Consider the following 57,671-nt stretch of genomic DNA (forward strand, 5'->3'; position numbering starts at 1 on the left):
CTTCAGTGCAAGCACCAAAGCTCAGCGTTCTACTTGCATGTATTAGGCACGCCGCCAGCGTTCGTCCTGAGCCAGGATCAAACTCTCATTAATATAAGTGTTTGTCCGGCTAAGCACTCTGGCTTATCCGTTTTTCTTTATTCTTGACAGGTTATTTGCATAACCCGCACTTGGTTCGTCTTGTTCAGTTTTCAATGGTCTTCTCCTAAGAGACAACTCCTATATTCTAGCAAACGGATGGGTACTTGTCAATAGTTTTTTCAAAAAAATAGAATTTTGACAAATTGGAACTGGACATTATTGAATTAGAGTCCTCTTGTAAAGACACATTGACAATTCCAGTATCCATCAATAATCAAACATCAGCTATTTTCACTTTGATGGCAACAAAATAAAATAACCAGTACCTGTTATTTCAAAGTACTGGTGGTCAGATAGAACTGAAACTTCTTTGTTTACTGTAAAATTTTACAGATTACTCGGAAGTCTGAAAAATTTTTTGTTAACACAAAAGATTTTAAGCTTCGTTTGAATGTTTGTGTCCGTAGATGAAATAAATCAACAATCCTATTAGTGTTGAAATACCAAACGCATACCAAGTAATTGTCTGATATTGACTCATCAGGGCAATACAGATAACAATTGATAAAATTGGTAAAATCGGCACCAAAGGAGTTTTAAATTCAGATGACTTTGGAGCACCTTTATCTCGACGCAATTTGATAAGTGCAATAGCCATTATAATGAGATAAGCTAAAGTACAGATACTCAAAAATTCTGCAATCGTTGTTAAGGGAAAAATACCCGCACTAATAATAGACATTAGACCGATGACTAAGGTAGCGTTTTTAGGAACCTTGTGTTTTGATGTGACTTTACTTAATGATTTCGGTAAAAGGCCATCACGACTGATACTATATACTGTTCTTGCTAGTGCGTAGGTCATCGAAATACATACTGTTATTAGAGTCAATATGGCTACTACGGAAACGTAATTTCCTGCCCAATTGAGGCCAATACTGCGAAGGGCAAATGCTACTGCATCATCAACATTTAACTGTGTATAGTGAACCATCCCTGTTAGAATGAGCGTTACAGTAATATAGAGAACTGTAACAATACTCAATGAAAGGATGATTCCCCTTGGAATATTTTTTTGAGGATTTTTGACTTCATCTACCGCCATTGAAATCGATTCAAATCCTAAAAAAGCGTAAAACATCAATGATGCTCCAGCCATGATACCTGTTTGTCCCCCATAGACTTGCCCAAAACCGTAAGGTGCAAAATCTACCCAATTTCCCGTATTGATGAAGAAAATTCCAATGCCAATAAAAATGGCTAAGGCAGAAAATTTTAAAACAACAAGTGCTGTATTAAATCTTAGAGCAAATTTAGAATTCATAAGAACTAATCCTGTTACTGCTAATAGCACTAGAATTGGCAGTAAATCTATATACTGACCTTTGTCAGGATTAAAAGTTCCATTGATAGCATTGGGAATCTGGATACCTCTTTGAGCAAGTAACCCTTTAAAATAACCGGCCCAACCGACTGCAACACTAGCAACAGCTGTCATAAATTCCATAATGATATACCAACCAACTAACCAGGCTGGAAATTCTCCTAAAGTGCTGTAAACATAGTTGTAGGCTCCACCATTTCCCGGAATTCGTGAAGCAAATTCAGCATAAAAGAGAGCAAAAATACCGACTGCTATAGCTGAAATAATAATCGAAACAACTAAAGCAGGTCCCGCGTAATTAGCTGCGCCCTTTCCTGTGATAGTAAATATGCCTGTACCGACCATTGAACCTAGGCCCAGAAAGATTAAATCAAGGACACCAAGATGACGTTTCATTGGGTTTTTTATATCAGTAACTGATTTTTTTCTAAATAATTGCATAATCCCTCTTTTCTTTAACTTTGTTAGTTTACCACAGCCCACTATTTTATGACAAGAAAAATGAGCCCTGTGGACTCATTTTATTTCTATTCAGACATCTTTTCTTTAATTTCTTCGTAAGAAAGAGCGTGCGCTTCTTCCTCCTCTGTTGTTTCAGGCATCTTTCCTGTTTCATAGAGGGATTTGATTTGCGCAGCATCAAGTGTCTCATATTTAAGAAGGGCTTGTGCAATTAAAGCGTGGGTCTCTCGGTTTTGATTAATAATATCAGCTGCTTTATTACGAGCATTATTGAGAAGTTCACGAACTTCGTTATCAATCATCCGAGCCGTTTCTTCTGAATAAGTTTTCTCTGGAGAAATTTGTCCTGCTAGCATAGCATGGCTACCTGCATACTGGACAGGACCAAGTTTTTCACTCATTCCATACTCTGTAACCATGGCACGTGCCATAGCACTTGCTTGCTCAAAGTCATTTGAAGCGCCTGTTGTTTGAACATTAAAGATAATTTCTTCCGCTACACGACCACCCATGAGACCAGCTAATTGCTCCTGCATATTTTCTTTAGAAAGCAACATTTGATCTTCCTTAGGAAGGGAAATCATATAGCCACCTGCGCGACCGCGAGGAACAATAGTAACCTTATGAACATCACGCGCATCAGATAAGACGAGACCAACAATAGTATGACCAGCTTCATGGTAAGCTACAATTTCACGGTCACGTTGTGAAACTTGACGGTCTTTTTTAGCTGGTCCAGCAATGACGCGATCTTCTGCTTCATCAATGTCAGAAGCATCGATTTTTTTCTTGTCACGACGAGCAGCAACAAGAGCAGCTTCATTAAGTACATTTTCCAAATCCGCACCAACGAAACCTGGTGTTTGCTGAGCAACGACTTTGAGATCAACATCATCAGCAAGAGGTTTATTCTTGGCATGAACACGAAGGATTGCTTCTCGACCTTTAACATCAGGCTGACCAACTAAAACCTTACGGTCAAAGCGACCTGGACGAAGAAGGGCTGGGTCTAGAACATCACTACGGTTTGTTGCTGCAATAACGATAATATTTTCATTGCCTTCAAAACCGTCCATTTCAATCAAAAGTTGGTTAAGCGTTTGCTCACGCTCGTCATTTCCGCCACCCATACCAGCACCACGACGACGCCCAACTGCATCAATTTCATCGATAAAGATGATTGCGCGCTCTGCTTTTTTAGCGTCCTCAAAAAGAGAACGGACACGACTAGCACCAACACCGACAAACATCTCAACAAAGTCAGAACCTGAGATTGAGAAAAACGGTACTCCAGCCTCACCAGCTACAGCTTTTGCAAGAAGGGTCTTACCTGTCCCTGGAGGGCCTTCAAGAAGAACACCCTTAGGAATGCGGGCTCCCAAAGCTTTATATTTTTTAGGGTTTTTAAGAAAATCAACAACCTCGACAAGTTCTTGTTTCTCTTCTTCAGCACCTGCAACATCTGTGAAACGAACTTTAATCGTATCTTTACTTGACGTTTTGGCACGGCTTCGACCAAAACTCATTGGACCATTTCCGCGTCCTCCTTGGCCAGCCCCCATCATGTTAAACATGAAGAAAATTAGAATTCCCATTGGAATCCATATAGACAGGGTGCTGATCCAAGAACCCACTGAGCTCTCTGGTTTAACCGTAATTTCTGTATTACCTTTATCAGCAGCATTTTCTAGTTTTTCTAGAGAAACATTGCTAGCAAGAAGGGTACTTGAAAAATTTGAAACGGTCGTTTTGGTATTTCCTAGAAAAAGAAAACTGCTATCACTCTCAACTTCTTGAGGCTCTTTATAGCTTCCTGACACTGTGACAATGGCGCCGTCAGGTTGGTAGGTAATGTCTTTGATTTTACCTGATTCAAGTTGTTCTACTAGGGTTGAGTAAGTTACTTTATGGCTTTCTGAACCTGCGCCACTGAACAAAAACTGGAAACTAAAGAAAGCTGTTACCAGTAATAAAATGGTCACAAAGGAATTGCGCATAAGTCCATTAGGTTTTCTATTATTCATCTATTCTCTCTTACTTATTATAAACTTCCTCTTTCAGGACACCAACATAGGGTAGATTACGATAGTTTTCATTGTAGTCAAGACCAAAACCGACAATAAATTCATTCGGCACATTATAACAAACATAGTCTGCATCAATATCAACGACACGGCCTTCTGGTTTGTCAAAAAGTGTTGCAATCTTAACAGAGTTGGCTTTACGGTATTTAAACATGTCACGAAGGTAAAGAAGGGTACGGCCTGTATCAATGATATCTTCAATGAAAATCACATCTCGACCTTCAATATTGGTATCCACATCCTTCAAAATCTTAACTTCACCACTTGAACTGGTTCCACCATGATAACTTGATACCACCATAAAGTCCATTTCCACATGAGTATCAATATGCTTGATTAATTCTGCCATAAAAGGGACTGCGCCTTTAAGAACACCAACCAAGAGAGGGTTTTTACCGGCATAATCCTTAGTTAATTGGGCTCCCAATTCCCTACATTTGATAAGAATATCTTCTTCAGAGAAAAGGACTTTTTTAATATCTTGTTCTAGCATCTCATCACCTATCTTCTAGTTTTTGTATACTTAATGTAGCTTTCATTGTAACATTTTCAGGAGATTTTCTCAAATAAAGTTTGTGCTTCGTTTGAACAAAAAGAATTTTTCCATTTTGTTCACCAACAATGGCTTTTTCTCTTTCGCTCTGAGGAACTTTCTCGTCAATAAATAGTCTGCGCAATGTTTTGCTAAATGTGCCAAAATCAATCCTATCTTCTGCTTGGCGATTTCTAAGAATAATTGGTTCTTGACTATCTAAAGGATAACCTTCACCACTTTCTGAAAAATGGAATGAAAACTCTTGGCATCTACAAGTTTCTGTTATTTTTAGCACTTTGACCTGTAGAGTGCTATCGGTCTTGGGACTGATTTTATAAATGCTAAAATTTTCTTGAGTTTTTTGACATTCGTAACCATTTTTTAAAGGGATTTGATAGGTTTTATCATTAGATAAAAGGGCCAAAAGATGTTTAAACTGGGCACGACTGAGTTGCAGTTCTGGAAAATGCTCCAAGTAATTTTCTAATAATAACTCTTGTAAAACTGGACTCTGTCGCTTGAAAACAGCTAAATCTCTTATATCAATAGAGGCTAGTAAATCTGCTAGAGCTTCCTGAAGAAGTTGAATTTCTCTAGCTAATTCGGTTAGATAAGTTGAAAATTGAGGATTTTCTTTTTGAAACAATGGTAAATAATCATTTCGGACACGGTTTCGTAAATAATGCCTACTGTAGTTAGAATCATCTTCAAAGTGGAAAGTATCAGGTAAGTCTGATTTTTTGATAGCTAGTAGCGGCCTAATCAACTGACCTGGACCGAAATCTTGAACAGCTTTAATTCCTGTCAAATGTCGTAGACGACTGCCACGAAGCATTTTCATCAATATGGTTTCAGCCTGATCATCAGCATGGTGAGCTGTGACAAGAGCTGTGTATTTGTCATCATTCATCACTTGCTTAAAAAAAGAATAACGAAAATCACGCGCAGCTTTTTCTGAAAAAACTCCCGAAAAATAAGAACAATAAAAAGGTAAGCCTTGTTCTTTCGCCCATTGTCTCAAGTACAATTCTTCTTGATCAGACTCTGGGCGCTGTTTGTGATTCACATGTGCAATCCCAAGGGTGATTCCCAACTTTTCTTGGTATAAAGACAAAAAGTGCAGTAGATTCATCGAATCTACTCCACCCGATACTGCTATAAGAACCTTGGAATGGTGATCAAAAAAGTGATGTTTAGTGACATGCTCAAATAATGTTTGATAGATCATTTTAAAATGGTATAAATTTCTTTAGCAATCCCTGAAATGTCGTCGTAGCTAGTATTTTCTGTGAAAATTGATAGTACAAAAGGCTCCTCTGAATAAACAATCGCAACATCGTGACGAAAATCGTAGGCATCTCCTGTTTTATGAGCAACCTGGACATCAATATCTTTTGAAATCCTTTGATCATCAAAACGCGTATGTGACAGGTAATCAATAATCTGCCCATTTTGCTCATAGATAGCTACCATAAGATTAGCGGCCGTCTCTGCAGACAGGTTACGATGATCCATATCCCAACCGGGGTAAGCAGCCATAAATTCTTGATAATCTTTACCGTACTGATCCGCGATATAATAAGCCAGAATATTTGTTGCTACATTATCAGATTCTTGCGAGATAGCCTTTAGCAACTGCTCAACACTATAGTCTTTTTCGTCAGCAACCTTGCTGATAGAACCTGCTCCAGATGGGTCAAAAGCACCTTTGAAACTGTTGACTTCAGCAACATATTTTAGCTTATCTTCAGGAGAAATTTTTCCTTCGTCGAGCAAGTGTTGAACATAATATAAAAGGGGCAGCTTACTGATACTTGCTGAGTACATCATTTGTTCCTGATTTACCCCAGCTGACAATTTTGTCGAAAGTTGTTTAACAGAAACCGAAATTTTTGAATATTGGTATTGGCTATCTAGTAACTGCTGAACTTTCTCCATGCGATTATCTGTGTTTGAGAGAAACTCTGCTGAGACCCAACCATAGTCACTGATTTTATAATAAACACCACTAAAAGTCTTGGCCTTTTTAATCACATGAACTTTTGTGTAGGGTTCAAGCAGTGTTGTCACTGCTGATGTTCCCATCAGATAAGGTTGTTGATAAACAGAAAAACCAGGTTTTAACCAGAAATCTGCTTGATAAGCATCCTCTGACAAAACCAAATCAGAGAAAATCTCTTGTTGACTGGCAAGAATAAAGCTACCATCTGCCAATTCGAAAACAGGTTTTAAGTTATTATTGATTGTCATATGTAAAATATCAAGAGTCGTTTTGGGCGGAATGGTTCCTATCATTTCCGTTAAGTTTTGATCTTGATAAACAATAACCTCTGCCATAGTTATAGGATTTTTAGGAATACTTGTGTAATCCAAAATCTGATTTGTCAAGGTTTTAGTGAGTTGATACTTAACTTGCGAGCTAGCATCCTTGACATTTTTTTCACTACTATCGATTTGAAGAGGCGCAAAAAAAACAGGCACTAAAAATAGGGCTAAAAGTTTTCTCATGCTACTTCCTCTCTCCAATCTATAAATTGATATCTTTATCGGTAAAATCCTTTTCAGGTCGTTCTTTCAACCTATGATTTTTTTCAGCGAGTTCTTCTAACTTTTCTTCCGAATAAGCCAAAAAAGTTTCTACTGTCTTGATTAACTGTTCCATATTATTTTGGTAGTAAGTCCGGTGTCGAGTAGACGACTTCGCCTTCTCGAGAATAATAGTATTTAGCGCGTGCGTATTTTAGGATAAATTCTTCATCTTTTAGTTGCTCTGCTAAGGTTTGCTTTGCCTTCGTGTCCTCAGCTAGTTGCTCTAGCTGTTGCTTTAAGGTAATCACTTCTTCTTTTTTGTCTTGTAACTTGACATAGCTTGAGACTAAATTAAAGGTTGGTAGGATAAAAAGTAACATGATAATAACCATCACATAGGCAATAAAGCGATGGCGTTTTCTATCTTCTTCCTCCTTATAGCGACGACGTTGCGCTTCATTTTGAATAAATTCATTATTAAGTTGGACAACACTAGACTTCTTGTTCATCTTTCTCTATCCTTGTCTCACTGATAATGTCATACATTTTATCAGCATCTTCTTTTTTTGTGGAATCTTTCATTTCAAGCACACGCACTGTCAGCAATTTATTGCCAAAGCGTACCTCAACCTCATCACCTGATTTGAGGTCAGTTGATGATTTGGCTAAGATACCATTTACTTTGATGCGTCCTTTATCTGCCACTTCTTTAGCCACTGTACGGCGTTTAATGATGCGTGACACCTTCAAATACTTATCTAATCTCATGATTTGCCTCTATTTTTAGTCTATCGTTATTATTCTATCACTTTTTTTGAAAAATAGCAGAGCATTTAGCCTTTGTCACGGAAATGTTAAAAAGAGAGAATATCACATTCTCCCTACTTGAAAATAACAATGCAAACACTACTAAATTTGATTAATCAAAACTATCTTTAAAATGCCATCAACCCTTATATTATACCATAAAAACGATTACAAAAATAGACTTGAATTTTTTTTAATTGGGTGTATAGTGTAGAGGTGAAAAACGTATAATGACTTGTTAGAAAGGAGTTTATGAGGGGAAAATCAAGTTGTTTTATCAAATAACAATATTATAAAATTGGAACATTCCATGCTTTATTTTCTGCAAATGGATATGGAAATGTAGTTCATAATTACTGGTATCGTTTATGAAAAAACTGGTCTATATTTTATTAGCATTACTCATTTTAGGATTTATGTTATTCGCTTTAGCTATTTGGATGTTTTACCAGTTACCATCAGGTCCTCCACCAGATTGGTAATAAGAGGTATTAGGTTGAACTATGATAAAAAAGCTGGTGCAAATGCATCAGCTTTTTGTTGCATAATAAGTTAAAACAGACTAGCAATTGCTACGCCAACTTCACGCCCGACATAGAACATGCCTCGCACAAGTCCTGGTAGAAAAATGAGTACTGCAATACATTCAAAAATACTCTTTATATCCATTTTTTCCTCGAAAAATTTTTTCATATCAACCCTTATCTAAACCAACTGCGAATGGCTCTTCCTGTTTGTCGTCCGATATCAAATACAGCTCTTACCAATCCTTCTCCAGGCCACTCACCGCCAGTTACATCAATTAGTTCAACTTCTGATAAAGTTGTAAATGTTTTATCCATCATTTCAAATGTATGATTCATATTCTCAATTACTCCCTCTATATTAACGACCTGATAAACCTACAATTAATCCACTACCATAAGCGACACCCAAAACAATTAGTCCGGCTGCAATAATACCAATACCACCATCAGTTTCCATCAATTCTTGTTCTGAAAGTGCCACAAAGTTAGTGTTCATCTTATCACTTGTTTTAAAGCTTGTCATATGATTTTTCTCCTTTTAATTCTTTGATAAATGTAATCCCCATCAGACACATCATAGACAAATACATAGGTTCTATGGGACATTTAACCGCTACTAATTTTAAGTCATTTAGCACATATATAGTTGCTCCGATTACTGATATAGAAGCAATGGCTATTTCTAACAACTCTAATTTATTTTTCATATAATCACCTACTAAGGACAATTAGCATAATAGGTTAATCTTACACCCACACCAAATGTTACCAAAAACCTAATCCATACTAAAATCTAATGAATTGGGTCGTTACTTATTAAAAATGTTGTTTCAAATACCTACCAATCTGCCAACCAGTCGCTAAAAAGCTAATCCCCTTAGCAATTAGTGCAGCTGTAATAATAAGTTCTCCTCCAGTAATTTCTTCTAATTCTTCACTAGTGAGGCAGTTAGCATTTAATTTCTCATTAAAACTGGTAACATTATCCATCATTAAGATACTCCTATTTCTATATGATTTACAAAATTAATTACTCTTATCTATTTTGATTTCTAGCAATTTTATCTTACGTTCAACTTTACTCAAAAATACACCTACACTAAAAAAACAATACGGGACTAGCATTTCTAGTTCAAAAGTATTTGATAAAAATGTGTATGTTAAAAATAGTGAATAAGACAGGACCACTGTAAATAAAACATGCCTCTCAGTAATAACAACCCCTTTTTTCATTTACATCTCCTTATGGCATGAAATATCCTGCAATGGCTCCTGCTGCAATCAAACTGCTCGCTGCCAACGCTTTCCCAGTTATTGAAAACAACACAACCCCACCTGCTGTAAATGTAATAATTAACCCACCCTAAATGTCCGTCAATTCTTGATCTGAAATTTCTACAAAGTTAATGTCCATCTTATCCATTGTTTCAAAATTTGTCATAGTCTTTTTTCCTTTCGATTTTTATGATTGTTATGACGTTTGTATTTTCAATCAAAGCATAATAATAATGTATCTAAGATATTTTAACCAGTTCATTTTCTCAGCTCCTTTCATTTTATTATTCGTTTTTTTTTGAAAAATAGCGGAGCATTTAAAGTTTATCTTGAAAATATTAAAAAGAGAGAATATGATATTCTCTCTACTTGAAAAATAACAATGCAGACACCACGGTACCAGCAAAGAAAATAATAAAAATAGCCATTATCAAACCAGCAGCAAACCAAAGCTCACTTGAAAGGCTTGTTGTCACCTTTTTCGCCGGATTTAAAAAATTGAGAATGTCGGCATAAGTTTTCAACTCTCGATTTTTCAGGATGTAGAACACCTGAAAGGCTGAATAAAACACTGGTAGTAAGAGTAAAAATAATATTCCTGACACCCATTTAACAGAAAATAAATAGCGAGTTGGAAAGACAATTGAAAAAAGAAACCAAGAAGTCCCTCCTATAATAAGCCACTTCTTCAATTGCGATTGGTCAACGTGATGTTTCATCATATCCAGATCTCCTTTGATTAGATTATCCAAGGAGACATCGAAACATGTTGCTATTAACAAGAGTGAGTTGATATCTGGATAGGTTTTACCACGTTCCCAGTTAGAAATCGTCTGACGCGACACATAAAGTTTCTCTGCTAACTTCTCTTGTGAGAAATCTCGACTTTTTCGTAAATCAACTAAACGCTTGTGTAACTCCATTTTTGATCTCCTTGATCATTTCAGTCTAATCTTTTTTATCAAGTTTACCATAAAACGGCTTTGTCAGACTACGTTTTTATGTGACAAAAGTCTTTGACAGCTTGATATGATGCCTTTTTCATGACCTTGACTGTCTTGTCAATCTGTCTGTTTGCGTTCTTTGATTTGGACAAAGGCCTCACCAAAGGTGACGAGTTCTTCTAGTATCTCATAATCTTTTTTGTTTCGGATATCAAAGATGACTTCGATTTTTCCTTGATGCTCACTGATACGAGCTTTAAGATTTGTCTTAGATAGAGCCTCAAAGAAATCTTGCGTTAAAAACATGGCTTGCGCAGCTTTTTCAAAACGAACCGTGAGGTTGTTATCTTTTTTCTCAACCAACTCGGCAAAAACAGCATCCATATAAGCTTTAACAAGGCCGATTTCAAGGAGATAGGCCACTTGGTCTGGGTACTCGCCAAAGCGATCTATGAGCTCATCTTGAAGATTCTGATAATCTTCCCTGGTCTCCAATTCACGAATGCGTTTGTAAATTTCGATTTTTTGGCGCTCATCTGTCATATAATCACTCGGCAAATAGGCATCAATTTGCAGGCTAATTTCAGCGTTGCCCTTACGGCGAGCTTGTGATTTGCCTTGTTTTTTAGCGATAGCTTCTTCAAGTAATTGGGAATAGAGCTCAAACCCAACGGAATCAATGAAACCACTCTGCGATGCACCTAAGATATTGCCAGCTCCGCGAATGGATAAATCTCGCATGGCAATTTTAAATCCAGAGCCCAGTTCTGTAAAGCCTTTGATAGCGTCTAGCCTTTTTTCCGAAACTTCCGTCAAAATCTTGTCAGGACGGTACATGAGATAAGCATAAGCGATACGATTACTACGACCCACGCGCCCACGTAATTGATAAAGGGTAGACAGTCCCATGTGATCGGCATTCTCAATGAAAAGGGTATTGACATTTGAAATATCGACACCTGTCTCAATAATCGTCGTTGCCACCAGCACATCGTAAGCACCATCAATAAAGTCAAGCAGGGTATTTTCCAGTAAAACTTCACTCATCTGCCCATGGACAAAGCCAATAGAAGCCTCAGGTACTAACTCTTGCAATTCGGAAACCTTCTGATCGATGGTATCCACCTTATTGTAAACGTAAAATACCTGACCACCGCGATCCATTTCCCGCAAGATTGCTTCACGAATCAGTCCCGGATTAGTTTCCATGACATAAGTCTGAACTGGATAGCGATTGGTCGGTGGGGTTTCAATAACCGACAAATCACGAATGCCAAGCATGGACATGTGTAAGGTTCTAGGAATCGGCGTTGCTGTCAAGGTCAGCACATCAACCTTTGTCTTAAGCTCTTTGAGTTTTTCCTTGTGCTTGACACCAAAACGCTGTTCTTCGTCAATGACAATCAAACCCAAATCTGAAAACGTAACATCTTTTGACAGGAGACGATGCGTACCGATGATGATGTCAATCTGACCTTTTGATAATTTTTCAAGGGTTTCTGATTGCTCTTTTTTACTTTGAAAACGGCTGAGAACACCGACATTGACCGCGTAATTTTCAAAACGCTCTTTGAAGTTGGTATAGTGCTGCTGAGCAAGGACTGTGGTTGGTACCAAGACAGCCACTTGTTTGTTGTCATTGACAGCTTTAAAGGCTGCTCGCATGGCGACTTCTGTCTTACCAAACCCAACATCTCCCACCAAGAGACGATCCATGGGGCTATCTGACTCCATATCTTTTTTGATTTCCTTGACAGAGCGCAGCTGGTCTTCTGTCTCTGCGTAAGGAAAATCATCATCAAATTCCCTTTGACTTTCATCATCAGGAGAAAAAGCAAAGCCTTTCAGTTGGCTACGTTCCGCGTAGAGTTTTAGCAGGTCATCTGCGATGTCTTCGACTTGCTTTGTAACCTTAGATTTGGTCTTTTGAAAACGCCCATCATTAAGCTTGTTAATTTTGGGTTCTTTGCCATCTGCCGAAACATACTTGGACAGAGTCTCAATCTGCTCAACTGGTAAAGAAATTGTCGAAGCGTCTTGGTACTGAATGGTGACATAATCACGGTGAATCCCTTTAATTTCAATGGTTTCAATACCTAGATACTTACCGATACCATGAACCTGATGAACAACATAATCCCCTTTTTCCAGCTCATTGTAATCCTTGAGACGCTCGGCATTGCTAACATGCTGACGACGAATGCGACGTTTGACTTTTTTATGGAAAATTTCTTTTTCCGTTATCAAGACCAACTTTTGATCTGCAAAGTAAAAACCATTTGAGAGATGACCTTGTATGAGCTGTACTTGACCAATCTGAACGTCATCTGCCTCAACAATCGGTAAGTCTAGGCCATATTCAGACAAGGTTGCCTGTAATTTTTCAAGACCTGCAAAACTATCTGACTGAAGTAACACCGTCGCACGATTTTTCTGATAGCGATGCACCTCATCTACCAACATGGGAAATTGATTGAAAAACTCCTGCATAGGGTACTGGGTGAAATTGTGAATCACGTTAAACTTAATGTTGCCCAGACCTTTGTGGAAATTTGAAAAGACTGTCGCAGGTTGATAAGCTCTTAGTGACGGATAGGATTCTGCAAAGTAAGTTTGGTCAGATATCGCCTTTCCTTGCTGTAAACCATCTGTCAAGTACGTTGCCACTTCGAGATCAAAACGAGCGTTACGGTCTATCAATTTTTGAAAATCATCAAAAAAGATTGGTGTTCCTATTGGGAGATAATCTAAGAGAGTATAGGTCTTTTCGTAGAAATAAGATAAAAACTTCCGTAAATCTTTATGTTTGTAGCCATCTTTTGAGACCTCTAGGACTTCACTTAGATAGGCATATTGCGGACTAGCCTTGTCTGATTTTTGCAAAGCCTTTTCCAGTCGGCTAATGCCTCGCTCGAAATCATCACGGGTCAACACCATATCATCAGCTGGGCTAAGTAAAATCTCTTCCAAAGTCTCTAGAGATTTCTGGCTTTCCGTGTCAAAACGCCTAATCCCATCAATCTCATCGCCAAAAAACTCCAGACGATAAGTCTGATCACTTTTACTGTCATAGATATCTAAAATATCCCCGCGACGGCTAAACTCCCCTGGGCTCATGACCTGATTAACCTTGATATATCCCATGGTAATCAGCTGATGCGTTAAAAACTCCAGGTCGACTTCACTACCTACTCTTAGGGTCAAAAGCTGAGCTACATAGTCCCTAGGGTTTGGCAAGAGCACACGCGTCCCTACCAAACTAACCAAAAGAATGCCTGTTGCAGAATCATCTAAGAGAAAATTCAACGCATTGACACGCGCAACAGCCTTATCTTTTGAAGCTAGGATAAACTCCGCAGCCGCCATATCATCTGCAAAAAATTGGTAAATGTGGTTTTCTCCCACCAAACTTGCTAAATCACTAGCAAGATGATCAGCCTCATTTTGAGTGGCAGTCACAATCACCAATTTTCCAGCATTTTGCTTAAAGTAAGAAGCAATAGCCAGAGTTTTCGTGGCACCAGAAAACCCCATAACTAACTGACGCGCTAGCAAACTCCCTTTATCTTGCCACTCCTGCAGGCTTTTATGTTGGCCAAATACACCTAAAATATCAGCCATTATAATGCCTCATGGTTGCTTCAAAGTCATTGGTTTTTAGATAATAGCGGAGCGACTCAACTACCTTATCTAAGGTTTGTTGAATAGTAATGTAATCGTCATCTTCAAATTTTCCTAAAACATGGTTAGGCACAGACTTGCCAGATTTTGGTCGACCAATACCGACTTTGATACGGTCAAACACTTGAGTCCCTGTTTCTGCAATGATAGACTTAATGCCATTGTGTCCGCCTGCAGAACCTTTTTGACGAAAACGAATCTTTCCTAAATCCATATCCAAATCATCATAAATAACAATAAAATCCTCAATGGGGATATTATAATAAGCCAATAAAGCACGAACAGCTAAGCCTGATAGATTCATAAAGGTCGTCGGCTTAACGAGATAAACCTTCTCCCCTTCTAAAAATGCAGAGCCAACCTCTGCTTTAAAGGTTTTATTTTCTGAAAAGTTGACAGATAATTCTTTTGCTAATAAATCTATGGCCATGAAGCCGATATTGTGCTTGGTTTCATGGTACTTAGAGCCTGGATTTCCCAGACCAACAATCAATTTAACCACTTTTGTTCTCTTTCTATATTTTTCTTTTTTACCAAAGACCAAAAAGGCTGGAAACTCTTTTCCAACCACTTTGTTAGTCTAATTCTGCCCTACTAAAGAGGTCTGTAATTAAATCTGTGTTATCACATGCTTGTTTGAATGCTAGGGCAAAGTCTTTCAAAACAGCTGAATTCGTTGAGTAAGCACAGAACATACTTCCCTCGGAATCAAAGTCAATCTCCTCAGATAAATCTGGTCTTTTTTCTTCTAAAAAAACACGCGCTAGACCTTCCCAATCATAGCCATTTCCTTCAAAACCCTCATCAGCTCTGCTATCAAACAAATCCTGTAAATAACTACCAACCTCCAGACAAAGCGAAGTAGAGTCGCCGTGTTCCGTCAAGAAAAATGGTGTAAATTCAGACATCATATATCTCCTTTAAACGTTAAAGCGGAATTCCATGATATCCCCATCTTGAACCACATACTCTTTTCCTTCTTCACGAAGGCGTCCAGCTTCCTTAACAGCTTTCTCAGAGCCGTACTGAATCAAATCATCATAGGACATGGTGACGGCACGGATAAAGCCTTTTTCAAAGTCTGAGTGGATAATACCAGCACATTGAGGGGCTTTCATACCACGCTTAAAGGTCCAAGCACGCACCTCTTTTTCCCCTGCTGTAAAGTAGGTGCCAAGTCCAAGCAAGTGGTAGGCTGCACGGGTCAATTTATCCACGCCAGATTCTGTTAAACCAAGTGCTTCCAAAAACTCACCCTTGTCTTCATCGTCTAGTTCTGAAATTTCTTCTTCTGCACGGGCTGAAATGACCACCACTTCTGCATTTTCTGTTGCCGCAAAGTCACGGATTTGCTGCACATAGCTGATAGAGTCAGGATCTGCTACCTTGTCTTCATCGACGTTGGCAACATAGAGGACTGGTTTAGTGGTCAAGAGGAAGAGTTGCTTAACGATTTTTTGTTCTTCATCTGTGAAGTCAACTGTACGGGCAGATCTTCCGTCTTCTAGGACAGGTTTGATTTTTTCAAGGACTGCAAATTCTGCGACAGAATCCTTGTCTTTTTGTGTACGGGCCATTTTTTCTACACGCGCATAACGCTTGTTGATACTCTCTAGGTCCGCCAAAATCAATTCTAGGTTAATAGTGTCAATATCTGCGATTGGGTCAACAAAGGCGTCTTCACGGCCTTGTTCACGCATGACATTTTCATCATCAAAGGCACGCACCACGTGGACAATGGCATCAACCTCACGGATATTGGCCAAGAATTTGTTTCCAAGTCCTTCACCTTTAGAGGCACCTTTTACGATGCCGGCAATATCGGTAAATTCAAAAGTCGTTGGCACTGTCTTTTTAGGGGTGATGAGCTCTGTCAACTTCTGCAAACGCTCATCAGGCACTTCTACCATGCCGACGTTTGGATCAATGGTCGCGAAAGGATAGTTTGCTGCCTCTGCTCCTGCCTTGGTAATTGCGTTAAATAGGGTTGATTTACCAACGTTTGGCAAACCGACGATTCCTGCTGTTAAAGCCATGTTTTTTTACTCTCCAATTAAAAATTCAATCATGACTATTATAGCAGAAAAGATGAGAAAAATCCTGCCAAATGATAGGATTGTAAGATTTATCAAAATTTCTGCAAAATTCTCATCGCTGCAGCAAATAAGCCAAAGGCTATTATCATGATTGGGATAAGAACCCACCAATAATTAGCAAGAAACTCCCAAACATTCATTTTTCCTAGTTGTTCCACCACAATTTCCTTCTCAGGCTCTTTTCCTAAAACCAGATAATCCAGACTAACACCAAAGATTTCTGCTAGCTGGACCAGTTTGTCAATATCTGGCGTGGCTTCGCCATTTTCCCACTTGGAAACAGCCTGACGGGAAATATAGAGTTTCTCTGCCAATTCATCTTGTGATAGGTTCTTGGCTGTGCGTAAAACTCGAATTTGCTGTGCTAACTGCTTCATGATTATTTCCTCCTCTTTTTTCTAAGTCTATTATAGTTTAGAACGGAATGGTTGATTAGCACTTTTTATGAAAAATTCGCAACCAGCAGTTGCAAACTGTCAACTAGGCTTCACTTGGTAGAACTTGTTTCATTTTTCGTTCAAAATCATGTCGGCTCATCATGACCACATGGTCACAGTTGCTGCAACGGATTTTAATATCCGCTCCCAGACGAACAACCTCCCACTTATTTGCCTTCTTGCCGGTCGATTTAATGACACAGGCATGAGGCTTTTTCATTTCGACAAAGGTTCCTAATTGGTACATAAATGCTCCTTTAGATTTCTTTTTTGTCATTATATCAAAAACTTATCTGCTCTGCTATCATCAAAAAAACTCCGCCATTAGGCAGAGTCATTATCAGTTTGTACGAACTGGCGTAATGAGTTGAATGAAATTCTCACTGTTGTCACCAGGCGTTAGCGTAAATGGACGGACTGGAGAAATAAAACGAACAGTTACAGTGTCACTCTTAATAACTTTTAAGGCATCAATCAAATAGGTTGGGTTAAAACTGATGGTTAAATCGTTACCACTGAGGGTTTCAATATCAATTTCTTCATTAACCTTACCAACTTCAGGGGAGTTGACATGGGCACTGACTTTACCAGAAACAATCTCTAATTTTACAGTTCCACTTTGGCTAGCATTTGAAATGAGTTGCGCACGCTCCATTGAATGACGAAGAGAAGTCGTGTTAAAAGTCACTTCTGTTTCAAAAGTATTTGTCAAAAGACGGTCAGTATCTGGATAATTTCCCTCTAAAAGACGTGTATAGAATGACGTATGCTCGCTTCTAAACAAAACTTGACTTGGAGATAAAAATACTTCTACCTGTTCAATATCATCACCAAAAACAGCTGAAAATTCACGAAGTGAGCGGCTTGGAATAACGACGTCAAAATCATCAAAGACTTTCTCTAAATCAATTTGTCTTTGACTCATGCGATGAGAGTCTGTTGCCACTGCTTTAAAACGATTAGTTTTCAAAGTCATGTGGACACCTGTTAAAATAGGACGACTTTCCTGTGTACTTGCTGCAAATGCCGTTTGAGCAATAATGGATTTCAACATTTTTGTTTCCAACAAAAGTGGATGAGTGGTTGTCATTTCTTGGAGACGAGGGTATTGGTCAATATCCTTTCCTTTAAGCGTGATTTCAGATTTACCACTTCTAATCACCACCTGGTGATGCTCAATTTCTTCAAAATCAAGGCTAACATCTGGTAAGCTTGAGACAATATTGATAAAGAAGTTAGCTTCTAATAAGATGCTACCTGGCTCTGTAATTAAAAGCCCTGCGTTCTCATCCTCACTAGAAATGGTATTTTCAATTGAAATTTGCCCATTTGACCCTGTCAAAGTGATGGTTGATTTTGTAATGTCTAATTTAAGACTAGATAAAATAGGGATTGCATTTTTTGAGGAGATGGCACGTTTAGTTGCATTTAAAGCCTGAAGAAAATAAGCTTTATTGATAGAAAATTGAATCATAGATTCTCCTTTAGTTATTAAGTATTAGATTAGTAGTAGTAGTAGGTCTTGTGGATAAAGTGGAAAAATAGGCTTGATTCATACTGACTCTGGCCTTATACTTGTGCACAACTTGTGGAAAACTTTGCAATAATCGTTTCTTTTTCCACACTTATCTAAATTTTTGTCTAAGGGTATCGATTTCGATGCGTAGGCTATCGTCAATTTGCAAACTATTTTTGATTTTATTATAAGCGTGCAAGATAGTTGAGTGATCTCTTCCACCGAATTCTTTTCCGATTTTTGGAAGGCTATTATCAGTTAATTCACGCGCTAGGAAAATAGCGACTTGACGCGCTAAAACGATATTTTGATTGCGCTTTGTTGACTTAATTTCCTTGACAGAAACACCATAGAATTTGCCAACTTGATTTTGAATTTCTTCGATTGGGATGACAGAAGTGGTTATTGTTTCTTGTTTTTTGGCTCGAATAGCTTCTGCTGTAATGTCAACTGTAATAGTGTCAACCTTTTTGAACGAGGCCACTAAATTAATATTTTTAAGAGCGCCTTCCAATTCTCTGACATTTGAATCAAACTGTCCAGCTAGGTATTCAATAGCTTCAGGTAGAAAATGATAAGGATAGTCTTGAATTTTATCTTGTAAGATAGCAATCCTTGTTTCATAATCAGGCGGTGTAATGTCCTGTGTTAATCCCCAACTGAAGCGTGACACAAGACGTTCCTCCAAATTATCCAGATGATCTGGTGAACGGTCACTTGTTAAAACAATCTGTTTATTATTAGCATGAAGCGCATTAAAGGTATTGAAAAATTCCTCCTGCGTACCAGCCATTGTTTTCTTTGCCATATACTGGATATCATCAATCAAAAGAACATCGAGATGACGAAATTGTTCTTTTAATTCCTCCATGGTACCAAGTCTAATGGCTGTCGTGAATTCATTGATAAAATTCTCAGTTGTAATGTATTTGACACGAGCACGAGGATTGTCCTCCAGGACACTATTGCCGATAGCATTTAATAAATGGGTTTTACCTAGGCCAGGTCCACCCCAAATAAAGAGAGGATTGTACTGTGTACCAGGACTTCCTGATACAGCGAGAGCTGCTGCAAGCGCCCATTGGCTACCTTTACCTGATATAAAATTGTCAAATCGGTATTTAGAATTGAGATCAGAAGAAATAACTGGTAAGTTTGTTGCTTCTTTTGACAGCAAGGATTGAGCGGGTCCATGCAGTACTTCTGCTACATCATGTTCAGAAAGGTCTTCATAGCTGTAGTCAATCCAAATTTCTTGATTAAAGACTTCAAATCCAGCTGTCAAAACAATGTCAGTCAAATTACTCTTCCAATAAAGTTCTTTTTTTTCTTCTAGAAAAATTGTTGCGACTTGATTAGAGACACCGAGTAATTTTGCATCTGCAATGAAAAAATCAAAGACAGGTTGTGAGAATTTTTCTTTTGCTAATTCTAAAATCCGATTCCAAAAGAGCTGTTCATTTTCAGTCATTTTAGTCCTCTTTTTGAAATTATTGCTTTTATTTTATCATATTTTTATAAAGTTTTCCACAGTCAATTAATAGAATCTCCACAATGTGAATCGGAAGTTTTCCACAGGTGTGTAAAACAATCAGATTGACCAATATTATTGGGATTTTAGCCACTTTAAAGTGTTGATAATGATGTCGATAATAAAAAAGAAATCAACAACCTATTTTAGATTGTTGATAATTCTGTGGAAATCTTCTAAATTGGAAAAAGAGATGGTGACTTTTCCTTGATGAGATTTGTTAGATGAGATTTTTACAGGCAAGCCTAATATTTGACTGAGCTCTTTTTCTTTGTCTGCGATAAATGGATCAATCATTATTTTTTTAGAAGTGACTTTTTTGGAAATTAATTTTTCTACTTCTCTAACACTGAGTTGTTTGTCAATAATAACTCCTAACCAATGCAGCTGCTCTTTTTCATTTTTTAAACTAAGAAGGACACGCGCGTGACCTTGGCTAATATGTCCAGTTTCTACAGATTTTAAGATATTATCAGGAAGGTTTAAAAGACGCAAAAGATTACTGATATAGGGACGAGATTTCCCCATGTAGCGTGCCAAATCTTCGTGGGTAATTTGATTTTTATCAATCATTTGTTGGTAGGCCCTAGCCTCTTCAATAGGATTGAGATTTGATCTTTGTAGATTTTCAATAATAGCCTGCTTCATGCTATCTTCGTCTGAAATATCTTTAATGATGGCAGGAATTTCTGTCAAGCCAGCGATTTTAGATGCACGGAGTCTTCTTTCTCCTGCAATAAGTTCATAACCGTAAATAGGAGATTTACGAACAATAATTGGTTGAATCACACCATTTTCTTTTATAGATTCAGCTAACTCTTCTAATTCTAACTCATTAAAGGTTAGCCTTGGTTGATAGGGATTTCGCTGAATGGATTTTATATCTAATAACTGTAAACCTTCTGTCATAAGAACTCCTAAAAAAACTAGCTTTACACTATTGTAAAGCTAGTAGGTAAGTCTGTCAACTTAGTTGTCAGATAAATCTTGAGTAGATTTGCTCAGTGTGATTTCAAGACTTTGTTTATTTCCGTCACGGTAAAAAGTAACTTTGATTGTATCCCCAATACTATGACCGTAAAGAACACTTTGTAAGTCGCTTGAAGAGTTAACAGCTTCTCCATCAATTTCTGTGATGACATCGTATTTTTGGAGTTTGCCAGATGCAGGCATGTTATCTTGAACACTTGCAATGACGATACCAGCAGTGACGTCATCTGGAAGTTTCAATTGTTGGATGAGATTGGTTGATAGTTCACTAAGGCTAGCCATCCTAATACCTAGTGCAGGACGTTCTACGCTACCATTTTTTTCTAACTGGTTGATAATTTTTAGAACATCATTTGATGGAATAGCAAATCCCATACCTTCTACCGATGAACCAGAACTGATACTGGTGGAAGTTGATGAAATTTTACTTGAGTTGATTCCAATAACTTGACCTTGACTATTAACCAGAGCACCGCCAGAATTACCAGGATTGATTGCGGCATCTGTCTGAATAGCATTTGTTGAAATTGTCTGTCCCTGATCATTTTGCATAGTTACGGTACGGCTAAGACTGGATACAATACCAGAAGTAACAGAGTTAGCGTATTCTGTTCCCAGAGGGCTACCGATTGCAATTGCTGTTTCCCCAACAGTAATTGTATTTGAATCAGCAAATTCAGCAACAGTTTTGACGTTTTCTGAAGAGATTTTTACGACAGCTAAATCAGAATAAGTATCGCTTCCAACTAGTTCTCCAACAACTTTGGTACCGTCAGCCATGAGAATTTCAATTTGCTCTGCTCCTTCAATGACGTGATTATTGGTCACAATGTATGCAGACTCATTATCTTTTTTATAAATAACGCCTGAACCTTCACTAGCTACAGCAAACTCACTATCGCTTGAAGATGAATTTCCAAAGATACTTTGGTAACTAGATGAGGATTGCTTTTTGTAATTGATAACAGAAACAACAGCGTCTTGGACCACTTTTACAGCTTCAGTTGTGCTAGTTTCGTTTTTATAGGCTACTTTACTAACAGTCGTTGTAGCAGTTGAACTCGTATTACTTGAAAGAAATGAACTTCCTTGTAATAGTAAAAGTCCTGCTACCAAACCACCAACAAAACCAGCACTAATCATTATGATAAGTTTTATAGCTGAAGAAAAATTTTTTTTCATGATAGATGCCTCCTATTTTTTTAGTTTAAGAAAATTGGCTTAATTATACCTTAAAATAAGTCAAAAAGAAAGTTTCCACAGGTTGTGGAAAACTTGTGGAAAACATGATTTCTTTTGTGTAAAAAGCTCTGCTATTTTACTCATCATAAATATGATATAATCAAATCATGAAAATTAAAGTTATAACAGTAGGAAAACTAAAAGAAAAATATTTGAGAGATGGTATCGCTGAATACCAAAAACGCTTAGGACGATTTTGCAAGCTAGAGCTTGTTGAACTTTCGGATGAAAAAACACCAGATAAAGCTAGCTTGGCTGAAAATCAAGCTATTATGGAAAAAGAAGCTGATCGTATCATGGGTAAAATTTCAGATCGTGAATTTGTGATTGCTTTAGCTATTGAAGGAGAACAATTTCCGTCTGAAACTTTTAGTCAAATGCTATCAGAAATCACAGTAAAAGGTTTCTCAGATATTACTTTTATTATTGGAGGAAGTCTTGGTTTGGCCCCTAGGGTGAAGATGAGAGCTAATGTATTGATGAGTTTTGGAAAATTAACCTTACCACATCAGTTGATGAAATTAGTTCTCGTTGAGCAAATTTATCGAGCTTTTATGATTCAACAAGGAAGCCCTTATCACAAATAGAGAGATGACATGGAAGAAAATAAAAAAGACTATCATATTTTTGAAAAACGACGACTAGCAGCTTGCTTAACTTTTATTAGTGGATTCATCAATGCCTTTACCTATATTACTCAAGACGGTATTTTTGCTGGGGTTCAGTCTGGAAATGTCATCATGTGGGCACATCATGCAGCACAAGGCAATTGGCATAAAGTTGTAGATTTTACGATTCCTATTGTTTTTTTTATGATTGGGCAATGTTTAACCTACATCATTCATAAGTGGTTCACAAAGAGACGTGGTCTATGGTATTTTGGTGCTAGTTTTATTATGCTAGTTATTGTGATTATAACAGCCATTATGACACCGTTTCTACCTTCAATTTTTCCAGTGACGACTCTTGCTCTTGTTGCCTCAATCCAAGTAGAATCTTTCAGGAGTTTGAGGGGAGAGCCTTATGCTAATGTTATGATGACTGGCAATGTCAAAAACGCAGCTTTATTTTGTTTTAGAGGCCTTGTGGAAAAAAATCCTCATTTACTAAGAGCTGGTAAAAATATTTTTATTGTTATTTTTACTTTTGCTCTAGGTGTTGCTGTCTCTACCTTACTGTCTCAACGTTTGGGTGAATACGCTCTGATTTTTGCGATCATACCGCTCCTTTATGTCACAACTAGTCTATGGTTTGAAGAAAAAAATAAAAAAAGCTGGTAAAACCAGCTTTTTAGTGATCCCAGCAGGATTCGAACCTGCGACCGTTCGCTTAGAAGGCGAATGCTCTATCCAGCTGAGCTATGAGACCTTCAACCTTTTACATTCTACCAAAAAATGAAAAAAACTGCAATATTTTTCAAAAAAATAAGCAAAGGGGTGGACAAATTTAAACTATCTGCTATAATAGTATGAGTATTAAGTAATGACTTTGGTCCGTTGGTCAAGGGGTTAAGACACCGCCTTTTCACGGCGGTAACACGGGTTCGAATCCCGTACGGACTATTCATTTACTTGCTCCGTTGGTCAAGGGGTTAAGACACCGCCTTTTCACGGCGGTAACACGGGTTCGAATCCCGTACGGAGTATCTTAAAACTGCTGAGGCAGTTTTTTTATTTGTCATATATAAGACAAGAATAGCAAAAACTGCCTAGACAATAGTCTAAGCAGTTTTATTATTGAGCCCACAGCGCTTTCACTTTAGCCTGAACTTCTTCGTTTTCAAGGAATTCATCGTAAGTTTCGTCAATACGATCGATAACACCATTTTTAGAAATGACGACGATGTGATTGGCGATAGTCTGGATAAATTCATGGTCGTGACTGGCGAAGATAACTGATTCTTTGAAATCACGAACACCATCATTGAGGCTTGAAATGGATTCCAAATCCAAGTGATTGGTTGGATCATCTAGGATGAGGACATTAGATTTAAGAAGCATAAGTTTAGACAGCATAACGCGGACTTTTTCGCCTCCAGAAAGCACATTAACTGACTTTTTAACTTCGTCACCAGAGAAGAGCATGCGTCCTAAGAAACCACGAAGGAAGGTATCATCATCTTCTCCTTTGGCCGCAAATTGACGAAGCCACTCAAGGATAGACTCTCCGGTTGAAAAATCTTTGGTATTATCTTTAGGAAGGTAAGATTGTGAAGTTGTTACCCCCCACTTGATTGTTCCTTCGTAATCAATATCCCCTGCTAGTGCGCGCATAAGAGCGGTCGTCTGGATATCGTTTTCACCAATAATAGCTGTCTTATCACCTGGACGGAGGATGAAGCTGATATTATCAATGATTTTTTCACCATCGATAGTAACGGAGAGGTTTTCAACGGTCAAAAGGTCATTACCAATTTCGCGTTCTGCTTTGAAATTGATGAATGGGTATTTACGGCTTGATGGCACAATCTCTTCCAGTTCAATCTTATCAAGCATTTTTTTACGAGAAGTAGCTTGTTTAGATTTTGAGGCATTGGCAGAAAAGCGTGCGATAAAGTCTTGGAGTTCTTTGATTTTTTCTTCAGCTTTGGCATTGCGGTCTGCTTGAAGACGGGCAGCTAGTTCAGAAGATTGTTTCCAAAAGTCATAGTTTCCGACAAAGAGTTTGATTTTACCAAAGTCAAGGTCGGCCATATGGGTACATACCTTATTTAGGAAGTGACGGTCGTGAGATACGACGATGACAGTATTTTCAAAGTCGATGAGGAAATCTTCAAGCCAAGAAATCGATTGAATATCAAGACCGTTGGTCGGCTCGTCAAGAAGAAGAACATCTGGTTTACCAAAAAGGGCTTTTGCCAGGAGAACCTTGACTTTATCACCGTTTGCTAGTTCGCTCATGTTTTGGTAGTGGAGATCTTCAGAGATATTCAAGTTTTGGAGCAACTGAGATGCTTCACTTTCGGCTTCCCAGCCTCCCAACTCAGCAAATTCACCTTCAAGCTCTGCAGCACGTACACCATCTTCATCAGAGAAGTCTTCTTTCATGTAGATAGCGTCTTTTTCTTTCATGATAGCGTAGAGTTTTTCATTTCCCATGATAACCACATCGATGACACGGTCTTCTTCATAGTCGAAGTGGTTCTGACGAAGAACAGATAAGCGCTCATCTGGACCAAGAGAAACATGACCAGTTGAAGGTTCGATATCTCCAGCTAAGATTTTTAGGAAAGTTGATTTTCCGGCACCATTGGCACCGATAAGTCCATAAGTATTTCCTGCTGTAAACTTAATGTTTACCTCGTCAAAAAGTTTGCGGTCGCTAAAACGCAACGAAACGTCTGAAACTGTTAACACTATAATTACCTCGTCATTTTTCTATTCTTCTTATTTTAGCTAAAAAGGGTCATTTTTTCAATGATAAGACTATCCTGGCAGTAAAATATCCTCGTTTTCAGACAAGTATTTTTTAGTTAGACTAAAACCGCGGCCCATAACTTGACTGGCAGGCATAACAACGATAAAGGCTGTTTCATCTATTTTTAAAATTTCAGCTTGCAATTTTGGGAGTTCATGGCTTGTGATAGTAGCCATCAGCATGGTTTTGGAATCAGAACTGATGCCACCAAGTACTGGAATTTGAGTGACTCCTCGGTTAGCTTTTTCAGTAATGTATTGACGAATAGCTGCACTCTGTTCTGAAATAATCATGATATTTTTTGAGGAGTTAAAACCATTTTCCATAATTCTAACCACATAGGAAATGACGGTAAGAGCAATGATGGAATACATAACAGTGTCAGTATCAAAAGCAACAAACCCCATAGCAACACTAAAACCGTCAACTAAAGTCATGGCAGTTGCTAAAGAAAGGGGGGTATATTTGTTTAAAATTTGGGTAGGAATACCAGTTCCTCCGGTGGAGGAATTTCCCCAGAAAACCATACCCAGTCCAATACCCACTATAACTCCTCCGAAGATTGCTGCCAATAGTGGATTATGTGTCAAGGTTGGTAAACCTGCTGTCAACTTAATGGCATAAGGATAAATCCATGATCCATAAAATGTTTTAATAAAGGTCTCTTTCCCTAATAATACGAGACAGAGAATTAACAGAGGGACGTTAGTCAGCAAGAGAAAGGTTGAAGGATTCCAATTAAATAACTCTTGGAAACTAACAGATAGACCTACCATACCACCAGAGGCAATCTTATTAGCTAGAAACATCGTATTAAATCCTATTGCTGCAATGAAAGCTCCTGAAGTAACCAACAAAAAGTCAATGAAACGTTTTTTCATAAAAAATCCTTTAAAGCAAAATTAGCCCTTCTATTATCTCTTAAAACTAAGAACTTGGCAATATGAAAGCTTGACAAATTATTCTAAAATACATAAAATAGAGACATTCAGAAAGAGTAACCTTAAGACATTTTTAGAGAGCTGGTGGGTGCTGTGAGCCAGTAATGGAAAAGGTGAAATGGGCTGATGTTTCATGTGAAACGAACACATAAGTTTCAGGTTTAGTAGTCCTTATCCTACGATTTAAGATGACACTTTTATCAACGTATTGTAAATATCTGTCAATAAAGTGTCAACTGAGGTGGTACCGTGTATCAGTTATGATTATGCCCTCACGCTGTTTTCGGCGTGAGTTTTTTGTTAGTTAAGTGGGAGATTTTATGGAGAATATTTACCAAAAATTGAACAGGCATCGTATTATCGAGACGGAGCGCCTGGTTTTACGTCCGGTTACCCTAGCGGATGCAGCAGATATGTTTGCTTACGCATCAGATGCGGAAAATGTTCGGTGGACTTTTCCAGCTAATCAATCTCTGGAAGAAACCAAAAATATCATAGCAGCTATTTATTTAGCCAGTCCTCTTGGTAGATGGGGGATTGCATTAAAGGAGAGTGGGCAATTAATCGGCACACTTGATATGCACCACTTAGTAGAAAGTGTGGGAAGAGCGGAGTTTGGCTATACCTTAAATAAAGCCTTTTGGAATAAGGGCTATATGACAGAAGCTGCCCAAGCCTTCATTAAAGTGTTTTTTGAGGAATTGGGCATGAATTGCTTGATTGCTAGACATGATAAATCAAACCCAGCCTCAGGACGCGTCATGCAAAAAATTGGCATGACCTTTAGCCACGAAGAACCCTATGCTAAGGTGGATAAAAAAGACCCAAGCCGCATCGTTACGATGTGTCACTACCGTTTAACTAGAGATAGATTTTTGTCAACAAGTTGTAAACCTAGTTGACAATATTGTAAAAAAAAGGAGTAAAGAAATGTTTAAACAAATCATTTTAACAGGAGATCGTCCTACAGGAAAATTGCACCTAGGGCACTACATAGGTAGTCTCAAAAACCGAGTCAAGCTACAAAATGAAGGGCAATACGATATGTTTGTCTTCTTGGCAGATCAACAAGCACTCACAGATCATGCCAAAGAATCTGAAATCATCAAAGAATCAATAGGGAATGTGGCCTTAGATTATTTATCGGTTGGTCTTGACCCTACAAAATCTACTATCTTTATTCAGAGTCAGATTCCTGAATTGGCTGAATTGACCATGTACTATCTTAATTTAGTTTCTGTAGCTCGTCTTGAGCGTAACCCGACGGTTAAAACAGAAATTGCTCAAAAAGGATTTGGCGAGTCTATCCCATCTGGCTTTTTGGTTTATCCAGTTTCTCAAGCGGCAGACATCACAGCTTTTAAAGCTAATCTCGTTCCAGTTGGAACAGATCAAAAACCCATGATTGAGCAAACACGTGAAATTGTGCGTAGTTTTAATCACACCTATAAAACAGATGTTCTGGTCGAACCAGAAGGCTTATATCCTGAAAATGAAACCGCTGGTCGCTTACCAGGTATCGACGGTAATGCAAAAATGTCCAAATCTCTAGGTAATGGCATATACCTTTCAGATGACATGGATACGGTGAAAAAACGTGTTATGAGTATGTACACTGATCCAAATCACATCCGTGTTGAAGACCCAGGTCAAATAGAAGGCAATATGGTCTTTACTTATCTTGACGTCTTTGGACGTGAAGAGGATGCGGAAACTATTGCTGAGATGAAGGAACATTATCAACGGGGAGGTTTGGGTGATGTCAAAACAAAACGTTACCTTTTGGAGATTCTTGAACGAGAGCTAGCGCCGATTCGTGAGCGTCGCCTAGAGTATGCCAAAGATATGGGTGAGGTTTTCCGTATGCTTGAAAAAGGAAGTGAAGCAGCTCGTCAGGTTGCTGGTCAAACCTTATCTGAAGTTAAAGCAGCTATGGGAATTAATTACTTCTAATAACAGATTATTATACCTTCTAAACCGAACTTTGTTCGGTTTTTGATTTTTATCCAAAAATGAATAGAATTGGTTGACAAATGATTTTAGCATGGTATCATATAAAAAATACAAAGTCTGATAATTGACTTATTAAAAGAAAAGAGGTAGAAAAATGTCAAATTGGGACACTAAATTTTTGAAAAAAGGTTATACTTTTGATGATGTATTGCTTATTCCTGCAGAGAGCCATGTTCTTCCAAACGAAGTAGATATGTCAACTAAACTTGCCCCAAATTTGACATTGAATATCCCTGTTATTACTGCTGCTATGGACACCGTTACTGATAGTAAAATGGCTATTGCCATTGCCCGTGCAGGTGGTTTAGGTGTTATTCATAAAAATATGTCAATTACCGAACAGGCAGAGGAAGTCCGTAAGGTAAAGCGTTCAGAAAATGGTGTTATTCTAGATCCTTTTTTCTTAACCCCAAATGCTAAAGTTTCAGAAGCTGAAGAATTGATGCAACGCTATCGTATCAGTGGCGTACCAATTGTTGAAACACTTGAAAATCGCAGACTTGTTGGGATTATTACTAACCGAGATATGCGTTTTATTTCGGATTATAACAGTTCTATTTCAGAACATATGACCAGTGAAAATTTGGTAACAGCCCCGGTTGGTACAGATCTTAAAACAGCGGAGAGAATTCTTCACAAACATCGTATTGAAAAGTTGCCATTAGTTGATGATAATGGGCGTCTTTCTGGTTTGATCACAATCAAGGACATCGAAAAGGTTATTGAGTTCCCAAATGCAGCAAAAGATGAATTTGGACGACTTTTGGTAGCTGCTGCTGTTGGTGTGACATCAGATACTTTTGATCGTGCAGAGGCATTGTTCAATGCTGGCGCAGATGCCATTGTCATTGATACAGCTCATGGTCATTCTGCAGGTGTGCTTCGTAAGATTTCTGAAATTCGTGCTACATTCCCAGATAAGACTTTGATTGCAGGTAACATTGCGACTGCTGAAGGAGCACGTGCTCTGTATGAAGCGGGTGTCGATGTGGTTAAGGTAGGTATCGGACCTGGCTCTATTTGTACAACACGTGTTATTGCAGGTGTCGGTGTCCCTCAAGTAACGGCTATTTATGATGCAGCGGCTGTTGCCCGTGAATATGGTAAAACGATTATTGCTGATGGTGGTATTAAGTATTCAGGAGATATTGTCAAGGCACTTGCTGCTGGTGGAAATGCCGTTATGCTCGGGTCAATGTTTGCTGGTACGGATGAAGCACCAGGTGAAACGGAAATTTTCCAAGGTCGTAAGTACAAGTCTTACCGCGGTATGGGATCAATTGCTGCAATGAAGAAAGGCTCTAGTGATCGTTACTTCCAAGGTGCTGTGAATGAAGCAAATAAACTTGTTCCAGAAGGAATTGAAGGGCGTGTCGCTTATAAAGGTGCGGCTTCTGATATTGTATTTCAGTTAATTGGAGGCATTCGCTCAGGTATGGGCTACACGGGAGCAGCCAACATAAAAGCCTTACATGAATCGGCACAATTTATTGAAATGAGTGGAGCAGGATTGATTGAGAGTCACCCTCACGATGTTCAGATTACAAATGAAGCACCAAACTACTCCTTACACTAAAAATAAAAACACGGCAACTTTACAGTTGTCGTGTTTTTTGTAAACATAAAATTGACAATAACCTAGTCACTTAGAAATGGAACCTTTTTCGATATAGAAAAGGTTAATATCATCAGGGATATCTTTCAGGTGGTCTAAACTCGTTGTTGTGATAAAAGTTTGAACATTTTCGCTGATGATATTTTTTAGTAGTTTTGATTGACGGTTATTGTCAAGTTCACTCATCACATCGTCAAGTAAAAGAATAGGTTGTTCCCCTGTTATTTTTTGAAAAAGAGCAATTTCAGCCATTTTTAATGACAAAATAAGGCTACGTTGTTGCCCTTGGCTACAGAAGTCTCCGTTGATATCATTAAGATAGAATTCCAAGTCATCTCGATGTGGTCCAACACCCGTATTTTTTTTGAAAATATCACGGTTTCGACTTTGCTTTAACTGTTTGTCAAAGTTTACAGATATGTCAACTTTATCTGTAAAGACGATTGAAGACAGATAATTGATGCGTAATCTTTCTAGGTGGTTTGATATATTGAAATGGTGCCGATCTGCCTCTGCTTCTAGTTCTTTAATAAAATCATAGCGATGTTCGATGACTCTAGAGCCATAATAAACCAATTGTTCATCAAGTACATCTAAAAAAGTCTCATCAATGTTATCAGTTGTTTTCAAATAAGCGTTTCGTTGCTTGATGATGTGGTTATAATTTGATAAATCAGACAGATAAAGGGATTTCATTTGTCCAAGATCTATATCAATAAATTTTCTACGGAGCGCAGGGGAACCTTTAACTAGCTGTAAATCTTCTGGTGCAAATAAGACCACCGTCAAGTTTCCAATATAATCTGATAAACGTGATTGTTTCAGGTAATTGACTTTACTCGTTCGGCCTTTTGCTGTCAATTGGATGTCAAGACTAACCTTACCATTGACACGATTGACAACACCTGTCAATTGAGCTTGCTCTGTGTTGAAACGAATTAATTCCTTGTCAGATTTAGTTCGATGACTGCGGGTCAGGGATAAAAAATAGATTGCCTCCAAAAAGTTGGTTTTTCCTTGTGCATTTTCCCCAATAAAGATGTTTAGTTTAGGGGAAAAGGTTGCTGTTATTTGCTCATAATTTCTGTAATTAGCAAGAGTAATTGATTCGATCCACATGCTTTAGGTTCCAGGGAAGCGGACGGGACGATGCTCGGCTTCATGTTCTCTTCTTTTTTTATTAGGCTGCTGTTTTTTTGAGAAACTTGATTTTTGAGAGAGGCTCTTTTTATTGCTCTTATTAAGCTCCTTTACAAGATTAGCCACTCTTTTTTTCTCTGCTAGTTCTTCTTCATGTGCTTGACGTTCTGATAGACTAGGCTCTTTTAGGCGAATCATCAGATCTTTGTCTGGTAGTTCTACGAAATCACCATGGCGTAATTTTTTGCCACGTCGGTTTTCCCTTTCTCCATTAAAAAGAACGGTATTCGCAAGCAGAAAGTTTTTGGCTGCACCGCCACTATCAATGATGCCTAATTCTTTTAAAAGAGCCTGTAGGGTGATAAACTCATCAAATAAAGTATAATCCATAAAAATCCTCGACTTTCTGTAAAGATAATTATAGCACAAAATGGTATAATAAAAAGGATTAAATTTAGACGGGAATTGGTATGAAATTAGCAGAGGGTGTTGATTTACATTTTATTAAGACGGAGCAATTTAAAACAAATCATTTGACCTTTCGCTTTTCTGGGAAACGTCAGGTCAAAAATTTGGCTCGTCGTGCCTTGGTGGCTCAGATGTTAGCAACGGCTAGTGAGAATTATCCGACAACAAAGCATTTACGCGAACATCTGGCTACACTCTATGGTGCGCATCTTTCCACGAATATCATTACAAAGGGAAATATCCATATAATTGACATCGATATTTCTTTTGTCAGCAACAGATATGCTTTTGGTAAGAAAGATATTCTGATTGACATTTTACATTTGCTTAATGAATTACTTTTTCATCCTTTGATTTTCCTTGAAAAATATCAAACAAAAACCTTTGATTTAGAAAAAGCAAATTTGATACGCTATGTTGAAGCTGATAAGCAAGATCAGTTTTATATTAGTAACTTAGGTTTACAGGAACTTTACTATGATGATGAGGCTTTAAAACATCCTAAATATGGAAATGAAGAGCTTATTGCGAGGGAAAATGCTTTTACGGCCTATCAAGAATTTCAAAAAATGCTGAGAGAAGATAAAATTGATATTTTTCTCTTGGGTGATTTCGATGATTACCAAGTTGCAAGGCAGTTGATATCATTCTCATTTTCAGATAGGCCAATAAATTTACAAGCTTTTTACAAACAAGATTTCACTAATGTGGTTCGCGAACAAGTGCTGGTCAAAGAGAATAATCAATCGATTTTACAGTTAGGTTATCATATCCCTATTTACTACGGCGAGGAAAATTATTATGCTATGCTGATTGCAGAAGGGATTCTAGGAGGCTTTTCGCATTCTAAACTCTTCACAGAAATTCGCGAAAAAGATAATCTTGCTTATACGATTGACAGTCGTTATGATGCTTTTACAGGCTTTTTGAGAATATATGCTGGTATTGATCGGGAAAATAGGGCACAGATTTTTAAAGCCATTACCAAACAAATAAATGAGATAAAAATGGGACGTTTTTCGACTCAAATCATTAAACAAACAAAAGGTATGATTATAAGTCATGCTAAAATGTCTCTTGATAACCCTAAAATGATTATCGAACAGACCTACAATCGCTTATTACTTGGTCACAAGGGCGCAAACTTAGATGACTTTATTAATCATATTAATAACGTCACTAAGCGTGATATTATTGCAGCAATCGGATTAGTCAAATTACAAGCTGTTTACTTTTTGGAGGGAGAATACGATGAGTCGTCTAGAAAAAGTTGACTACCCCTTTTTAAATCAAGAAGTCTACTTTAGGCAGATGAATAATGGGATGACTGTCTACTATGTTCCTAAAAAAGACTTTCAAGAACGTTCGGCGGTGTTGACAGTTTCTTTTGGTTCAATTGACACCAAGTTTACCAAAAATGGTGAATCCATAACCTTCCCTTCTGGGATAGCACATTTTTTAGAGCATCAACTATTTGAATCAGAAACAGATGATGTCGGTGTCCAATTTTCTAAACTAGGTTCTGAAACGAATGCTTATACTAGTTTTGATAGAACTGCTTACTTTTTCTCTACGGTAGGTTCATTTGAAGAGTCACTAAAGTTGCTGTTGAACTTTACAGAAACTTTACATGTTAGTCAAGAAACGATTGACAAAGAGAAAAAAATTATTGAACAAGAAATTGCCATGTATCAGGATGATCCAGATTTTAGGCTTTATAATGGTGTTTTGGCTAATCTCTTTCCTGAAACAGCCCTTGCTACGGATGTAGCAGGAACAGTCGAATCGATAAATCAGATTTCTCTAGAAGATTTAAAAGAAAATTTTCACACTTTCTATCGTCCAGATTTTAAGAATTTAGTGCTTGTAGGAGATTTTGATGTCAGAGAAGTTGACAGAGTTGTCCGCAAGTGGGAACGTCCCAAACGTAAGACTCTACCAGAGATTTTGAAAACACCTTTAGTTTTAGAGCCACCTGTTGCGAAATCTTCTATTCGTATGGAAATTGCAACTCCAAAATTGGCACTTGGCTTTAGAAGTCAGCTGACAAGCTCGTTATCTTTAGCGGAAAAAAAATTAGCCTTACGGATTTTCTTAACCATGTTGTTTGGGTGGACGTCACAACGCTACCAAGATTGGTATGATAAGGGAAAAATTGACGACTCCTTTGACATTGAAATTGAAATTGCAGATCGTTATTGCTTTGTGATTATCGTGCTTGATACTGAACAACCGATTGCGATGGCGACCCAGATTAGAAAAGTGTTGAATACGTTTAATATGGATAAGGATTTAACGTCAAATCACCTAGATATCATTAAGCATGAATTTTATGGTGAATTCATCAGAAGTTTAGATAGTATAGAGGATTTGGGACATCAATTATTACAGTATCAAGACGGTAGACATTCGTATTTTGATTTGCCTAATGTATTGATGAATCTTGATTTAGAAACGGTGATATCTATTGGCCAAGAATTTTTTGGTCAAGCAGAGCGGACAGAATTTATCATTTTTCCCAAATGACATGACTTAAAGCTATTTTTTGATATAATAAAAATATTACAGAAAAGGAAATGAAAGATTATGATGAACGGTAAGATGGTCGGCGATATTTTGCGTGAAGCGCGTATCAATAAACAGTTGCAATTGACAGATATCCAAATAAGCACAGGAATTCCCACGCAGCATTTGCTGGCTTTGGAGCTTGATCAGTTTAGCTTGATTCCAGAGGAACATGTGGAAGACTACCTTGTAAAATTTGGAGAATTGGTTGGATTAGATGGAGAAAGTCTCCTTCAACAATACAAAGAACAAATTTCTTTCCAAAGCACTCTTCCACATTTTTCGAGTGTAGAGCCAGCATTTTCTGATGTTAGTAATGCAGATACTGATGAGGAAATGGAAGAAGGTGAGCGCAGGGTTCACCGCCGTCGTGGAAATCATCGTGAGAAGAAGCAAAAGAAATCCAAATTACCGGCAATTATCTTTAGTCTTTTAGGTCTTGCTATTATTGCACTGGTTGGGTATTTTGCAGTTAAAGAGTTTCCGTTTTTCACAGGTTCAAATCAGGAGACTACCACAGAGAGTGAAACCAGGGAGGCAACAACAGCAACTACTATCAGTGAGACAACAGTGACCGAAGCTACTGCAACACCAGTCAAGGTGGAAGCACAAGCCGAAGGTGGCTTCTTGGCTACTGTAAAGTCAGCTAAAGACAGTGTCAATGTGGTCTTTACATTGATAGAGGGAGCAAGCTGGGTGTCTCTTAATGATGGTGTTAATGGTGATCAAGGAACAACTATCAATGCCGAACAAAAAGAATTCACAGTCACAGTAGCTAAAGGATCAAGTTCATACGTGACTATCGGTATCCTTCCATCGACAAAAGTAACTGTTGATGGCCAAGAGATTGATTTATCTGCCCTAACAGGTTATAGCCCAGCTAACTTTACGCTGACAGTAGAATAGAGAGATTATGTTTGATAAAAAAGAAAATATTCCTAACTTATTGACGGTTGGAAGAATTGTTCTGATTCCGGTGTTTTTACTTCTAGCTTCCATTCCAAATGCTAAGGTTTGGCATATTTTAGCAGGTATTATTTTTGCTGTTGCTAGTGCCACAGATTATTTAGATGGTTACTTGGCCCGTAAATGGCATGTTGTCACTAATTTTGGAAAATTTGCAGATCCTTTAGCAGATAAAATGTTGGTTATGTCGGCTTTTATCATGTTAGTAGGTCTAAATATGGTTCCGGCGTGGGTATCTGCTCTGATTATTTGTCGTGAACTAGCAGTAACAGGCTTACGACTCCTTCTGGTTGAGACAGGTGGAGAAGTATTAGCTGCGGCAATGCTTGGAAAAATAAAGACAGCAACTCAGATGTTAGCCATTATATTATTGCTCTTCCATTTTAGTCTTGCTGGTCAAATCATGCTTTATACCTCACTCTTTTTTACTCTTTATTCGGGGTATGATTATTTTAGAGGTGCTGCCTTTCTGTTCAAGGATACTTTTAGCAAATGATTGATGTAAAAAATGTAACCTTTCGTTATGATGAACAAGAACAACCCACTTTGAATCAGGTATCGTTTCACGTGAAACGTGGCGAATGGTTATCCATTGTGGGCCATAATGGTTCTGGAAAATCAACAACGGTTAGGTTGATAGATGGGCTTTTAGAAGCAGAATCGGGAGAAATTTGGATTGATGGACAGCTCCTAACAGAGGAAAATGTTTGGGCGATTCGTCACAAGATTGGGATGGTTTTCCAAAATCCAGATAATCAATTTGTTGGTGCAACGGTTGAGGATGATGTCGCCTTTGCTTTGGAAAATAAAGGTGTACCTTACGAGGAGATGGTTGCGCGTGTTAATGAAGCTTTAGAAATGGTTGGCATGTCTGAATTTAAGACAAAGGAACCAGCTCGATTGTCTGGTGGACAAAAACAACGCGTAGCTATTGCTGGTGTCCTGGCTATGAAACCTGATATTTTAATTCTAGATGAAGCCACTAGCATGCTTGATCCAGAAGGTCGTCTCGATTTAATTAAGCTCATGCAGAAAGTTCGTCAGGAACAGGACATGACGATTATTTCAATCACTCATGATTTGGATGAAGTTGCTCTCAGTGATCGTGTTATGGTTATGAAAGAGGGGGAAGTCGAGTCTTACGTGACACCAGTTCAGCTTTTTGCAAGAGGTAAAGAGCTAGTTGACATTGGGCTTGACAGTCCCTTTACAACAAATCTTATCAAAGATTTATCAGATACGTATCGTTTTAGTGCAACTTATTTAACAGAAGAGGAACTAGAAGAAGAATTATGGGCATTACTCTCAAAAATGTGAGCTACACCTACCAATCGGGAACGCCATTTGAAGGGCGTGCCCTTTTTGACGTCAGTCTAACGATTGAAAAGGGAAGTTACACTGCTTTTATAGGGCACACAGGTTCTGGGAAATCAACGCTTATGCAACTTCTAAACGGCCTCAATATTCCAACATCAGGAAGTGTCAAAATTAATGAACGTGTCATCACTTCAAAGTCCAAACCTAAAGATATCAAACAACTTCGTCAACAAGTTGGTCTTGTTTTTCAATTTCCAGAAAGTCAACTTTTTGAGGAGACAGTGCTTAAAGATGTAGCCTTTGGTCCTCAAAATTTCGGGGTTTCCAAAGAGAAGGCAGAGCAGACTGCTAGACAAAAGTTACAAATGGTGGGCATTTCAGAGGAACTCTTTGAAAAAAATCCTTTTGAGTTGTCAGGAGGACAGATGCGTCGTGTTGCTATTGCAGGAATTTTAGCAATGGAACCTGAAGTTCTAGTTTTAGATGAGCCGACGGCGGGCCTGGATCCTAATGGACGAAGAGAATTAATGACTCTTTTTAAAGAACTCCACAACTCTGGTTTGACGATTGTATTGGTGACTCACCTAATGGATGACGTTGCAGATTATGCAGACTTTGTTCATGTTTTAGAAAAAGGGAGATTGGTTCGTTCGGGAACACCTAAAGAAATTTTCCAAGAGGTTGAGTTTTTAGAAGAAAAGCAACTTGGCCTTCCAAAAATAACTCAGCTAGCACGATCGTTAGAGGCGCGTGGATTTGCCTTTTCCACACTTCCTATAACGATCAAAGAGTTTAAGGAGGCCATAAATGGATAAACTCATTTTAGGACGCTATATTCCAGGAAAGTCTTTTGTTCACAGCCTAGATCCGAGAAGTAAATTACTTGCGATGTCTATCTATTTGATTGCTATTTTTTGGGCTAACAATGTGATAACCAATCTGATTTTGTTTATTTTTACCTTTATTGCGATCCGATTATCAGGTATTAAAATTAGCTTCTTTTTCCGTGGGGTCAGACCCATGATTGGGATAATCCTCTTCACCACACTTTTCCAATTATTTTTTGTGAGTGGTGGAAAACTGTTATGGAGCTTTGCCTTTTTAAAAATTACCTCACTTGGCTTATCTCAATCTGCCATTATTTTCACACGATTTGTTTTGATCATTTTCTTTTCAACTCTTTTAACATTGACTACTACTCCCTTGAGTCTTGCTGATGCAGTTGAATCATTACTGAGTCCTTTGAAAAGAATCAAAGTTCCTGCACATGAGATTGGATTAATGCTTTCCTTAAGTCTACGATTTGTACCAACCTTAATGGATGATACGACTCGTATCATGAATGCTCAAAAAGCACGTGGCGTAGACTTTGGAGAAGGTAGCATGTTTCAAAAAGTAAAATCAATTATCCCTATCTTGATACCCTTATTTGCTTCAAGTTTTAAACGGGCAGATGCACTTGCTATAGCTATGGAATCAAGGGGATATCAAGGTGGAGAAGGACGAACAAAGTATCGCCGTCTAAAATGGCAACATAGGGATAGTTTACTCATATTGACAATTCTTATATTAGCTATGTGCTTATTTCTATTGAAAAATGCCTAAACTCTGTCAACAACTTTACAAAAATAGTCAACTTTACATCTTTTTGTAAAGAAAACGTAACAATAGTATGCTAGACTGGTAGAGTATAAGAATAAAAGGAAATGATTTTATGGTATATAGCAGAGTCAAGAGACGTAATGCTAAGAAAAAAACACGTTTGCAGATTGGTTTAGGTCTTCTGACGACAGGTGTGGCTTTTGCCCTATCCAATCAATCTGTTAACACAGATTCTTATGTTGGACTTTTGGAAAATGATAAATTATCAGGGAATATTAACGTTACTGCATTAGAAACGCCACTTCCTTTGACTGCGCAAATTTCTTCTGTAGTTCCTAGCAATGTGACTTCAGTTGCTAAAGAATCTATGAAGTTAATCAATAACTTTGGATCTCTAGCACCTTCAAGATCTGTCGCTTCAGAGAAATATTCAGCTACGGTTCAACATACAAATGTGCTAGCTAGTTATACAGGTATCTTAGCAAATGGAAATACAGCTGGTGTGATTGGTTCAGAGGCAGCAGCAGAAATGGCTGCAAGAACTGGCGTGCCACAGCAAACTTGGGAGTATATTATTGCTCGTGAGTCAAACGGAAATCCGAATATTGCTAATCCTTCTGGGGCATCAGGTTTATTCCAGACCATGCCAGGATGGGGCTCAACAGCAACTGTTGAGGATCAAATTAATGCTGCAGAAAATGCCTATAGAAACCAAGGGCTAGCAGCTTGGGGATTATAGTATTAACGTTAAAAGCCTTGAAGTAGCACTTCAAGGCTTTTGTTATGTTCAAAATAGCGTCCTTACAGATTTTGCTAGGATTTGACGTTCCCCTGTAAATATGTTGTCAAGATTGATTGACACTCCCTTGTCGTCTTCAAAGGTTAATACTAAGACAAAGGGCATGAGTGATTTAATTTGGTTAAAGTCATTGTAATTAAATGCAGGAATAAAGTAATTGATAATGGTAGAAATAGCGGTACCATGTGACCCAATGACAATATGTTCCTTGTGATGCTTTCTCAATATGTCTGACAAAGCGGCAATATTTCGATCTTGTACCTCCTGTAGCGATTCCCCATCAGAAAGTTTGTAGGAAAAGTCTAACCATTGTTTTTGGGTAAAGCTTGTGAAATCGTCAATCCAAACACTGTCAATTTTACGCTCACGAAAATCATGAACAATCTGGATTTCTAAACCATATTTTTCCGATAATGGAAATACTGTATCATAGGCCCTTTTATAAGGGCTTGAAAAGATTTTATCAATTTTTTTATCTGAAAAGTAATCTATAAGAAGTTGACAGTCCTGTAAACCTTTTTCTGTTAATTCACGCTCCCTATCGTTATGGTTGTCATAGTTTGGCTCACAGTGTCTAATAAAATAAATTTTTTGCTTCATATATTTCCCCCCTTGAAATATTGTAAAGACATTATACCATACAGTGTAGACATTGATTGGAATCTATCTAACTTTACAAACAAAAGAATTTCTTTTATAATGTGAAAAAATTACAAAGAGAGCTAGACATGAACTTACAAAAACGAATTTTCCGCTTAAATATTGTAATGTTAGCTTTATCGCTGGTAGCCATGCTGGGAATCAGTGTTTTTGTTGCTAACAATATGTATCAAAATAGGGGCAATTGGCAATCGATTAGTCAGGCTACAGAGATTAGTCAAAAGGCTTTGGAAAATTTTAGAGGGACAAATTTTGTCGAATTAGCAGACCAGTTATCATCTAGTGATGCCCGTCTTTATGTAGCAGAAAATGGACAGTTAGTTTATTCCAACCTTGATGACGACACTGACGATGTGACGAGTGTTAGTATCTCCCAAGAAGCTCACATGAGCTATGTAGATGAAGAAATTATTATTAGCCGTGAGCTGACAGCAGATAATAATCGGACTTATCAGCTGTATGTGGTTATTGATAATGATGAAGAGCGACGAGATGGTGAAGAATTTCAGAGCTTTCTGATTCAGTTGGCAACAATTGGAGGAATAGGAATTATTTTGATTTTGTGCTTTAACTGGTTCTTTACACGCCGCATTTTGCAAGTTATTATGCATCCATTAGAAGAATTGCACGGTGGGGTCGATCGGATTCAGGAAGGAAATTATCAACTCCCCTTAATCTATCAAGGAGATCGGGAATTTGAAGAATTGATTGCTGGTTTTAACCAAATGCAGCAAAGCCTACGAGAAAGTCAGCAACAAAATCGCCTTTACGAGCAAAATAGAAGGCAGATGGTCGCTGATATCTCTCACGACTTACGAACTCCCTTAACTTCAATCAAAGGTTATGCTAAGGGAATTTTAGACGGTGTCGCTAAGACTGAGGCTAAGCAAAAAGACTATTTGACAATTATTTATCAAAAATCAATTGTCATGGAAAAGTTGTTAGAAAAACTCTTTGTCTTTTCACAGCTTGAAACAGATAGAATCCCCTTTGACTTTCAGATTGTCAACTTAAGTCAGCTATTAGAGGCTTATGCAAGTGAAAAATTAGCAGAACTAAGTGAAAAAGGTATTCATTTTAAGCTTAATTTACCAGATAGTCTCTGGACAGAAGTTGATTTAGTTCAGTTTAGACGCATTTTAGACAATCTTGTTGACAATGCTCAAAAATATGCCGGTGTCAATCCTCTTGTCTTAAGCTTTACAGGAGCTGTCAAGGAAAATAATATCATTTGGACCTTCTCTGACAATGGAAGAGGCGTTCCAGAAGAACAACTGCCTGATATTTTTAATGAATTTTATCGAGTTGACGATACCCGTCAAAAAACAGAAGGGCATGGACTTGGCTTGTCAATTATTAAAAATATCACGACTCGTTTCGGAGGGACAGTGACTGTTGAGAATAAAGATGGTTTACATTTTACCTTTGTATTACCTAGAAAGGAAGTGTTGTGATGCAGATTCTCATAGCTGAAGATGACCTAGAAATTGCTTATCTGGAAAGAGATTACCTGGAAATGCAAGGGTATCAGGTAGACCTCATCCATGATGGAGGAGAAGTTGAGACGGCCCTCAATCAGAAAAACTACGACCTGCTTTTATTAGATGTTATGCTTCCAAATAAAACGGGCTATGATATCTGTAGAGATTTGCGTCATGATCTTGACATCCCCATATTACTTGTCACTTCCAAACAAGAAACCGTTGATATCGTCAGAGGACTTGGTCTTGGAGCTGATGACTACATCACTAAACCTTTTGACCCGATGGAATTGGTGGCACGCGTAAAAGCTCACCTCAATCGCTATCAGCGTTTTCAACAATCAACAGACAAAAAAGAATTAACAATTGGTAATGTCACAATCTATCTAGAAAACTGGAAAGTGGTTCAAGCAGGGCAGGAAGTCAAATTACCCAATCGAGAATTTGAACTGTTAGTCTTTCTAGCTAAAAATCCAAATCGTGTCTTTTCAAAAGAACAGCTTTTTGAGACAATCTGGGGCTATGACTATGTTGGTGATAGTGCGACAGTAACGGTTCATATCAATCGCTTAAGGGATAAACTTGGCTCTGATATTATTGAGACGGTTTGGGGTGCAGGCTATCGACTGAATAACTAAGCATTATTTAGAAATTGTTTAGAAATTCTTCCTTGATTGTTCATTTTTACTTGCTAAAATAAATACATCAGCAAATGACTGATAATAATCATAGGTAAAAGGAAAAAATATGGAAAACAAAAAACATGAAATCATTGATGTGCAGGATGGCAATGGCCAATCAAAAGGAACTTGGGCAAAAATTAAACAAAAAGTAACCGGTATGAGCAAAAAAACCATTGTTCTAATGTCGGTTGGTGCCTTAATCCTAGTTTCTGGAGGTTTTATCTTGGCAGAGGTTCTTGAAGATCGCCTTGATAATATGGAAGATCGCATCGAACAGCGATACGATAGAGATGATGAAGATGATGATGTTACTAGTCATCAAGAAAATACGACATCGCAAAGCATTCAACCAGTGCAATCTGCACAAGAATTGGCTACAAGTTATGGGGTAACTCTAGTAGAAAAATCGGACATTGATGGCACTTATACTGCGATTGAGGGGAATGATAGCTATACTCTAACAGTGACTGGAAACCAAGCAACATTGGTTGAACGCGATCAAGATAACGATCAAGACAGCGACATCATCATCTTTGATTTAGACAAAAAATTAGCTTATATTGATGGTGAAGCAGAAAGTTATACATTTGACGGTAAAACCCTAACCTTGACAGAGATTGACAACAATGATGTCACTAAAGATAGTCTCATCTTTACAAAACAATAAAAAGGACCAAATGGTCCTTTTTATTGTTGACAAAACTGTCAATCTATTTTCCAAAAATTTCTTCGGCATGCCGTCTACCCGTCGGTGTAGCTGCTAAGCCGCCCTCTGCTGTCTCGCGAAAGGCAGTTGGAAGGCTTGATCCGACTTGGTACATAGCATCAATGACTTCATCAACTGGAATTTGCGACTCGATGCCTGCTAAGGCCATATCCGCAGCAATTAATGCAAAGCTAGAGCCTAGAGCGTTTCGCTTAACACAGGGAACCTCGACCAAGCCAGCCACAGGATCACAGATAAGCCCCAACATGTTTTTAATGACGAAAGCAATGGCTTGACTAGCTTGAAAAGCTGTTCCACCCGCTGCCGTAACAAGAGCCGCTGCAGACATGGCAGAAGCAGAGCCTACCTCTGCTTGACAACCGCCTTCAGCCCCTGAGATTGAGGCGTTATTACCAATCACCAGTCCAAAAGCACCTGCTGTAAATAAGAAATCAAGTTGCTGCTCTTCTGTCAAGTCTAGCTTGTCAATAGCAGTTGACAATACGGCTGGTAGACACCCAGCCGAGCCTGCAGTCGGAGTAGCGCAAACAAGTCCCATCTTAGCATTTAATTCGTTGACAGCCATGGCATTTCGAACCGCTGTCAAAATGGTAGTATCAGATAGTGATTTTCCTTTTTTAATATAGTCATCCATTTTGACAGCATCACCGCCAGTTAAGCCACTAATGGATTTGGTTGGTGTTAACCCTTCTTTGACAGAGGATATCATAACCTCAAGGTTACGGGACATGATAGATAGAATATCCTCGCGACTACGACCAGTCATTTCTATTTCCGTTGCGATCATAAGTTCTGCGACATTGCCGTCAAAGCGAGTTTCTGCTTGCTCAACCAGTTCTTTTATCGTGTAAAACATGTGTCAATCTCCTGTCAACTTAATCAAAGAAGTTTACATTGTAAAGGTTAGGGATAGCTTGGATTTCCTTGATGCACTCTTTACAATCTCTGGAATCTACCTCGATAATCATGATAGCCTTTTGTCCTTGACTTTCTCGAGTGACAGTCATCTGAGCGATATTGATGTCATGTTTTGATAAGCTATCGGTCACTTTTGCAATCATACCTGGAACATCCTGATGGACAACAATGAGGGTTGGTGTGTTCATATTTAATGAGACAGAAAACCCATTTAACTCGGTCACTTGAATATTACCTCCACCGATGGAAATTCCGGTGATGCTCATACTCTTATCCCCTTTTTTGACCGTAATTTTAGCAGTATTTGGGTGTGGGGCATTGCTGTCCTTTAAAATCTCCCAATAGATTTTAATGCCACGTTGATGAGCAATGTCAAGGGAATTTCTGATGTCAGGGTTGTCGGTGTCCATGCCCATGATACCAGCGACGAGAGCTTTGTCTGTACCATGTCCTTGATAGGTCTTAGCAAAGGAGTTATAAAGAGCAAAGGTCACTTCATCAGGAATTTCACCGAAAATTGAGTGAACGACTTTACCAATCCGAACGGCACCTGCTGTATGGCTAGAGGAAGGACCAATCATGACAGGCCCTATAATGTCAAAAACTGACTGAAATTTTAGCGTTTTCATATTCTATCTCCGTCTATTGTCATAATTTTATTATAACAAAATTACGATAGCTTTTGTGAAAACATATTTGGAAAAGCAAGGAAATCTTGTTATAATAGGGACTGCCTAAAGGCATCAAAATCGACCTTCAAATCGTTTTTTGAAAACTATATTGTGAAATACGACCTTCAATCGTTATTTCAACGAAAAGATGGGAGAAAACTATGTCAATTGACAATTCTAAAACGCGTGTCGTTGTCGGTATGAGTGGCGGTGTGGATTCATCGGTTACGGCTCTCTTGCTCAAGGAGCAGGGCTACGATGTCATCGGTATCTTCATGAAAAACTGGGACGACACGGATGAAAATGGCTTCTGTACAGCAACGGAAGACTACAAGGATGTGGCTGCGGTGGCAGACCAGATCGGCATTCCTTACTACTCTGTCAACTTTGAAAAAGAGTATTGGGACCGCGTTTTTGAGTACTTTTTAGCAGAGTATCGGGCTGGCCGCACGCCAAATCCAGATGTTATGTGTAACAAGGAAATCAAGTTTAAGGCCTTCTTGGATTACGCTATGAACTTGGGTGCGGATTATGTGGCGACGGGCCACTATGCTCAGGTATCACGCGACGAGGACGGCACCGTTCATATGCTGCGTGGGGCAGACAATGGCAAGGACCAGACCTATTTCCTCAGCCAGCTATCACAAGAACAGTTGCAGAAAACCATGTTTCCGCTCGGTCATTTACAAAAGCCTCAGGTGAGGGAAATAGCAGAGCGAGCAGGCTTGGCGACGGCTAAAAAGAAAGACTCGACAGGTATCTGCTTTATCGGTGAAAAGAACTTCAAAGAATTTTTAGGGCAGTATTTGCCAGCCCAGCCCGGTCGGATGATGACGGTTGACGGTCGTGATATGGGAGAGCATACCGGCCTTATGTACTATACGATCGGCCAGCGGGGCGGGCTTGGTATCGGCGGACAAATCGGTGGGGATAATGAGCCTTGGTTTGTTGTCGGAAAAGACCTGTCCCAAAATATCCTCTATGTCGGACAAGGTTTCTACCATGAGTCCTTGATGTCAACTTCTTTACAGGCTAGTCAAGTCCACTTTACACGTGATATGCCTGAAGAATTCACGCTTGAGTGTACAGCCAAATTCCGCTACCGTCAACCAGACAGTCAAGTGACTGTCAAGGCGAAAGGTGACAAGGCAGAAGTCATCTTTGCAGAGCCACAACGGGCTATCACACCAGGACAAGCCGTTGTTTTCTACGACGGACAAGAATGTCTAGGAGGTGGCATGATTGACATGGCCTATAAAGACGGAGAGGCTTGTCAGTATATTTAATCAAAAATAAAAGCTTAGCACCCTCGTGCCAAGCTTTTTATCTTATCCCCAGAAAGCATCTTCAGCTTTTTGGTCGGCTGAGAAGAGCCAAACTTCCTTGATTTTGCCCTCTTCCATACGGAAAAGATCGATACCATTCATGTTTAGTTCTTCACCATCTGTTCGAGTACCGAGGAATGTTACGTTAGCGGCAACAAGAGTATCATTATCTGACACCCAGTTTGTCACTACTTTGAAAGTTCCATTTGTTTTTTCGGCGAAAGTTGCTAGATGTGCTCCGAGTACTTCCTTACCAATTTTAGCACCAGATGTTGAATGATTTCCGGGTTGATGCCAGATAATGTCATCCGCCATAGTTTCAAAAAGAGCTGCAAAATCACCAGCGATGAGAGCATTGTTATAGGCATTAAAAATTTCCAAGTTTGTTGACATTTGATGTCCTCCAATTTTTTTGATATAGTACAATTATAGTCTAATCAATCAATTATGCAAGTAGGTACTTTTGCATTGGTTGGTATCAAAAGTGATACTATTGTGATAAATAAAGGAGAATTTTTTTGAAAAAAGTTAGTGAATATGGTATTTGCCCTTTTGCAACAACGCAAAAAGTCTTGACTGGTAAGTGGGGATTGGTGATTATCTACCAACTCAGTACAGGAACGAAACGCTTCAATGAATTACAGCGACTAATTCCAGGTATTACTCAGACCATGTTAACAAGGCACCTTAGACAATTGGAGGAGGATCGCATTATTAGTCGTACGGTCTATGCAGAAGTACCCCCTCGTGTAGAGTACAGTTTGACTGAAATGGGTGAAAAATTTCGGTCGGTGCTGGATGCTGTTGAGGTTTGGGGCTTAGAATATATTGACACGTTAACGTAACACCAGATTTGAAATTCTACAAATCTTTTGCTAAAATAAGAGTAACAATCATCATGATGGTCAAAGCTCATGGGAATTGTAGGCTTTTTTGTCCTGCAGTTTTCGAGAGTTTTGGCTATTTTTTGTGAGATTAGGAGGAACCATGCCTGTTAAATTGATTGCCCATGTCTTACTGACTGTTGCAGACAGCCACCTGATTATTCAGCGTTCTCAGATTAAGCGTGGCAAACCCAATGTCTTTCCTCGATATTGGGATATTCCAGGCGGTCGTGTTGAGGAGAATGAATTGCCTCGTGATGCTGCTGTTCGAGAATGCTTTGAGGAAACTGGCATTTCGATAGAAAAGGAAAATCTGATCATTATCCATGAAGATAGTCAGTTTGATGAAGAGAAAGAGGCGGTGTTTACAAGGCTGGTCTATGAAGTGGCACTTCCTGAACAGCCCAAAACCATTCTTCTTGATCCAGAAGAGCATACTGATTTTCTATGGTTTACTAGTCGCGATGAAAACCAGAAAAACTTAGTTCCATATCTGGACGAAATTTTAGAAAAGAGAAGGATGAATGGATTTTAGAACTAGAATTGACAACCAGAACTTTGGTGTTCGGGCGACTGCATTGATTATAAAGGATGGGAAGATTTTCCTGACCAAAGATTATAAGGGCCGTTATTATACGATTGGCGGTGCGGTTGAGGTCAATGAGGTAGCAGCAGATGCGGCTGTTCGAGAAGTCAAAGAAGAATTAGGGATTGACAGTCGTGTCAATCAACTGGCTTTTGATGTCGAAAATCAATTTACACAGGAAGGCATAAACTTTCACAATATCGAGTTTCATTTTATCGTTGATCCTATTGGAGAAATGCCTACGGAGATGATTGAAGGGAAGTTGAAGCAAACTTGTGAATGGATTGCACTTGACAACCTTGTCAACTTAGATGTCGTACCAGCTTTTCTGGCAGAGGAATTGCCAAACTGGAATGGGCAAGTCAAACACATCATGAACACGAAGGAGAAAATAATATGACACACACATTTGCAGAAAATTACGATGTCATCGTGATTGGAGCGGGGCACGCGGGTGTAGAAGCAGGCTTGGCAGCTAGTCGAATGGGCTGTAAGACCCTGCTTGCAACGATTAACTTGGATATGGTGGCCTTTATGCCATGTAATCCCTCCATTGGTGGCTCTGCCAAGGGAATTGTGGTAAGGGAAATCGATGCCCTTGGCGGCGAAATGGGTCGCAACATTGACAAGACCTATATTCAGATGAAGATGCTGAATACTGGTAAAGGTCCAGCCGTACGTGCCTTGCGGGCTCAGGCAGATAAGGCCCTTTATTCGCAAGAAATGAAAAAAACGGTTGAAAATCAGGCAAACTTGACCCTTCGTCAAACGATGATTGATGATATTCTAGTTGAAGATGGTAAAGTAGTTGGTGTTTTGACAGCGACTGGGCAAAAATATGCAGCTAAAGCGGTCGTAGTGACAACAGGTACTGCTCTTCGTGGAGAAATCATCATCGGAGACCTCAAATATTCATCAGGTCCAAATAATAGCCTTTCTTCAGTGACCCTAGCAGATAATCTCAAAAAACTAGGTTTGGAAATTGGTCGATTCAAGACAGGAACACCACCTCGTGTCAAGGCATCGTCAATTGATTATACTGTCACAGAGATTCAACCTGGTGATGAGACACCTAATCACTTTTCCTTTCTATCTAAAGATGAGGATTATCTACAGGATCAAATCCCTTGTTGGCTAACCTATACCAATCAAACTAGCCATGACATCATCAATAAAAACCTGCACCGTGCGCCTATGTTTTCTGGTATCGTAAAAGGTGTAGGGCCACGTTATTGTCCGTCAATCGAGGATAAGATTGTGCGTTTTGCCGACAAGGAACGTCATCAACTTTTTCTAGAACCTGAGGGGCGCAACACCGAAGAAATCTATGTACAAGGCTTGTCAACATCTTTGCCAGAAGATGTCCAACGCGACCTGATTCACTCGATAAAAGGGCTTGAAAAAGCAGAGATGATGCGGACAGGCTACGCTATCGAGTACGATATCGTCCTACCACATCAATTGCGTGCCACGCTTGAGACAAAGCTGATTTCAGGACTCTTTACTGCAGGTCAAACTAACGGAACTTCTGGTTATGAAGAAGCTGCAGGTCAGGGCTTGGTTGCTGGGATAAATGCTGCGCTTAAAGTTCAAGGAAAACCCGAGCTCATTCTTAAACGTAGCGATGCTTACATCGGTGTCATGATTGATGACCTTGTCACCAAGGGGACACTTGAGCCTTACCGCCTCTTAACATCTCGTGCCGAATACCGCCTTATTTTACGCCATGATAATGCTGATATGCGCTTGACCCCAATCGGTCGTGACGTAGGTTTAGTTGATGATCAGCGCTGGCAAATATTTGAAATCAAAAAAAATCAGTTTGACAACGAGTTGACACGGCTGTCAACTTTGAAACTAAAACCTGTCAAAGAGACTAACGAAAAGATTTCTGAACTGGGCTATAAACCCTTGACAGATGCCTTGACAGCTAAGGAATTCATGCGCCGTCCAGAAATAGACTATGCAACGGCAGTGTCTTTTGTTGGGCCGGCAACAGAAGATTTAGATGCCAAAACCATTGAGCTGCTAGAGACAGAAATCAAGTACGAAGGCTACATCAATAAAGCACTGGATCAAGTTGACAAGATGAAACGCATGGAAGAAAAACGTATCCCTAAAAACATCGATTGGGATGCTATTGACTCTATTGCGACAGAAGCTCGTCAGAAGTTCAAAAAAATCAATCCGGAAACAATTGGTCAGGCTAGTCGTATCTCTGGTGTCAATCCTGCAGATATTTCCATTCTGATGGTCTATCTTGAGGGAAATAATAAGGCCAGACGAAAATCTTAATCAGCCCATTCCAGCCTTTATTTTAGGGCTGGTTTATGGTATAATCTTGACTTAAAGAGGTTTGAGATGAAAAATTTTCGTTTAGCCCCAATTCATTTTGTTTTGGTTGGTTTAATTTTTTTCGGTATTCTAGTGGTTAGTTTGCGCTTGGTACCGGGTGAAGTGGGTAGAATTTTTATATTTTTTGTAGTTGCATTGCTGATTACTGCCCTGCTATTTTTTCAAAAATTATCTTACGATACAAGTGAGCTGAAGTTTTCAGAGGCTTCTAGTGATAAGACAGAGGAGAACTTAAAGAAAGTTCTCAACACCATGCCTGTTGGGGTTGTCAAATTTACTCCTGATTTATGGTCGGTTGAATGGTTCAATTCTTATGCTGAGCTTATTTTTGCGAATCAGAATGGAGAGTTTGATTTTACTTCCTTTCAGACGGTTTTGGAGGAACAACAGAAGTCTTCAAGTGCTATTAAAGTGATTCATGGTCGAAAATACAGTATTTCTGTAGATTATGTCCTAGGGATGCTCTATTTTTATGATAACTTATCTGAAGAACGCTCAGGCGAAGCAGTATCAGAGTCAAGCCCTGTTATTGGTATTATCTCAGTAGATAATTATGATGATGCCATCAGTGGTTTGGCTGATGCGGATGTTTCACGTGTCAATGGTTCAATTGTTCGATTTGTGGCTAGTTTTTCTGAAAAACACCATATTTTCTATCGCCGTGTTGACATGGATCGTTTCTATTTCTTTACAGATTATGCTGTATTGAGCCAACTGATTGCGGACAAATTTTCCATTTTGGGGGAATTTCGAGAAGGGACAAAAGAGCTTGAATTTCCCTTAACCATAAGTATGGGAATCGCTTATGGTGAAGGTGGCCATGATGAAATTGGAGCCATTGCTCAAAAGAATCTCAATATGGCTATGGTGCGTGGTGGAGATCAGGTAGTTCTCAAAGAGAATGATGAACATAAGGACTTCAAGTATTTTGGTGGTGGGACGGTTTCGACAGTCAAACGTTCCCGCACAAGAACTCGTGCTATGATGACGGCTATATCAGACAAAATTAAATTAGCGGATAAAGTTTTTGTTATGGGACACCGAAATCTGGATATGGATGCTCTAGGTTCTGCGATAGGTATGGAATTTTTTGCATCTAATATCATCGACAAGTCATATGCCATCTACGATGACACGCAAATGGCCCCAGATATTAGAAGGGCAATTGCGCGGTTGGAAGCCGATGGAAATAGCAACCTAATCACGGTTTCAGATGCGCTAGCTCACATTACAAAAGACTCACTGCTGATTATGGTAGACCATTCAAAAACATCTCTAACCTTGTCAAGGGACGTTTATGACAGCTTTAGTGAGGTCGTTGTGGTGGATCATCATCGTAGGGACGAAGATTTTCCACAGAATGCAGTGCTCAGTTTTATTGAGAGTGGTGCAAGTTCTGCCAGTGAGTTGGTTACCGAACTGATTCAGTTTCAAAATGCTAAGGCTAGGTTAAGTAAAATCCAAGCAAGCGTGCTGATGGCTGGTATTATGCTCGATACCAAAAACTTTTCAACACGTGTGACGAGTCGAACTTTTGATGTTGGTTCATATCTACGGACCTTGGGGAGTGATAGTGTTGAAATTCATAACATTTCAGCCACTGACTTTGAGGAATACCGAGCGGTTAACGAGCTGATTTTACGTGGTGAATTGCCTTGGGAGAAAATTATCATCGCAAGTGGTTCGGATGGTGAAGTTTACAGCAATGTGATTTCAAGCAAGGCTGCAGACACACTGTTGGAAATGTCTGGTATCGAGGCAGCTTTTGTTGTTACAAATGCTCCGAATGGTAAGGTTTCGATATCTGCCCGTAGTCGCAGTAAGATAAATGTTCAGCGCATCATGGAGGAGCTTGGCGGTGGTGGTCATTTCAATTTAGCTGCTTGTCAGCTAGAGGAGACCACAGTATCGGGAGCTCTGCTATTGCTTAAAGAAAAAATTCAGGAAGAATTAAAGGAGATTTAAAGATGAAAGTAGTTTTTCTGCAAGATGTCAAAGGGCAAGGAAAAAAAGGAGAGATTAAAGAAGTTCCAACGGGTTATGCGCAAAACTTTTTAATCAAGAAAAACTTGGCAAAAGAAGCGACTTCTCAAGCCATTAGTGAATTGAAAGGCAAACAGCGTTCTGAGGAAAAGCATGCTGCTGAAGTTTTGGCAGAAGCTAAGCAATTGAAACTGGAGCTAGAAAAAGAAGAACATCGTGTTCAATTTATTGAAAAGATTGGTCCAGATGGACGGACGTTTGGATCTATTACTGCCAAAAAATTAGCAGAAGAGTTGCAAAAGCAATTTGGTTTAAAAGTAGACAAACGTCATATTCAGATTGAACAGCCTATTCGTTCGGTAGGTCTTATCGAGGTGCCTATTAAACTTCATAAAGAAGTTAAGGGGCAAATCAAAATTCAGGTGAGGGAAGCATAGTTTCCAGGAATCAACACATTATAAAGGAGGCAGATTTTGTCAGAAGTCCAAGAATTACGGGTTCAGCCACAAGATTTGCTGGCAGAACAGTCTGTTTTAGGTGCCATTTTCATTACACCTGATAAATTGATTTCCGTCCGTGAATACATTGAGCCAGGTGATTTTTACAAGTACGCTCACCGGGTCATTTTTAAGGCTATGATTACTTTAAATGACCGCAATGAAGCCATTGATGCGACAACGGTGCGTTCCATATTAGATAGTGAGGGAGAACTTCAAAATATTGGAGGGATTTCTTACCTTGTCGAACTGGTCAATAGTGTTCCAACTTCGGCAAATGCAGAGTACTATGCTCAAATTGTTGCAGAGAAGGCCATGCTACGGCAGATTATTAAGCGTTTAACAGATACTGTAAATCAAGCTTATGATGGTAGCAGTCCTTCAGAAGATATTATTGCTGGGGCAGAGAGAGCTCTAGTTGATATCAACGAGCGTAGTAACAGCAATGGCTTTCGTAAAATTTCAGATGTTCTGAAACTTAATTATGAGAATTTGGAAGCTCGTTCGCACCAGACATCGGATGTTACAGGTCTTCCAACTGGCTTTAGAGACTTAGATCGGTTGACAACAGGACTACATCCTGATCAGTTGGTTATTCTTGCTGCCCGACCGGCAGTTGGTAAGACAGCTTTCGTTTTAAACATTGCCCAAAATGTGGGGACCAAGCAACAAAAGCCAGTAGCCATATTTTCACTTGAAATGGGAGCAGAGAGTCTCGTTGACCGTATGTTGGCAGCAGAAGGGATGGTGGATTCTCATGCCTTGAGAACGGGTCAGCTAACGGATCAAGATTGGCAAAACGTGACGATGGCGCAAGGTGTTTTAGCCGAAGCTCCTATTTATATTGATGATACCCCTGGGATTAAGATTACGGAGATTCGTGCACGTTCTCGGAAGCTAGCTCAGGAAATGGGTGGGTTAGGTCTCATTGTCATTGACTATTTGCAGTTGATTACAGGGACACGACCTGAGAACCGCCAACAAGAAGTTTCTGATATTTCGCGTCAGCTTAAGATTTTGGCAAAAGAACTGCGTGTGCCAGTGATTGCGCTGAGCCAGTTGTCGCGTGGTGTAGAACAAAGGCAAGATAAACGTCCAGTATTATCAGATATTCGCGAGTCTGGGTCAATCGAGCAGGATGCGGATATTGTAGCTTTCCTTTACCGAGATGACTACTACCGCAGAGAGGGAGATAGCCAAGAGGAAGTTGTCGAAGATAATACTATTGAGGTTATTTTAGAGAAAAACCGTGCGGGAGCACGTGGGACGGTCAAACTTCTATTTCAAAAGGAATACAACAAGTTTTCAACAATTGCGCACTTTGAACCTTAAGTCGCGTAGCTATTTACTAAAAGAGAAAAGAGAACATTATGAGTGATGCATTTGCCGATGTGGCAAAAATGAAAAAAATTAAAGAAGATATCAAAAATCATGAGGGGCAACTGGTGGAGTTGACCTTAGAGAATGGTCGCAAGCGTGAGCGTAATCGTATTGGTCGCTTGACAGAAGTCTATCAGTCTCTTTTTATCGTCGAATTTACAGATGAGAGCCCTCAACCTGGAGTTGCCGCAAGTACGATGATTGAGTCTTACACCTATTCGGATATTTTAACGGAGAAAACCCTGATTCGTTACTTCGATGAGGAAGAGAGTGTCACGACTGAGGAAAACTTATAGAGAGTTGCAATAGATCCAGAAGATGACTCGAACGGAGAAATAACACCGTTGTCGGGTGTTTTGATACCAATAATAATGAAAGAAAAGAAATCTTATAAAGTATTTTTCCAAAAAAGTGGGTCATTTCGGCAAAAAAAACTTAAAATAAGCTAAAAAAATGTTGACAGAATCGATTATCTAGTATATAATTCAATTATCTACAGTAGGTAGACTATTAAAAAAAATAACTAAAGGGAGTTTTTTTATTATGAAAAAATCACTTGTAACGCTTGTAGCAGCAGCTACACTTGTAGCAGCAGTAGCTCCAGCAACAACTGTATTCGCAAACAACACTTACAACGTTGAGTCACAAAAAGCTGACGCTATCGTTGCTGAGTTGGGACGTGAGTATGCTTTGGCATACGCAAATGCAGCTTCTGCAAAAGTAGCTTCTGAAACAACTGCACTTATCTTGAGCGATGCACAAAAAGATCGTGATGCAGTTTACACTGCTGAAGATGCAAAAGTAAAAGCAGCTAAAGATGCTCTTGAAGCAGCTAACACTGCATGGGCAAACGCTAAAATTGCAGCGTCTGAGCAATACCCAGCTGGTTCAACTGATTACAATGCAGCAGTAACAGCAGCAGACGTTCAATACGCACCTGCAGCTAAAGCAGCTGAAGATGTATTGGCTGATGTTACTACAAAAGCTAACGAAGCTAAAGCTAAAGCAGATAAAGCTGTAGCAGACGCACAAGCTGACTTTGATAAAGCTCAAGCAGAATTGGCAGCAGCAGTAGCAGCTAAAGAAGCTGCTTACAACAAAGCTATCAACGCTGGTGCAAAAGCAGCTGATCTTAAAGCAGCTGAAACTTCAGCACCTGCAGCTCCAGCTAAAGCAGCAGAAAAAGCAGCTACTGGTGCTAAAACACTTCCAAAAACAAGCGCAGTTAAATAATTTTAACGCAGCTGTGAATAAAGTTGCCGGAAACGGTAACTTTATTTTTTTAAGGAAATAAAGAATATGAGACGTAAACAAAATAAAAAGAATAAGTTAGTTGTTTGGTTGCTAGGTTTCTTAGCTGTTGTCGTGGTGGCTGTAGCAGGAGCTTTTGCACTCCAAGGTGGTAAAAAAGCAACTTCTACTACCGCTACAACAACACAAACAACTCAGACAACAGAAGCTGAGTCGACCTATCAGCCTTCTCAAGAAGAGAAAGATTACCTAGCTCAAAAGTTTGCAGGATTGTCCGCGACAAACTCGGATACTATTGCTTATCTTTATGCACCTGGTACAAAACTAGATGAACCTGTCGTGCAAACAACTGATAACGCAACTTATCTAGATAAAACTTTTGAAGGTGGTCACGAGCCATATATGGGAACTGTTTTTATGGATATGGATAATTCTAAAACTTTTTCTGATAGTTTAACATGGCTTTTTGGACATGCGCGAGGTAGTAAGGTTCCAGATAACCGTATGTTTAATGATGTGAACTTCTACGATGATCAAACCTTCTTCAATGAACACCCATATATTGTGGTTGAAACCCCAGAGCGTACCTACTACTATGAAGCTGCATTTCTGATTATTGTTCCGGAAGATACAGCTTTTTACAGGACATCATTTGATAGCAAAAAGCAATTTAAAGAGCAATTACAGGCAGTGTCTGAAATGGCACATACAAAGAGTGCCTCTATCACTATCGATGAGGATGATAAGTATCTTGTTCTGTCAACCTGTCGTGAAGAGGATGAAACCATTCGTTCCAATCTCTACTGCCGTCTGATTCCAGATTCTGAGATGGAAGCATTTTTGGCTAAGAATAAAGATTCATTGGCTTATCAACCAACGCGATAATCTTAATATTTAGTCTTTATCTATAGACTAGAGCAACGGTTATACCGTTGCTTTTTATGTTATATTTTTGAAATATCGAGGCTAATCTTAACCTATTTTCTAGCCAATGCAGTCTACCTCTAACAAATGACTTTACAATTTTTTTATTTATGATATAATAATCTTTGTGTGAAATAACAGCAGGGCAAAATGAAGCTCGTCAACAGAAGGTTGCTAATAAGAGTAATCGTTGCTGTTTAGATGAAGGCCTTCTGCACGAATCAGGTTTGCTTAAAGGGTTATTTCCTCAAAGAATAGAAATAGTTTTGCTATTTCTCAAAATATCTAGAGGAGGACATTTTAATGTCACGTTATACAGGTCCATCATGGAAACAAGCTCGTCGTCTTGGCCTTTCACTTACAGGTACAGGTAAAGAATTGGCACGTCGTAACTACGTACCAGGTCAACACGGTCCAAACAACCGTTCAAAACTTTCTGAGTACGGTTTGCAATTAGCTGAGAAGCAAAAACTACGTTTCTCATACGGTTTGGGTGAAAAGCAATTCCGTAACCTTTTCGTACAAGCAACTAAAATTAAGACAGGTACTGTCGGTTTTAACTTCATGACGCTGCTTGAGCGCCGTCTTGACAATGTTGTTTACCGTCTTGGTCTTGCGACTACTCGTCGTCAAGCACGTCAATTTGTAAACCATGGACATATCCTTGTTGATGGTAAACGTGTTGATATCCCATCATATCGTGTTGAAGTTGGTCAAGTCATCTCAGTTCGTGAGAAATCTGCTAAAGTACCAGCTATCCTTGAAGCAGTTGAAGCAATCGTTGGTCGCCCAGCTTTTGTATCATTTGATGCAGAAAAACTTGAAGGTTCATTGACTCGTCTTCCAGAACGCGACGAGATCAACCCAGAAATCAACGAAGCACTTGTCGTTGAATTCTACAACAAAATGCTTTAATTTTAAGATTAGCATTACAAAAGTCAGCATTATGGCTGGCTTTTTAGTTTACTCTAGCCCGACCTTGACTCGTACTTGGAAAGATAGTGGAAAAACTGGGCTAAATATGGTATCATAGATAGGATATTTAGGAGCTATCTATGTCCTAATGAGGTTTAATAGATAAGCCCTGAGGAGTAAATATGACATTATTAACGGTTGCCATCCCCTCATATAATGCTAGTGAATACTTGCACTATTGTGTCAATTCTCTAGTTATTGGGGGGAATCAGGTCGAAATATTGATTATCAATGATGGCTCGAGTGATGATACTGCGGAGATTGGTGCTCGTTTAGAGACACAATTTGCTAATGTTCGTTTAATCAATCAAGAAAACAAGGGGCATGGCGGAGCGGTCAATACAGGACTTCGAGAAGCTAAGGGTAAGTATTTTAAAGTGGTTGACAGTGATGACTGGGTTGATAGTCGCGCTTATCTTAAAATTTTGGAAGCCTTGACACAGTTGGAGACAGAAAAAACACCAGTTGATGCTTTTATCTCAAATTTTGTCTACGAAAAAGAAGGTCTATCTCGCAAGAAAAGTATGCGCTATGATGGCATTTTGCCTGAGGGGCGTGTCTTTGGTTGGAATGATATTGGGGATTTTGGTAGAGGGCAGTATATGATGATGCATTCGCTCATTTACCGTACAGATCTTCTGCGTCAAGTTGGTTTTGCTTTGCCCGAACATACGTTTTATGTGGACAATCTTTTTGTCTTTACGCCTCTACAAGCTGTCGAAAGACTCTACTACCTTCCTGTTGACTTTTACCGTTACTTTATCGGGCGTGACGATCAGTCGGTCAATGAAAAGGTTATGATTAAACGAATTGATCAGCAGATTAAGGTCAATAAACTCTTGGTAGATCAGTTTGAGGGAGAAGCTATTGAGAATGATAAGTTGCGCAGCTATCTACTTAATCATCTCGAGATTACGACGGTTATTTCGAGTGCTCTTCTCAATCGTGCTGGAAAAGCGGAGCATTTGGCCAAAAAGCAAGAACTGTGGAGCTATATTAAGGAAACCAAGCCTAAGCTCTATCGGTCAATCCGTAATGGGCTTTTGGGACAGTTGGTCAAACCATCGGTCTACCCAAGCCGTAAGGTGGCTAACGGAGTTTATCGCTTGGTGCGAAGGATTTATGGCTTTAACTAGAAAATCACCTTCAATATGAAGGTGATTTTCTTCTTTAATGAATAGCAATACTTCCATACTGACTGTTGATAATGAGTTCTGCTTTTGGATTTTCAACAGTTTTATGATAATGGCTACTTTCTTCCTTGGTCACGATATCTGGATGATCGGTTTGATGATCTAGTGTGATTGTGCCATTTGCTGTTTGTAAGGTAAGATTTGTATGTTTACGGCTGTCCGTTGTCAATCCTAAGTCAACAACAGTCTCTGGTCCAGAGATATTGATGTTGCC

General features: G+C 38.9%; 61 protein-coding genes, 3 tRNA genes and 1 rRNA gene (1 of these 65 running past the window's edge). 31 read left to right on the forward strand and 34 right to left on the reverse strand.

Annotated features, from left to right (window positions below; all coding sequences use genetic code 11):
* The 24 genes from G575_RS0108775 to G575_RS0108900 form a co-directional block, all read right to left on the reverse strand.
* Positions 1-93 (reverse strand): 16S ribosomal RNA (locus G575_RS0108775); the annotation flags it as partial.
* A gap of 424 nt (positions 94-517) precedes the next feature.
* Positions 518-1,906, reverse strand: coding sequence for an amino acid permease (locus tag G575_RS0108780; RefSeq protein WP_037622946.1), 1,389 nt, complete (start codon positions 1,904-1,906; stop codon positions 518-520).
* 86 nt (positions 1,907-1,992) lie between these two features.
* Positions 1,993-3,951 carry an ATP-dependent zinc metalloprotease FtsH gene (gene ftsH, locus G575_RS0108785; RefSeq protein WP_027972406.1) on the reverse strand — a complete coding sequence of 653 codons (1,959 nt, stop codon included), beginning with the start codon at positions 3,949-3,951 and terminating at the stop codon, positions 1,993-1,995.
* Between the two features lie 10 nt (positions 3,952-3,961).
* Positions 3,962-4,504 (reverse strand): hypoxanthine phosphoribosyltransferase, encoded by a 543-nt coding sequence (gene hpt, locus G575_RS0108790; RefSeq protein ID WP_027972407.1) that lies wholly within the window; start codon positions 4,502-4,504, stop codon positions 3,962-3,964.
* Between the two features lie 4 nt (positions 4,505-4,508).
* Positions 4,509-5,774, reverse strand: a complete 1,266-nt coding sequence (tilS, locus tag G575_RS0108795; RefSeq protein ID WP_027972408.1) for a tRNA lysidine(34) synthetase TilS — start codon at positions 5,772-5,774, stop codon at positions 4,509-4,511.
* Complete coding sequence (locus G575_RS0108800) at positions 5,771-7,054, reverse strand: serine hydrolase (RefSeq protein ID WP_027972409.1); 1,284 nt, start codon at positions 7,052-7,054, stop codon at positions 5,771-5,773. The genes tilS and G575_RS0108800 overlap by 4 nt, the downstream gene beginning before the upstream one ends.
* 19 nt (positions 7,055-7,073) lie before the next feature.
* Positions 7,074-7,208, reverse strand: coding sequence for an SP_0009 family protein (locus G575_RS12470; protein ID WP_037622947.1), 135 nt, complete (start codon positions 7,206-7,208; stop codon positions 7,074-7,076).
* A gap of 1 nt (position 7,209) precedes the next feature.
* Positions 7,210-7,584, reverse strand: a complete 375-nt coding sequence (locus G575_RS0108810; protein WP_027972410.1) for an FtsB family cell division protein — start codon at positions 7,582-7,584, stop codon at positions 7,210-7,212.
* Entirely contained in the window at positions 7,568-7,843 is a 276-nt protein-coding gene (locus tag G575_RS0108815; protein ID WP_027972411.1) for an RNA-binding S4 domain-containing protein, read from the reverse strand. Before G575_RS0108815 ends, G575_RS0108810 begins: the two co-directional genes overlap by 17 nt.
* Before the next feature lie 740 nt (positions 7,844-8,583).
* Entirely contained in the window at positions 8,584-8,745 is a 162-nt protein-coding gene (locus tag G575_RS12215; protein ID WP_156874741.1) for a hypothetical protein, read from the reverse strand.
* Positions 8,746-8,767: 22 nt separating this feature from the next.
* Positions 8,768-8,932 (reverse strand): class IIb bacteriocin, lactobin A/cerein 7B family, encoded by a 165-nt coding sequence (locus G575_RS11970; protein WP_083958897.1) that lies wholly within the window; start codon positions 8,930-8,932, stop codon positions 8,768-8,770.
* Complete coding sequence (locus tag G575_RS0108835; protein ID WP_027972412.1) at positions 8,919-9,116, reverse strand: hypothetical protein; 198 nt, start codon at positions 9,114-9,116, stop codon at positions 8,919-8,921. Before G575_RS0108835 ends, G575_RS11970 begins: the two co-directional genes overlap by 14 nt.
* 109 nt (positions 9,117-9,225) lie before the next feature.
* Entirely contained in the window at positions 9,226-9,402 is a 177-nt protein-coding gene (locus G575_RS12220) for a hypothetical protein (protein WP_156874742.1), read from the reverse strand.
* Positions 9,403-10,049: 647 nt separating this feature from the next.
* Complete coding sequence (locus G575_RS0108850) at positions 10,050-10,607, reverse strand: helix-turn-helix domain-containing protein (protein ID WP_027972414.1); 558 nt, start codon at positions 10,605-10,607, stop codon at positions 10,050-10,052.
* Between the two features lie 138 nt (positions 10,608-10,745).
* On the reverse strand, positions 10,746-14,249 hold the full coding sequence (mfd, locus tag G575_RS0108855; RefSeq protein WP_027972415.1) for a transcription-repair coupling factor: 3,504 nt from the start codon (positions 14,247-14,249) through the stop codon (positions 10,746-10,748).
* Positions 14,242-14,811: an aminoacyl-tRNA hydrolase gene (pth, locus tag G575_RS0108860; protein WP_027972416.1), complete on the reverse strand. Its 570-nt coding sequence runs from the start codon at positions 14,809-14,811 to the stop codon at positions 14,242-14,244. The genes mfd and pth overlap by 8 nt, the downstream gene beginning before the upstream one ends.
* Before the next feature lie 73 nt (positions 14,812-14,884).
* The gene (locus G575_RS0108865) at positions 14,885-15,217 is read right to left on the reverse strand and encodes an immunity 51 family protein (RefSeq protein ID WP_245562410.1); all 333 of its coding nucleotides are present in this window, start codon (positions 15,215-15,217) and stop codon (positions 14,885-14,887) included.
* Positions 15,218-15,229: 12 nt separating this feature from the next.
* Entirely contained in the window at positions 15,230-16,345 is a 1,116-nt protein-coding gene (gene ychF / locus G575_RS0108870) for a redox-regulated ATPase YchF (protein WP_027972418.1), read from the reverse strand.
* Positions 16,346-16,437: 92 nt separating this feature from the next.
* Positions 16,438-16,782, reverse strand: a complete 345-nt coding sequence (locus G575_RS0108875) for a helix-turn-helix domain-containing protein (protein WP_027972419.1) — start codon at positions 16,780-16,782, stop codon at positions 16,438-16,440.
* Between the two features lie 103 nt (positions 16,783-16,885).
* On the reverse strand, positions 16,886-17,089 hold the full coding sequence (locus tag G575_RS0108880) for a DUF951 domain-containing protein (RefSeq protein ID WP_027972420.1): 204 nt from the start codon (positions 17,087-17,089) through the stop codon (positions 16,886-16,888).
* A gap of 93 nt (positions 17,090-17,182) precedes the next feature.
* Positions 17,183-18,316, reverse strand: a complete 1,134-nt coding sequence (gene dnaN / locus G575_RS0108885; protein WP_027972421.1) for a DNA polymerase III subunit beta — start codon at positions 18,314-18,316, stop codon at positions 17,183-17,185.
* A gap of 151 nt (positions 18,317-18,467) precedes the next feature.
* Positions 18,468-19,829, reverse strand: a complete 1,362-nt coding sequence (gene dnaA, locus G575_RS0108890) for a chromosomal replication initiator protein DnaA (protein WP_027972422.1) — start codon at positions 19,827-19,829, stop codon at positions 18,468-18,470.
* A 201-nt stretch (positions 19,830-20,030) separates the two neighbouring features.
* Positions 20,031-20,798: a ParB/RepB/Spo0J family partition protein gene (locus G575_RS0108895; RefSeq protein ID WP_027972423.1), complete on the reverse strand. Its 768-nt coding sequence runs from the start codon at positions 20,796-20,798 to the stop codon at positions 20,031-20,033.
* 60 nt (positions 20,799-20,858) lie between these two features.
* Positions 20,859-22,061 carry a S1C family serine protease gene (locus G575_RS0108900; RefSeq protein WP_037622949.1) on the reverse strand — a complete coding sequence of 401 codons (1,203 nt, stop codon included), beginning with the start codon at positions 22,059-22,061 and terminating at the stop codon, positions 20,859-20,861.
* Positions 22,062-22,228: 167 nt separating this feature from the next.
* Between G575_RS0108900 and rlmH the strand changes: the two genes are divergently transcribed.
* Positions 22,229-22,708: a 23S rRNA (pseudouridine(1915)-N(3))-methyltransferase RlmH gene (gene rlmH, locus G575_RS0108905; protein ID WP_027972425.1), complete on the forward strand. Its 480-nt coding sequence runs from the start codon at positions 22,229-22,231 to the stop codon at positions 22,706-22,708.
* Between the two features lie 9 nt (positions 22,709-22,717).
* Positions 22,718-23,401 carry a YoaK family protein gene (locus tag G575_RS0108910; RefSeq protein WP_027972426.1) on the forward strand — a complete coding sequence of 228 codons (684 nt, stop codon included), beginning with the start codon at positions 22,718-22,720 and terminating at the stop codon, positions 23,399-23,401.
* A gap of 14 nt (positions 23,402-23,415) precedes the next feature.
* Here G575_RS0108910 and G575_RS0108915 read toward each other — a convergent pair.
* Positions 23,416-23,489, reverse strand: a tRNA-Arg gene (locus tag G575_RS0108915).
* Between the two features lie 122 nt (positions 23,490-23,611).
* On the opposite strand from G575_RS0108915, the gene G575_RS0108920 reads away from it, so the two are divergent.
* Together G575_RS0108920 and G575_RS0108925 are read left to right on the forward strand one after the other, a co-directional pair.
* Positions 23,612-23,683, forward strand: a tRNA-Glu gene (locus G575_RS0108920).
* Between the two features lie 11 nt (positions 23,684-23,694).
* Positions 23,695-23,766, forward strand: a tRNA-Glu gene (locus tag G575_RS0108925).
* An 88-nt stretch (positions 23,767-23,854) separates the two neighbouring features.
* Here G575_RS0108925 and G575_RS0108930 read toward each other — a convergent pair.
* Positions 23,855-25,477: an ATP-binding cassette domain-containing protein gene (locus tag G575_RS0108930; RefSeq protein WP_027972427.1), complete on the reverse strand. Its 1,623-nt coding sequence runs from the start codon at positions 25,475-25,477 to the stop codon at positions 23,855-23,857.
* Between the two features lie 69 nt (positions 25,478-25,546).
* A complete protein-coding gene (locus G575_RS0108935; RefSeq protein WP_027972428.1) occupies positions 25,547-26,419 on the reverse strand; it encodes a YitT family protein in 873 nt (290 codons plus the stop codon).
* 380 nt (positions 26,420-26,799) lie between these two features.
* On the opposite strand from G575_RS0108935, the gene G575_RS0108940 reads away from it, so the two are divergent.
* The 3 genes from G575_RS0108940 (at position 26,800) to guaB (ending at position 30,068) form a co-directional block, all read left to right on the forward strand.
* Positions 26,800-27,381: a GNAT family N-acetyltransferase gene (locus tag G575_RS0108940; RefSeq protein WP_027972429.1), complete on the forward strand. Its 582-nt coding sequence runs from the start codon at positions 26,800-26,802 to the stop codon at positions 27,379-27,381.
* A gap of 28 nt (positions 27,382-27,409) precedes the next feature.
* Positions 27,410-28,432, forward strand: coding sequence for a tryptophan--tRNA ligase (gene trpS, locus G575_RS0108945; protein WP_027972430.1), 1,023 nt, complete (start codon positions 27,410-27,412; stop codon positions 28,430-28,432).
* Positions 28,433-28,586: 154 nt separating this feature from the next.
* The gene (gene guaB / locus G575_RS0108950) at positions 28,587-30,068 is read left to right on the forward strand and encodes an IMP dehydrogenase (RefSeq protein ID WP_027972431.1); all 1,482 of its coding nucleotides are present in this window, start codon (positions 28,587-28,589) and stop codon (positions 30,066-30,068) included.
* Positions 30,069-30,134: 66 nt separating this feature from the next.
* Here the strand turns inward: guaB and recF are convergent, their stop codons facing one another.
* Both recF and yaaA read right to left on the reverse strand, forming a co-directional pair.
* Complete coding sequence (recF, locus tag G575_RS0108955; RefSeq protein WP_027972432.1) at positions 30,135-31,226, reverse strand: DNA replication/repair protein RecF; 1,092 nt, start codon at positions 31,224-31,226, stop codon at positions 30,135-30,137.
* A 3-nt stretch (positions 31,227-31,229) separates the two neighbouring features.
* A complete protein-coding gene (gene yaaA, locus G575_RS0108960; protein WP_027972433.1) occupies positions 31,230-31,637 on the reverse strand; it encodes a S4 domain-containing protein YaaA in 408 nt (135 codons plus the stop codon).
* 80 nt (positions 31,638-31,717) lie between these two features.
* Here yaaA and yfmF point away from each other — a divergent pair, with 80 nt between their 5' ends.
* The 8 genes from yfmF (at position 31,718) to G575_RS12595 (ending at position 38,904) form a co-directional block, all read left to right on the forward strand.
* Entirely contained in the window at positions 31,718-32,989 is a 1,272-nt protein-coding gene (gene yfmF, locus G575_RS0108965) for an EF-P 5-aminopentanol modification-associated protein YfmF (RefSeq protein ID WP_027972434.1), read from the forward strand.
* A complete protein-coding gene (yfmH, locus tag G575_RS0108970) occupies positions 32,967-34,241 on the forward strand; it encodes an EF-P 5-aminopentanol modification-associated protein YfmH (RefSeq protein ID WP_027972435.1) in 1,275 nt (424 codons plus the stop codon). Before yfmF ends, yfmH begins: the two co-directional genes overlap by 23 nt.
* 60 nt (positions 34,242-34,301) lie before the next feature.
* The gene (locus tag G575_RS0108975) at positions 34,302-35,186 is read left to right on the forward strand and encodes a helix-turn-helix domain-containing protein (protein WP_027972436.1); all 885 of its coding nucleotides are present in this window, start codon (positions 34,302-34,304) and stop codon (positions 35,184-35,186) included.
* A 7-nt stretch (positions 35,187-35,193) separates the two neighbouring features.
* On the forward strand, positions 35,194-35,742 hold the full coding sequence (gene pgsA / locus G575_RS0108980) for a CDP-diacylglycerol--glycerol-3-phosphate 3-phosphatidyltransferase (RefSeq protein WP_027972437.1): 549 nt from the start codon (positions 35,194-35,196) through the stop codon (positions 35,740-35,742).
* Positions 35,739-36,563 (forward strand): energy-coupling factor ABC transporter ATP-binding protein, encoded by an 825-nt coding sequence (locus tag G575_RS0108985; RefSeq protein WP_027972438.1) that lies wholly within the window; start codon positions 35,739-35,741, stop codon positions 36,561-36,563. Before pgsA ends, G575_RS0108985 begins: the two co-directional genes overlap by 4 nt.
* The gene (locus tag G575_RS0108990) at positions 36,539-37,378 is read left to right on the forward strand and encodes an energy-coupling factor ABC transporter ATP-binding protein (RefSeq protein WP_027972439.1); all 840 of its coding nucleotides are present in this window, start codon (positions 36,539-36,541) and stop codon (positions 37,376-37,378) included. The genes G575_RS0108985 and G575_RS0108990 overlap by 25 nt, the downstream gene beginning before the upstream one ends.
* Positions 37,371-38,168: an energy-coupling factor transporter transmembrane component T family protein gene (locus tag G575_RS0108995; RefSeq protein WP_027972440.1), complete on the forward strand. Its 798-nt coding sequence runs from the start codon at positions 37,371-37,373 to the stop codon at positions 38,166-38,168. Before G575_RS0108990 ends, G575_RS0108995 begins: the two co-directional genes overlap by 8 nt.
* A 109-nt stretch (positions 38,169-38,277) precedes the next feature.
* The gene (locus tag G575_RS12595) at positions 38,278-38,904 is read left to right on the forward strand and encodes a transglycosylase SLT domain-containing protein (RefSeq protein WP_027972441.1); all 627 of its coding nucleotides are present in this window, start codon (positions 38,278-38,280) and stop codon (positions 38,902-38,904) included.
* Positions 38,905-38,952: 48 nt separating this feature from the next.
* Here the strand turns inward: G575_RS12595 and G575_RS0109005 are convergent, their stop codons facing one another.
* Positions 38,953-39,564, reverse strand: coding sequence for a histidine phosphatase family protein (locus tag G575_RS0109005; protein WP_027972442.1), 612 nt, complete (start codon positions 39,562-39,564; stop codon positions 38,953-38,955).
* Between the two features lie 128 nt (positions 39,565-39,692).
* On the opposite strand from G575_RS0109005, the gene G575_RS0109010 reads away from it, so the two are divergent.
* From G575_RS0109010 to G575_RS0109020, 3 genes are all read left to right on the forward strand, one after another.
* Positions 39,693-41,078, forward strand: coding sequence for a HAMP domain-containing sensor histidine kinase (locus G575_RS0109010; protein WP_027972443.1), 1,386 nt, complete (start codon positions 39,693-39,695; stop codon positions 41,076-41,078).
* Positions 41,075-41,743, forward strand: coding sequence for a response regulator transcription factor (locus G575_RS0109015; RefSeq protein ID WP_027972444.1), 669 nt, complete (start codon positions 41,075-41,077; stop codon positions 41,741-41,743). Before G575_RS0109010 ends, G575_RS0109015 begins: the two co-directional genes overlap by 4 nt.
* Before the next feature lie 109 nt (positions 41,744-41,852).
* Positions 41,853-42,455, forward strand: coding sequence for a DUF3642 domain-containing protein (locus tag G575_RS0109020; protein WP_027972445.1), 603 nt, complete (start codon positions 41,853-41,855; stop codon positions 42,453-42,455).
* 43 nt (positions 42,456-42,498) lie between these two features.
* Here the strand turns inward: G575_RS0109020 and sdaAA are convergent, their stop codons facing one another.
* Both sdaAA and sdaAB read right to left on the reverse strand, forming a co-directional pair.
* Positions 42,499-43,371 (reverse strand): L-serine ammonia-lyase, iron-sulfur-dependent, subunit alpha, encoded by an 873-nt coding sequence (gene sdaAA / locus G575_RS0109025; RefSeq protein WP_027972446.1) that lies wholly within the window; start codon positions 43,369-43,371, stop codon positions 42,499-42,501.
* A 19-nt stretch (positions 43,372-43,390) separates the two neighbouring features.
* The gene (sdaAB, locus tag G575_RS0109030) at positions 43,391-44,062 is read right to left on the reverse strand and encodes an L-serine ammonia-lyase, iron-sulfur-dependent subunit beta (protein ID WP_027972447.1); all 672 of its coding nucleotides are present in this window, start codon (positions 44,060-44,062) and stop codon (positions 43,391-43,393) included.
* Between the two features lie 203 nt (positions 44,063-44,265).
* On the opposite strand from sdaAB, the gene mnmA reads away from it, so the two are divergent.
* A complete protein-coding gene (gene mnmA / locus G575_RS0109035) occupies positions 44,266-45,390 on the forward strand; it encodes a tRNA 2-thiouridine(34) synthase MnmA (protein WP_027972448.1) in 1,125 nt (374 codons plus the stop codon).
* Between the two features lie 42 nt (positions 45,391-45,432).
* Here mnmA and G575_RS0109040 read toward each other — a convergent pair whose 3' ends face one another.
* Positions 45,433-45,822, reverse strand: a complete 390-nt coding sequence (locus G575_RS0109040; RefSeq protein WP_018375151.1) for a nuclear transport factor 2 family protein — start codon at positions 45,820-45,822, stop codon at positions 45,433-45,435.
* A gap of 125 nt (positions 45,823-45,947) precedes the next feature.
* On the opposite strand from G575_RS0109040, the gene G575_RS0109045 reads away from it, so the two are divergent.
* The 12 genes from G575_RS0109045 (at position 45,948) to G575_RS0109100 (ending at position 57,400) form a co-directional block, all read left to right on the forward strand.
* Positions 45,948-46,274: a winged helix-turn-helix transcriptional regulator gene (locus G575_RS0109045; RefSeq protein ID WP_027972449.1), complete on the forward strand. Its 327-nt coding sequence runs from the start codon at positions 45,948-45,950 to the stop codon at positions 46,272-46,274.
* Positions 46,275-46,416: 142 nt separating this feature from the next.
* On the forward strand, positions 46,417-46,848 hold the full coding sequence (locus G575_RS0109050; protein ID WP_027972450.1) for an NUDIX hydrolase: 432 nt from the start codon (positions 46,417-46,419) through the stop codon (positions 46,846-46,848).
* Positions 46,838-47,299 carry an NUDIX hydrolase gene (locus tag G575_RS0109055; RefSeq protein WP_027972451.1) on the forward strand — a complete coding sequence of 154 codons (462 nt, stop codon included), beginning with the start codon at positions 46,838-46,840 and terminating at the stop codon, positions 47,297-47,299. Before G575_RS0109050 ends, G575_RS0109055 begins: the two co-directional genes overlap by 11 nt.
* Complete coding sequence (gene mnmG / locus G575_RS0109060) at positions 47,296-49,194, forward strand: tRNA uridine-5-carboxymethylaminomethyl(34) synthesis enzyme MnmG (protein ID WP_027972452.1); 1,899 nt, start codon at positions 47,296-47,298, stop codon at positions 49,192-49,194. Before G575_RS0109055 ends, mnmG begins: the two co-directional genes overlap by 4 nt.
* Positions 49,195-49,260: 66 nt before the next feature.
* Positions 49,261-51,219 (forward strand): GGDEF domain-containing protein, encoded by a 1,959-nt coding sequence (locus G575_RS0109065; protein ID WP_027972453.1) that lies wholly within the window; start codon positions 49,261-49,263, stop codon positions 51,217-51,219.
* 2 nt (positions 51,220-51,221) lie between these two features.
* Positions 51,222-51,674, forward strand: a complete 453-nt coding sequence (rplI, locus tag G575_RS0109070) for a 50S ribosomal protein L9 (RefSeq protein ID WP_027972454.1) — start codon at positions 51,222-51,224, stop codon at positions 51,672-51,674.
* Between the two features lie 36 nt (positions 51,675-51,710).
* Complete coding sequence (gene dnaB / locus G575_RS0109075; RefSeq protein ID WP_027972455.1) at positions 51,711-53,066, forward strand: replicative DNA helicase; 1,356 nt, start codon at positions 51,711-51,713, stop codon at positions 53,064-53,066.
* A gap of 38 nt (positions 53,067-53,104) precedes the next feature.
* Positions 53,105-53,410, forward strand: coding sequence for a Veg family protein (locus G575_RS0109080; protein ID WP_027972456.1), 306 nt, complete (start codon positions 53,105-53,107; stop codon positions 53,408-53,410).
* A 247-nt stretch (positions 53,411-53,657) separates the two neighbouring features.
* Entirely contained in the window at positions 53,658-54,347 is a 690-nt protein-coding gene (locus G575_RS11405) for a hypothetical protein (RefSeq protein WP_051177018.1), read from the forward strand.
* 66 nt (positions 54,348-54,413) lie between these two features.
* On the forward strand, positions 54,414-55,250 hold the full coding sequence (gene srtB / locus G575_RS0109090) for a class B sortase, LPKTxAVK-specific (RefSeq protein ID WP_027972457.1): 837 nt from the start codon (positions 54,414-54,416) through the stop codon (positions 55,248-55,250).
* Positions 55,251-55,592: 342 nt separating this feature from the next.
* Entirely contained in the window at positions 55,593-56,204 is a 612-nt protein-coding gene (gene rpsD / locus G575_RS0109095) for a 30S ribosomal protein S4 (RefSeq protein WP_027972458.1), read from the forward strand.
* 182 nt (positions 56,205-56,386) lie between these two features.
* Complete coding sequence (locus G575_RS0109100) at positions 56,387-57,400, forward strand: glycosyltransferase family 2 protein (RefSeq protein ID WP_027972459.1); 1,014 nt, start codon at positions 56,387-56,389, stop codon at positions 57,398-57,400.
* A 34-nt stretch (positions 57,401-57,434) separates the two neighbouring features.
* On the opposite strand, the gene G575_RS0109105 is transcribed toward G575_RS0109100, so the two are convergent.
* Positions 57,435-57,671, reverse strand: the final stretch of a protein-coding gene (locus tag G575_RS0109105; RefSeq protein WP_027972460.1) for a DUF4097 family beta strand repeat-containing protein. 885 nt of this gene lie beyond the right edge of the window; only the last 237 of its 1,122 coding nucleotides appear in the window; its start codon lies off the right edge, out of view; it ends in the stop codon at positions 57,435-57,437.

Source organism: Streptococcus plurextorum DSM 22810, from assembly GCF_000423745.1.
In the GTDB taxonomy this organism is placed as follows: Bacteria; Bacillota; Bacilli; order Lactobacillales; family Streptococcaceae; genus Streptococcus; species Streptococcus plurextorum.

Coding starts and splice junctions, on each gene's coding strand:
- guaB (WP_027972431.1), top strand. CDS start 28,587: ATGTCAAATTGGGACACTAAATTTTTGAAAAAAGGTTATACTTTTGAT.
- G575_RS0108865 (WP_245562410.1), bottom strand. CDS start 15,217: ATGTCTGAATTTACACCATTTTTCTTGACGGAACACGGCGACTCTACT.
- G575_RS0108895 (WP_027972423.1), bottom strand. CDS start 20,798: ATGACAGAAGGTTTACAGTTATTAGATATAAAATCCATTCAGCGAAAT.
- pgsA (WP_027972437.1), top strand. CDS start 35,194: ATGTTTGATAAAAAAGAAAATATTCCTAACTTATTGACGGTTGGAAGA.
- G575_RS0108910 (WP_027972426.1), top strand. CDS start 22,718: ATGGAAGAAAATAAAAAAGACTATCATATTTTTGAAAAACGACGACTA.
- G575_RS0108780 (WP_037622946.1), bottom strand. CDS start 1,906: ATGCAATTATTTAGAAAAAAATCAGTTACTGATATAAAAAACCCAATG.
- srtB (WP_027972457.1), top strand. CDS start 54,414: ATGAGACGTAAACAAAATAAAAAGAATAAGTTAGTTGTTTGGTTGCTA.
- yfmH (WP_027972435.1), top strand. CDS start 32,967: ATGAGTCGTCTAGAAAAAGTTGACTACCCCTTTTTAAATCAAGAAGTC.
- G575_RS0108850 (WP_027972414.1), bottom strand. CDS start 10,607: ATGGAGTTACACAAGCGTTTAGTTGATTTACGAAAAAGTCGAGATTTC.
- G575_RS0109010 (WP_027972443.1), top strand. CDS start 39,693: ATGAACTTACAAAAACGAATTTTCCGCTTAAATATTGTAATGTTAGCT.
- G575_RS0109065 (WP_027972453.1), top strand. CDS start 49,261: ATGAAAAATTTTCGTTTAGCCCCAATTCATTTTGTTTTGGTTGGTTTA.
- rpsD (WP_027972458.1), top strand. CDS start 55,593: ATGTCACGTTATACAGGTCCATCATGGAAACAAGCTCGTCGTCTTGGC.
- G575_RS0109005 (WP_027972442.1), bottom strand. CDS start 39,564: ATGAAGCAAAAAATTTATTTTATTAGACACTGTGAGCCAAACTATGAC.
- G575_RS12595 (WP_027972441.1), top strand. CDS start 38,278: ATGGTATATAGCAGAGTCAAGAGACGTAATGCTAAGAAAAAAACACGT.
- rlmH (WP_027972425.1), top strand. CDS start 22,229: ATGAAAATTAAAGTTATAACAGTAGGAAAACTAAAAGAAAAATATTTG.
- G575_RS0108935 (WP_027972428.1), bottom strand. CDS start 26,419: ATGAAAAAACGTTTCATTGACTTTTTGTTGGTTACTTCAGGAGCTTTC.
- trpS (WP_027972430.1), top strand. CDS start 27,410: ATGTTTAAACAAATCATTTTAACAGGAGATCGTCCTACAGGAAAATTG.
- ychF (WP_027972418.1), bottom strand. CDS start 16,345: ATGGCTTTAACAGCAGGAATCGTCGGTTTGCCAAACGTTGGTAAATCA.
- G575_RS0108900 (WP_037622949.1), bottom strand. CDS start 22,061: ATGAAAAAAAATTTTTCTTCAGCTATAAAACTTATCATAATGATTAGT.
- yaaA (WP_027972433.1), bottom strand. CDS start 31,637: ATGGATTATACTTTATTTGATGAGTTTATCACCCTACAGGCTCTTTTA.
- G575_RS12220 (WP_156874742.1), bottom strand. CDS start 9,402: ATGATGGATAATGTTACCAGTTTTAATGAGAAATTAAATGCTAACTGC.
- recF (WP_027972432.1), bottom strand. CDS start 31,226: ATGTGGATCGAATCAATTACTCTTGCTAATTACAGAAATTATGAGCAA.
- G575_RS0109050 (WP_027972450.1), top strand. CDS start 46,417: ATGCCTGTTAAATTGATTGCCCATGTCTTACTGACTGTTGCAGACAGC.
- mfd (WP_027972415.1), bottom strand. CDS start 14,249: ATGGCTGATATTTTAGGTGTATTTGGCCAACATAAAAGCCTGCAGGAG.
- G575_RS0108800 (WP_027972409.1), bottom strand. CDS start 7,054: ATGAGAAAACTTTTAGCCCTATTTTTAGTGCCTGTTTTTTTTGCGCCT.
- G575_RS0108940 (WP_027972429.1), top strand. CDS start 26,800: ATGGAGAATATTTACCAAAAATTGAACAGGCATCGTATTATCGAGACG.
- mnmG (WP_027972452.1), top strand. CDS start 47,296: ATGACACACACATTTGCAGAAAATTACGATGTCATCGTGATTGGAGCG.
- mnmA (WP_027972448.1), top strand. CDS start 44,266: ATGTCAATTGACAATTCTAAAACGCGTGTCGTTGTCGGTATGAGTGGC.
- G575_RS0109055 (WP_027972451.1), top strand. CDS start 46,838: ATGGATTTTAGAACTAGAATTGACAACCAGAACTTTGGTGTTCGGGCG.
- yfmF (WP_027972434.1), top strand. CDS start 31,718: ATGAAATTAGCAGAGGGTGTTGATTTACATTTTATTAAGACGGAGCAA.
- ftsH (WP_027972406.1), bottom strand. CDS start 3,951: ATGAATAATAGAAAACCTAATGGACTTATGCGCAATTCCTTTGTGACC.
- G575_RS0108985 (WP_027972438.1), top strand. CDS start 35,739: ATGATTGATGTAAAAAATGTAACCTTTCGTTATGATGAACAAGAACAA.
- rplI (WP_027972454.1), top strand. CDS start 51,222: ATGAAAGTAGTTTTTCTGCAAGATGTCAAAGGGCAAGGAAAAAAAGGA.
- G575_RS0109020 (WP_027972445.1), top strand. CDS start 41,853: ATGGAAAACAAAAAACATGAAATCATTGATGTGCAGGATGGCAATGGC.
- G575_RS0108995 (WP_027972440.1), top strand. CDS start 37,371: ATGGATAAACTCATTTTAGGACGCTATATTCCAGGAAAGTCTTTTGTT.
- G575_RS0108990 (WP_027972439.1), top strand. CDS start 36,539: ATGGGCATTACTCTCAAAAATGTGAGCTACACCTACCAATCGGGAACG.
- G575_RS0108975 (WP_027972436.1), top strand. CDS start 34,302: ATGATGAACGGTAAGATGGTCGGCGATATTTTGCGTGAAGCGCGTATC.
- G575_RS0108815 (WP_027972411.1), bottom strand. CDS start 7,843: ATGAGATTAGATAAGTATTTGAAGGTGTCACGCATCATTAAACGCCGT.
- G575_RS0109080 (WP_027972456.1), top strand. CDS start 53,105: ATGAGTGATGCATTTGCCGATGTGGCAAAAATGAAAAAAATTAAAGAA.
- G575_RS11405 (WP_051177018.1), top strand. CDS start 53,658: ATGAAAAAATCACTTGTAACGCTTGTAGCAGCAGCTACACTTGTAGCA.
- hpt (WP_027972407.1), bottom strand. CDS start 4,504: ATGCTAGAACAAGATATTAAAAAAGTCCTTTTCTCTGAAGAAGATATT.
- G575_RS0108835 (WP_027972412.1), bottom strand. CDS start 9,116: ATGAAAAATAAATTAGAGTTGTTAGAAATAGCCATTGCTTCTATATCA.
- G575_RS12215 (WP_156874741.1), bottom strand. CDS start 8,745: ATGAATCATACATTTGAAATGATGGATAAAACATTTACAACTTTATCA.
- dnaA (WP_027972422.1), bottom strand. CDS start 19,829: ATGACTGAAAATGAACAGCTCTTTTGGAATCGGATTTTAGAATTAGCA.
- G575_RS0109100 (WP_027972459.1), top strand. CDS start 56,387: ATGACATTATTAACGGTTGCCATCCCCTCATATAATGCTAGTGAATAC.
- G575_RS12470 (WP_037622947.1), bottom strand. CDS start 7,208: ATGGAACAGTTAATCAAGACAGTAGAAACTTTTTTGGCTTATTCGGAA.
- sdaAB (WP_027972447.1), bottom strand. CDS start 44,062: ATGAAAACGCTAAAATTTCAGTCAGTTTTTGACATTATAGGGCCTGTC.
- G575_RS0109040 (WP_018375151.1), bottom strand. CDS start 45,822: ATGTCAACAAACTTGGAAATTTTTAATGCCTATAACAATGCTCTCATC.
- G575_RS0108880 (WP_027972420.1), bottom strand. CDS start 17,089: ATGTACCAATTAGGAACCTTTGTCGAAATGAAAAAGCCTCATGCCTGT.
- G575_RS0108810 (WP_027972410.1), bottom strand. CDS start 7,584: ATGAACAAGAAGTCTAGTGTTGTCCAACTTAATAATGAATTTATTCAA.
- dnaN (WP_027972421.1), bottom strand. CDS start 18,316: ATGATTCAATTTTCTATCAATAAAGCTTATTTTCTTCAGGCTTTAAAT.
- G575_RS0108875 (WP_027972419.1), bottom strand. CDS start 16,782: ATGAAGCAGTTAGCACAGCAAATTCGAGTTTTACGCACAGCCAAGAAC.
- sdaAA (WP_027972446.1), bottom strand. CDS start 43,371: ATGTTTTACACGATAAAAGAACTGGTTGAGCAAGCAGAAACTCGCTTT.
- G575_RS11970 (WP_083958897.1), bottom strand. CDS start 8,932: ATGACAAGCTTTAAAACAAGTGATAAGATGAACACTAACTTTGTGGCA.
- tilS (WP_027972408.1), bottom strand. CDS start 5,774: ATGATCTATCAAACATTATTTGAGCATGTCACTAAACATCACTTTTTT.